The organism is Chryseobacterium culicis, assembly GCF_900108365.1.
GTDB lineage: Bacteria > Bacteroidota > Bacteroidia > Flavobacteriales > Weeksellaceae > Chryseobacterium > Chryseobacterium culicis.
In genome coordinates this window covers 922,743-980,413 of sequence record NZ_FNWQ01000002.1, presented here as the reverse complement: position 1 = coordinate 980,413, position 57,671 = coordinate 922,743, and the positions used below count along the sequence as shown (strand labels likewise).

Annotated in this window: 56 protein-coding genes and 3 tRNA genes; 35 read left to right on the top strand and 24 right to left on the bottom strand. The window is 37.1% G+C overall.

What is annotated here, in order from left to right; translation table 11 throughout:
* The first annotated feature begins 142 nt into the window (after positions 1–142).
* The 6 genes from BLW74_RS10830 (at position 143) to ychF (ending at position 6,454) form a co-directional block, all read left to right on the top strand.
* Positions 143–397 carry a DUF1294 domain-containing protein gene (locus tag BLW74_RS10830; RefSeq protein WP_089692414.1) on the top strand — a complete coding sequence of 85 codons (255 nt, stop codon included), beginning with the start codon at positions 143–145 and terminating at the stop codon, positions 395–397.
* Between the two features lie 108 nt (positions 398–505).
* Positions 506–712: a bacteriocin-like protein gene (locus BLW74_RS10825; RefSeq protein WP_089692413.1), complete on the top strand. Its 207-nt coding sequence runs from the start codon at positions 506–508 to the stop codon at positions 710–712.
* A 136-nt stretch (positions 713–848) separates the two neighbouring features.
* Positions 849–2,654: a translational GTPase TypA gene (gene typA, locus BLW74_RS10820; protein WP_089692412.1), complete on the top strand. Its 1,806-nt coding sequence runs from the start codon at positions 849–851 to the stop codon at positions 2,652–2,654.
* Positions 2,655–2,783: 129 nt separating this feature from the next.
* Positions 2,784–4,400, top strand: a complete 1,617-nt coding sequence (locus BLW74_RS10815) for a glycoside hydrolase family 10-like protein (RefSeq protein ID WP_089692411.1) — start codon at positions 2,784–2,786, stop codon at positions 4,398–4,400.
* 233 nt (positions 4,401–4,633) lie between these two features.
* Positions 4,634–5,185 carry a ferritin gene (locus tag BLW74_RS10810; RefSeq protein WP_089692410.1) on the top strand — a complete coding sequence of 184 codons (552 nt, stop codon included), beginning with the start codon at positions 4,634–4,636 and terminating at the stop codon, positions 5,183–5,185.
* A 177-nt stretch (positions 5,186–5,362) separates the two neighbouring features.
* On the top strand, positions 5,363–6,454 hold the full coding sequence (gene ychF / locus BLW74_RS10805) for a redox-regulated ATPase YchF (protein ID WP_089692409.1): 1,092 nt from the start codon (positions 5,363–5,365) through the stop codon (positions 6,452–6,454).
* Positions 6,455–6,842: 388 nt separating this feature from the next.
* Here the strand turns inward: ychF and BLW74_RS22425 are convergent, their stop codons facing one another.
* From BLW74_RS22425 to BLW74_RS10800, 3 genes are read right to left on the bottom strand one after another with little or no spacing between them, the layout of a single operon-like run.
* Positions 6,843–7,001, bottom strand: coding sequence for a hypothetical protein (locus BLW74_RS22425; RefSeq protein WP_167358410.1), 159 nt, complete (start codon positions 6,999–7,001; stop codon positions 6,843–6,845).
* A 41-nt stretch (positions 7,002–7,042) separates the two neighbouring features.
* Positions 7,043–7,234 (bottom strand): bacteriocin, encoded by a 192-nt coding sequence (locus tag BLW74_RS22230; RefSeq protein WP_139265726.1) that lies wholly within the window; start codon positions 7,232–7,234, stop codon positions 7,043–7,045.
* A gap of 41 nt (positions 7,235–7,275) precedes the next feature.
* Positions 7,276–7,467, bottom strand: a complete 192-nt coding sequence (locus BLW74_RS10800; RefSeq protein WP_089692408.1) for a hypothetical protein — start codon at positions 7,465–7,467, stop codon at positions 7,276–7,278.
* A gap of 192 nt (positions 7,468–7,659) precedes the next feature.
* On the opposite strand from BLW74_RS10800, the gene BLW74_RS10795 reads away from it, so the two are divergent.
* Both BLW74_RS10795 and BLW74_RS10790 read left to right on the top strand, forming a co-directional pair.
* Positions 7,660–8,598 (top strand): helix-turn-helix domain-containing protein, encoded by a 939-nt coding sequence (locus BLW74_RS10795; protein ID WP_089692407.1) that lies wholly within the window; start codon positions 7,660–7,662, stop codon positions 8,596–8,598.
* An 89-nt stretch (positions 8,599–8,687) separates the two neighbouring features.
* Positions 8,688–9,452, top strand: a complete 765-nt coding sequence (locus BLW74_RS10790) for an SDR family NAD(P)-dependent oxidoreductase (protein ID WP_089692406.1) — start codon at positions 8,688–8,690, stop codon at positions 9,450–9,452.
* Positions 9,453–9,523: 71 nt separating this feature from the next.
* Here the strand turns inward: BLW74_RS10790 and BLW74_RS22420 are convergent, their stop codons facing one another.
* Complete coding sequence (locus tag BLW74_RS22420) at positions 9,524–9,700, bottom strand: hypothetical protein (protein ID WP_167358409.1); 177 nt, start codon at positions 9,698–9,700, stop codon at positions 9,524–9,526.
* 25 nt (positions 9,701–9,725) lie between these two features.
* Positions 9,726–10,874, bottom strand: a complete 1,149-nt coding sequence (locus BLW74_RS10780; RefSeq protein WP_089692404.1) for a methionine aminotransferase — start codon at positions 10,872–10,874, stop codon at positions 9,726–9,728.
* Between the two features lie 209 nt (positions 10,875–11,083).
* On the opposite strand from BLW74_RS10780, the gene BLW74_RS10775 reads away from it, so the two are divergent.
* The 5 genes from BLW74_RS10775 (at position 11,084) to BLW74_RS10755 (ending at position 17,651) form a co-directional block, all read left to right on the top strand.
* Complete coding sequence (locus tag BLW74_RS10775; protein ID WP_089692403.1) at positions 11,084–11,620, top strand: DUF2867 domain-containing protein; 537 nt, start codon at positions 11,084–11,086, stop codon at positions 11,618–11,620.
* Between the two features lie 222 nt (positions 11,621–11,842).
* On the top strand, positions 11,843–13,729 hold the full coding sequence (locus tag BLW74_RS10770) for a DNA topoisomerase IV subunit B (protein ID WP_089692402.1): 1,887 nt from the start codon (positions 11,843–11,845) through the stop codon (positions 13,727–13,729).
* A 164-nt stretch (positions 13,730–13,893) separates the two neighbouring features.
* Complete coding sequence (locus BLW74_RS10765; RefSeq protein WP_089692401.1) at positions 13,894–14,370, top strand: hypothetical protein; 477 nt, start codon at positions 13,894–13,896, stop codon at positions 14,368–14,370.
* 6 nt (positions 14,371–14,376) lie between these two features.
* Positions 14,377–16,968, top strand: a complete 2,592-nt coding sequence (locus BLW74_RS10760) for a DNA gyrase/topoisomerase IV subunit A (RefSeq protein ID WP_089692400.1) — start codon at positions 14,377–14,379, stop codon at positions 16,966–16,968.
* Between the two features lie 41 nt (positions 16,969–17,009).
* Entirely contained in the window at positions 17,010–17,651 is a 642-nt protein-coding gene (locus BLW74_RS10755) for a rhomboid family intramembrane serine protease (RefSeq protein ID WP_089692399.1), read from the top strand.
* Positions 17,652–17,820: 169 nt separating this feature from the next.
* Here BLW74_RS10755 and BLW74_RS10750 read toward each other — a convergent pair whose 3' ends face one another.
* From BLW74_RS10750 to BLW74_RS10715, 8 genes are all read right to left on the bottom strand, one after another.
* Complete coding sequence (locus BLW74_RS10750; RefSeq protein ID WP_227413205.1) at positions 17,821–19,362, bottom strand: L-type lectin family protein; 1,542 nt, start codon at positions 19,360–19,362, stop codon at positions 17,821–17,823.
* 7 nt (positions 19,363–19,369) lie between these two features.
* Positions 19,370–19,942 carry a hypothetical protein gene (locus BLW74_RS10745; RefSeq protein ID WP_089692398.1) on the bottom strand — a complete coding sequence of 191 codons (573 nt, stop codon included), beginning with the start codon at positions 19,940–19,942 and terminating at the stop codon, positions 19,370–19,372.
* 537 nt (positions 19,943–20,479) lie between these two features.
* Positions 20,480–20,839 carry a DUF4180 domain-containing protein gene (locus BLW74_RS10740; protein ID WP_089692397.1) on the bottom strand — a complete coding sequence of 120 codons (360 nt, stop codon included), beginning with the start codon at positions 20,837–20,839 and terminating at the stop codon, positions 20,480–20,482.
* A gap of 4 nt (positions 20,840–20,843) precedes the next feature.
* Positions 20,844–21,866 carry a serine hydrolase domain-containing protein gene (locus tag BLW74_RS10735; RefSeq protein WP_089692396.1) on the bottom strand — a complete coding sequence of 341 codons (1,023 nt, stop codon included), beginning with the start codon at positions 21,864–21,866 and terminating at the stop codon, positions 20,844–20,846.
* Positions 21,867–21,893: 27 nt separating this feature from the next.
* Entirely contained in the window at positions 21,894–22,742 is an 849-nt protein-coding gene (gene prmC / locus BLW74_RS10730) for a peptide chain release factor N(5)-glutamine methyltransferase (protein WP_089692395.1), read from the bottom strand.
* Positions 22,743–23,501 carry a peroxide stress protein YaaA gene (gene yaaA / locus BLW74_RS10725; protein ID WP_089692394.1) on the bottom strand — a complete coding sequence of 253 codons (759 nt, stop codon included), beginning with the start codon at positions 23,499–23,501 and terminating at the stop codon, positions 22,743–22,745.
* Between the two features lie 4 nt (positions 23,502–23,505).
* A complete protein-coding gene (locus BLW74_RS10720; protein ID WP_089692393.1) occupies positions 23,506–24,207 on the bottom strand; it encodes a CPBP family intramembrane glutamic endopeptidase in 702 nt (233 codons plus the stop codon).
* A 51-nt stretch (positions 24,208–24,258) separates the two neighbouring features.
* A complete protein-coding gene (locus BLW74_RS10715) occupies positions 24,259–24,870 on the bottom strand; it encodes an L-threonylcarbamoyladenylate synthase (protein WP_089692392.1) in 612 nt (203 codons plus the stop codon).
* 101 nt (positions 24,871–24,971) lie between these two features.
* Between BLW74_RS10715 and BLW74_RS10710 the strand changes: the two genes are divergently transcribed.
* From BLW74_RS10710 to BLW74_RS10700, 3 genes are all read left to right on the top strand, one after another.
* Positions 24,972–25,044, top strand: a tRNA-Met gene (locus BLW74_RS10710).
* Between the two features lie 38 nt (positions 25,045–25,082).
* Positions 25,083–25,155 (top strand) — tRNA-Met (locus BLW74_RS10705).
* Positions 25,156–25,193: 38 nt separating this feature from the next.
* A tRNA-Met gene (locus tag BLW74_RS10700) sits at positions 25,194–25,266 on the top strand.
* Positions 25,267–26,038: 772 nt separating this feature from the next.
* On the opposite strand, the gene BLW74_RS10695 is transcribed toward BLW74_RS10700, so the two are convergent.
* The 3 genes from BLW74_RS10695 to BLW74_RS10680 form a co-directional block, all read right to left on the bottom strand.
* Positions 26,039–26,818 carry a GLPGLI family protein gene (locus BLW74_RS10695; protein WP_089692391.1) on the bottom strand — a complete coding sequence of 260 codons (780 nt, stop codon included), beginning with the start codon at positions 26,816–26,818 and terminating at the stop codon, positions 26,039–26,041.
* 730 nt (positions 26,819–27,548) lie between these two features.
* On the bottom strand, positions 27,549–27,797 hold the full coding sequence (locus tag BLW74_RS10685; RefSeq protein WP_089692389.1) for an Ada metal-binding domain-containing protein: 249 nt from the start codon (positions 27,795–27,797) through the stop codon (positions 27,549–27,551).
* A 42-nt stretch (positions 27,798–27,839) separates the two neighbouring features.
* Entirely contained in the window at positions 27,840–28,553 is a 714-nt protein-coding gene (locus BLW74_RS10680; protein ID WP_089692388.1) for a 2OG-Fe(II) oxygenase, read from the bottom strand.
* 182 nt (positions 28,554–28,735) lie between these two features.
* Here BLW74_RS10680 and BLW74_RS10675 point away from each other — a divergent pair, with 182 nt between their 5' ends.
* Positions 28,736–29,188, top strand: coding sequence for a GNAT family N-acetyltransferase (locus BLW74_RS10675; protein ID WP_089692387.1), 453 nt, complete (start codon positions 28,736–28,738; stop codon positions 29,186–29,188).
* Between the two features lie 303 nt (positions 29,189–29,491).
* Here BLW74_RS10675 and BLW74_RS10670 read toward each other — a convergent pair whose 3' ends face one another.
* On the bottom strand, positions 29,492–30,073 hold the full coding sequence (locus BLW74_RS10670; protein ID WP_089692386.1) for a hypothetical protein: 582 nt from the start codon (positions 30,071–30,073) through the stop codon (positions 29,492–29,494).
* A gap of 276 nt (positions 30,074–30,349) precedes the next feature.
* Positions 30,350–30,916, bottom strand: coding sequence for a glutathione peroxidase (locus tag BLW74_RS10665; protein ID WP_089692385.1), 567 nt, complete (start codon positions 30,914–30,916; stop codon positions 30,350–30,352).
* A 463-nt stretch (positions 30,917–31,379) separates the two neighbouring features.
* On the opposite strand from BLW74_RS10665, the gene BLW74_RS10660 reads away from it, so the two are divergent.
* From BLW74_RS10660 to BLW74_RS10640, 5 genes are all read left to right on the top strand, one after another.
* On the top strand, positions 31,380–31,745 hold the full coding sequence (locus tag BLW74_RS10660) for a BlaI/MecI/CopY family transcriptional regulator (protein ID WP_089692384.1): 366 nt from the start codon (positions 31,380–31,382) through the stop codon (positions 31,743–31,745).
* 5 nt (positions 31,746–31,750) lie between these two features.
* The gene (locus BLW74_RS10655; protein WP_089692383.1) at positions 31,751–33,658 is read left to right on the top strand and encodes a M56 family metallopeptidase; all 1,908 of its coding nucleotides are present in this window, start codon (positions 31,751–31,753) and stop codon (positions 33,656–33,658) included.
* 56 nt (positions 33,659–33,714) lie between these two features.
* A complete protein-coding gene (locus BLW74_RS10650) occupies positions 33,715–34,617 on the top strand; it encodes a GLPGLI family protein (RefSeq protein ID WP_089692382.1) in 903 nt (300 codons plus the stop codon).
* Positions 34,618–34,791: 174 nt separating this feature from the next.
* Positions 34,792–35,358: a sugar O-acetyltransferase gene (locus BLW74_RS10645; RefSeq protein ID WP_089692381.1), complete on the top strand. Its 567-nt coding sequence runs from the start codon at positions 34,792–34,794 to the stop codon at positions 35,356–35,358.
* Between the two features lie 21 nt (positions 35,359–35,379).
* Positions 35,380–36,240 carry a GLPGLI family protein gene (locus BLW74_RS10640; RefSeq protein ID WP_089692380.1) on the top strand — a complete coding sequence of 287 codons (861 nt, stop codon included), beginning with the start codon at positions 35,380–35,382 and terminating at the stop codon, positions 36,238–36,240.
* Between the two features lie 67 nt (positions 36,241–36,307).
* Here the strand turns inward: BLW74_RS10640 and fsa are convergent, their stop codons facing one another.
* On the bottom strand, positions 36,308–36,961 hold the full coding sequence (fsa, locus tag BLW74_RS10635) for a fructose-6-phosphate aldolase (RefSeq protein WP_089692379.1): 654 nt from the start codon (positions 36,959–36,961) through the stop codon (positions 36,308–36,310).
* Between the two features lie 298 nt (positions 36,962–37,259).
* Between fsa and BLW74_RS10630 the strand changes: the two genes are divergently transcribed.
* Entirely contained in the window at positions 37,260–37,748 is a 489-nt protein-coding gene (locus BLW74_RS10630) for a YdeI/OmpD-associated family protein (RefSeq protein ID WP_089692378.1), read from the top strand.
* 223 nt (positions 37,749–37,971) lie between these two features.
* On the opposite strand, the gene BLW74_RS10625 is transcribed toward BLW74_RS10630, so the two are convergent.
* Positions 37,972–38,514, bottom strand: coding sequence for a tetratricopeptide repeat protein (locus tag BLW74_RS10625; protein ID WP_089692377.1), 543 nt, complete (start codon positions 38,512–38,514; stop codon positions 37,972–37,974).
* Between the two features lie 191 nt (positions 38,515–38,705).
* On the opposite strand from BLW74_RS10625, the gene pepE reads away from it, so the two are divergent.
* The 4 genes from pepE (at position 38,706) to BLW74_RS10605 (ending at position 42,909) form a co-directional block, all read left to right on the top strand.
* Complete coding sequence (gene pepE, locus BLW74_RS10620; protein WP_089692376.1) at positions 38,706–39,398, top strand: dipeptidase PepE; 693 nt, start codon at positions 38,706–38,708, stop codon at positions 39,396–39,398.
* Positions 39,398–40,258 (top strand): hypothetical protein, encoded by an 861-nt coding sequence (locus BLW74_RS10615; RefSeq protein ID WP_089692375.1) that lies wholly within the window; start codon positions 39,398–39,400, stop codon positions 40,256–40,258. Before pepE ends, BLW74_RS10615 begins: the two co-directional genes overlap by 1 nt.
* 95 nt (positions 40,259–40,353) lie before the next feature.
* Positions 40,354–41,727: a D-alanyl-D-alanine carboxypeptidase/D-alanyl-D-alanine endopeptidase gene (gene dacB, locus BLW74_RS10610; RefSeq protein WP_089692618.1), complete on the top strand. Its 1,374-nt coding sequence runs from the start codon at positions 40,354–40,356 to the stop codon at positions 41,725–41,727.
* Positions 41,728–41,733: 6 nt separating this feature from the next.
* Complete coding sequence (locus BLW74_RS10605) at positions 41,734–42,909, top strand: sensor histidine kinase (RefSeq protein ID WP_089692374.1); 1,176 nt, start codon at positions 41,734–41,736, stop codon at positions 42,907–42,909.
* A gap of 129 nt (positions 42,910–43,038) precedes the next feature.
* Here BLW74_RS10605 and BLW74_RS10600 read toward each other — a convergent pair whose 3' ends face one another.
* The 4 genes from BLW74_RS10600 to BLW74_RS10585 all read right to left on the bottom strand — a co-directional run bounded on the left by BLW74_RS10600 (position 43,039) and on the right by BLW74_RS10585 (position 48,723).
* Positions 43,039–44,895: a M61 family metallopeptidase gene (locus BLW74_RS10600; RefSeq protein WP_089692373.1), complete on the bottom strand. Its 1,857-nt coding sequence runs from the start codon at positions 44,893–44,895 to the stop codon at positions 43,039–43,041.
* Positions 44,896–45,026: 131 nt separating this feature from the next.
* Positions 45,027–46,658, bottom strand: coding sequence for a M1 family metallopeptidase (locus tag BLW74_RS10595; RefSeq protein ID WP_089692372.1), 1,632 nt, complete (start codon positions 46,656–46,658; stop codon positions 45,027–45,029).
* Positions 46,659–46,801: 143 nt separating this feature from the next.
* Positions 46,802–47,629 carry a twin-arginine translocase subunit TatC gene (gene tatC / locus BLW74_RS10590; RefSeq protein WP_185116350.1) on the bottom strand — a complete coding sequence of 276 codons (828 nt, stop codon included), beginning with the start codon at positions 47,627–47,629 and terminating at the stop codon, positions 46,802–46,804.
* A 134-nt stretch (positions 47,630–47,763) separates the two neighbouring features.
* Positions 47,764–48,723, bottom strand: coding sequence for a KpsF/GutQ family sugar-phosphate isomerase (locus BLW74_RS10585; RefSeq protein WP_089692370.1), 960 nt, complete (start codon positions 48,721–48,723; stop codon positions 47,764–47,766).
* A 158-nt stretch (positions 48,724–48,881) separates the two neighbouring features.
* On the opposite strand from BLW74_RS10585, the gene recQ reads away from it, so the two are divergent.
* The 8 genes from recQ (at position 48,882) to BLW74_RS10545 (ending at position 57,583) form a co-directional block, all read left to right on the top strand.
* A complete protein-coding gene (gene recQ / locus BLW74_RS10580; protein WP_089692369.1) occupies positions 48,882–51,086 on the top strand; it encodes a DNA helicase RecQ in 2,205 nt (734 codons plus the stop codon).
* A 211-nt stretch (positions 51,087–51,297) separates the two neighbouring features.
* Complete coding sequence (locus tag BLW74_RS10575) at positions 51,298–52,377, top strand: glycosyltransferase (RefSeq protein WP_089692368.1); 1,080 nt, start codon at positions 51,298–51,300, stop codon at positions 52,375–52,377.
* Positions 52,378–52,444: 67 nt separating this feature from the next.
* On the top strand, positions 52,445–52,789 hold the full coding sequence (locus tag BLW74_RS10570; protein ID WP_089692367.1) for a hypothetical protein: 345 nt from the start codon (positions 52,445–52,447) through the stop codon (positions 52,787–52,789).
* 41 nt (positions 52,790–52,830) lie between these two features.
* Positions 52,831–53,217, top strand: a complete 387-nt coding sequence (locus BLW74_RS10565; RefSeq protein ID WP_227413207.1) for a cupin domain-containing protein — start codon at positions 52,831–52,833, stop codon at positions 53,215–53,217.
* A 130-nt stretch (positions 53,218–53,347) separates the two neighbouring features.
* Positions 53,348–54,751 carry a dihydrolipoyl dehydrogenase gene (gene lpdA, locus BLW74_RS10560; protein WP_089692365.1) on the top strand — a complete coding sequence of 468 codons (1,404 nt, stop codon included), beginning with the start codon at positions 53,348–53,350 and terminating at the stop codon, positions 54,749–54,751.
* 103 nt (positions 54,752–54,854) lie between these two features.
* Complete coding sequence (locus tag BLW74_RS10555; RefSeq protein ID WP_167358408.1) at positions 54,855–55,727, top strand: proline and serine-rich protein 1 family protein; 873 nt, start codon at positions 54,855–54,857, stop codon at positions 55,725–55,727.
* Positions 55,728–55,924: 197 nt separating this feature from the next.
* Complete coding sequence (locus BLW74_RS10550; protein WP_089692363.1) at positions 55,925–56,749, top strand: CvfB family protein; 825 nt, start codon at positions 55,925–55,927, stop codon at positions 56,747–56,749.
* A gap of 240 nt (positions 56,750–56,989) precedes the next feature.
* On the top strand, positions 56,990–57,583 hold the full coding sequence (locus BLW74_RS10545; RefSeq protein WP_089692362.1) for a TetR/AcrR family transcriptional regulator: 594 nt from the start codon (positions 56,990–56,992) through the stop codon (positions 57,581–57,583).
* The last annotated feature ends 88 nt before the right edge of the window (positions 57,584–57,671 follow it).

Genomic DNA, 57,671 nt, shown 5'->3' with positions numbered 1-57,671 from the left:
AAGTTTTTACGCTTAAAACTCAGAATGGCTTACTTTGACACTGGCTTGACTTCTCAGCTCCATTGATAAAGGTTGAAATATATGCAGCATTTAGCCATATTCTTATTAATTAAGTTTTATTTTTGTGCAAATTAAATGAAGAATGATTTCTTTTCTGTTGATAATGAATGTGTTTACAATAGCTGTCTTTGGCTTTGATAAATGGCAGGCGAAAAAACACCGGTGGCGGATTTCAGAAAATATCCTTTTAGGAATTTCTCTGCTGGGTGGAATTATAGGAGCCGCTGCCGGAATGATTTTTTTCAATCATAAAGTTTCCAAAAAATCCTTCGTCATGAAGTTTATACTGGTTGTGCTGATAGATCTTTTTCTGTTTTACAGAGTGTTAAGGCGTTGATTTTGAATGGTTAAAATTATTTATAAAACGTTAAATCTTTTCACAATTTACTTTTTGTGTATGTTTTTTTTATATTTTTATCATGCTAATAACAAATAAATAAATTACATGAAAAATCTTAGAAAAATTTCCAGAATTGAGATGAAATCAGTACAGGGAGGAATTGTAAAAGGAATGGTAAGGTGTAAAGATGCCGACACGTGCGCTGTAAGATGGGGATGGGCAACAGGATTCTCCAGCAATTGTGCAGAATTTGATATTATCTGTGGAGAACCGCCTGCAGTAGATCCATGCGAAATACAAGCCTGTGTATAGATAACATAAAGAGTGTTTTTTGAACACTCTTTTTTATTGTCTTGTCGACAAGTATCTTAAACAAAATATTAAATATTTGTATAACTAAATATTTTTTCATTAAAAATCACTACTTTTGCACCCGTAAAAATCTTTTATGCAAAACATTAGAAATATTGCGATTATCGCACACGTTGACCACGGAAAGACGACTTTGGTTGACAAGATCATTCACGCTACCAACATTTTCAGAGAAAATCAGGAGAGTGGGGAGTTAATTATGGATAATAACGATCTTGAAAGAGAAAGAGGGATCACTATCTTATCCAAGAATATTTCTGTTACTTATAAAGACACAAAAATTAACGTAATTGATACTCCTGGTCACGCCGATTTTGGTGGAGAAGTAGAAAGAGTATTAAAAATGGCTGATGGGGTTATTTTGTTGGTGGATGCGTTCGAAGGACCAATGCCGCAAACAAGATTCGTACTACAGAAAGCGTTGGAATTAGGATTGAGACCCCTAGTGGTGATCAACAAAGTAGATAAACCAAACTGCCGTCCGGACGAAGTTCATGATAAAGTATTCGACCTGTTCTTCAACCTTGAAGCTACTGAAGAGCAATTGGATTTCCCTACATTCTACGGATCTTCTAAACAGGGATGGTTCAACACTTCATTAGAGCAGACTGAAGATATTTTACCGCTATTGGACGGTATCTTACAGTATGTTCCTGAGCCGAAAGTAACGGAAGGAAACCTTCAGATGCAGATTACATCCCTTGACTTCTCTTCTTTCTTAGGAAGAATTGCAATCGGGAAAGTAACAAGAGGGGAAATCAAAGAATCTCAATGGATCGGTCTTGCCCAGGCAGAAGGTAAAATTGTAAAAGGAAAAGTAAAAGAACTTTACGTTTTCGAAGGATTAGGAAAGAAAAAAGTAACTGAAGTACAGGCAGGAGATATCTGTGCTGTAGTAGGTTTTGATGCGTTCCAGATTGGTGATTCTTTCGTTGATCTTGAAAATCCTGAACCGTTGGAAAGAACAGCAATTGACGAGCCTACACTGAACATGACGTTCTCTATCAACAATTCACCTTTCTTTGGTAAAGATGGTAAGTATGTTACTTCCAACCACCTGAAAGAAAGATTAACTAAAGAATTAGAGAAAAACCTGGCATTAAGAGTTCAGCAGACTGACGATGCCAATACCTTCCTTGTATTTGGTAGAGGTATTCTTCACTTATCGGTTTTGATCGAAACAATGAGAAGAGAAGGATATGAAATGACCATCGGTCAGCCGCAGGTTATCTTCAGAGAAATAGACGGTGAAAAATGTGAGCCTTATGAATCTTTGGTAGTAGACGTTCCTGAAGAATTTGCGTCAAGAGTTATCGACTTGGCTACACAGAGAAAAGGTGACCTTCACATCATGGAAACTAAAGGTGAAATGCAGCATATGGAGTTCGAAATTCCTTCAAGAGGTTTGATCGGGCTTCGTTCTCAAATGCTTACAGCTACTGCAGGTGAAGCTATCATGGCACATCGTTTCACAGAATATAAGCCTTTCAAAGGAAATATTCCTGGAAGAAACAATGGAGTGTTGATCAGCAAAACTACAGGTCCTGCTACAGAATATTCTATTGCTAAATTACAGGATAGAGGTAAGTTTTTCGTTGATCCGGGTGAGGAAATCTATACAGGAATGATCATTGGTGAACAAAACAAACCTGGAGATCTGGTAGTCAATATCGTGGAAGCAAAACAGCTGAATAACATGAGAGCTTCAGGAAAAGATAAAGATACAGGGGTTGCTCCGAAAATCTTATTCTCGCTTGAAGAATGTATGGAATACATCCAGGGTGATGAAGCCATTGAGGTAACTCCGAACTTCATCAGAATGAGAAAGAAAATCCTTTCTGAAGAAGAAAGAAAAAGAGTAGAAAGATCTGCAAAAGCATAATAAAAATCTTATACATAAAATCAAAGCCTCGATTTTCGAGGCTTTTTTTCTATACCCACCATTAAAATGCTTATTTTGGCATAATAATCTCTAAAAATTAAAAATAAATTTTAATGTAGTTTTGTGACTATGAGAATGAATAAATTAAAACTTATCGTTTTACTGGGCTTTTTTGCATCTTACACAACCTCATGTTCCGTACAGAACAATGTTGTAAAAACACCTTCCGCAAAAAATCCTGCAAAACCTGCCAACAATACAAATCCTCCTAAAGTAAACCCGGTAGCTGTAAAGCCCTCAACAGGTTCCCCAGCTTCCCCAGAAGAAAATTTCCGAACAAATCTCCCCGAAATCAAAAGAGAATTCCGTGGCGCATGGATTGCAAGTGTAGCGAATATCAACTGGCCTTCCAGAAATGATCTTACAGTGGAACAACAGAAGGCAGAAGCAATCAGTATGCTTGATATGCTTAAAGACAATAATTTTAATGCTGCTATCTTCCAGATCAGACCTTCTGCAGATGCTCTCTATACAAGTAATATTGAACCGTGGTCGTACTTCCTTACCGGAGAAACGGGAACAGCGCCTTACCCCAACTATGATCCGCTTCAGTTTTGGATTGAAGAAGCTCATAAAAGAGGATTGGAACTCCACGTTTGGTTAAATCCTTACCGTGCCCATCATACCAATGGTGGTGCTGTGAATAAGTTGTCAATGGCTAACAAGCTTTCTGATATTGTTGTACGATTAAAAAATGGAATGTACTGGTTTGATCCGGCTAATCCAAAAACACAGGGACATGTATCCAATGTTGTGAAAGATATTGTGAAAAGATATGATATTGATGCTGTACATTTTGATGATTACTTCTATCCTTATGCTACCTACAATAAAGGAGCAGATTTTCCGGATAATGCATCCTGGAATGCTTACGTAAGCAGCGGAGGTACCTTGTCCAGAGCAGACTGGAGAAGAGATAATGTGAATAAATTTGTAGAACGTATTTACAAAGAAATTCACGCCGAAAAAAATAATGTAAGATTCGGGATCAGCCCTTTCGGAATATGGAAGCCAGGATATCCCGCAGGCATTGTAGGTTCTTCTCAGTATGATGAATTGTACGCAGATGCCAAATTATGGCTAAACAAAGGCTGGGTAGATTATTTTTCACCACAACTTTACTGGCCCATAGATTCTAAAGGACAGAGCTTTGAAGCCCTGTTAAGCTGGTGGCAGTTTGAAAATACAATGAACCGTCACTTATGGCCCGGATTAAATACCGTTGAGATTAAAGTATCAGACCGTCCAACAGAAATTAAAAACCAGATTGCTATTTCCAGAAATATTCTGAAGAATGATGCCGGAGAAATTCACTGGAGCATTGCCGGGCTTACCAAAAATGCCAACATGCTCCCAGCTCTGAAAAACGGACCATATAATGAAAAAGCGCTGGTGCCGAGATCGCCATGGATAAAAGCTGCGCCATTGCAGACGCCCACACTGTTCATCGCCGATAACGGAAGCTTTGCACAGACCAGCTGGAGTACGAAAAATTCTGCTGATGTTTTTCTTTGGGCTCTTTTCACCCAATACAACGGAGTATGGCAGACAGAAATTTTAACATTGGATACCCTTTCAAAGGACATTCCTAAATTTAAAGACGGTAAAAAACTGAATGCTGTCGCCATCAAAGCCATCGACAGATTGGGAAATGAAAGCGATTATACGGCAAGAAAAATTAAATAGGCAAGAGGAAATGTTATTCATTGCCAACTTTTAGGTGAAACCATCTCAATGATAGTTCAAAGCCAGCTCTCCGATAGAGCTGGCTTTATTTTAGAATAACTATAAATTATCAATCTAAATAACTGTAATTCAGTAGTGTTTTAAAGTGCTTTTTGAAATTTTATGTAAAACAATAACCTTATCGGAACTGTTTTTGCATGATTCATTTTATATAATCACCAAAATATAACATTATGAATACTAAAAGACTTTCCGACAACATGGAAAAGGCACTCAGTGACCAGATGAACAAAGAAATTCACGCATCACACGTTTTCTTATCGTATGGAATTTGGGCTGATGATAAAGGATATCAGGGAATTGCGAATTTCCTTTACCGCCATGCACAGGAAGAAAGAAATCATTCAATCAAATTCATGGAATATATTCTGAACAGAGGAGGGAAGCCAAAAGTAGACGCTATTCCCGCTCCTCCGGCGGACCCGGAAAATCTTACCGCCTGTTTTGACGGCGTTTTCAAACATGAGGTTGATAATACCACTGCTATCTACAGAATTGTAGATCTTTCTATGGAAGAAAAAGACTGGGCAACATGGAACTTCATGCAATGGTTTGTACAGGAGCAGATTGAAGAAGAAACATTAGCTCAGAATTTAATAGATAAACTGAAAATAGCAGGAGGAGACAGAGCAACTGACGAATCTCTATTTACTTTAGATAAAACTTTACAGGAAGCTCCGAATGATGTTCCGCTGGCTCAGAATGCCACAGGGGATAATCCATAAACATAAAGAGGAACCAAGCCTTTTGAAAATCTGTCGGAATACTGACAGATTTTTTTATTATGAAACTCTATTAAAAATCACTATCTTTGCACACTCGTAATTCAAGGTTTGGAGTTCAATGTTTAAAGTTGTAGAAACCTTGAGTTACCCTAAACCTTAAACTTTGAATTTTACAATATGAAATGTGGAATCGTAGGCCTGCCGAATGTAGGTAAATCAACACTTTTTAACTGTCTGAGCAACGCAAAAGCTCAATCAGCCAACTATCCTTTCTGTACTATTGAACCGAACCTGGGAACGGTTTCTGTGCCGGATCAGAGATTGTTTGAACTGGAGAAAATCGTGAAGCCTGAGAGAGTTTTACCAGCGGTAGTTGAGATTGTTGATATTGCAGGTCTTGTAAAGGGAGCCAGCAAAGGAGAAGGATTGGGGAACCAGTTCCTGGCCAATATCCGTGAGTGTGAGGCTATCATTCATGTTTTAAGATGTTTTGACAATGGAAACATCGTTCACGTAGAAGGTTCTGTAGATCCGTTAAGAGACAAAGAAATTATTGATATCGAGCTTCAGCTGAAAGACCTTGAAACCGTAGGAAAAGCAGTGGAAAAAGCTAAAAAATTCATCAAATCAGGGAAGAAAGAAGATATCCTTACTTATGAAACCCTTCAGAATTTGCAGAAATTCCTTGAGGATGGTAAAAATGCAAGAGAATTTGCTGTAGATGATTTTACAAAATCAATCATTGGAGAAGTTCAGTTATTGACGAATAAACCGGTACTTTATGTTTGTAACGTAGACGAAAATTCAATCAAAAACGGAAACGAGTGGATTGGGAAGATTGAAGAGATGGCTAAGAACGAAGGAGCCGAAGTAGTGGTATTGGCGGCACAAATAGAAGCAGACATCAATGAACTTGAAACTTTTGAAGAAAGAGAAATTTTCCTTGATGAGTTGGGTCTTACTGAACCCGGAGTTAACCGTTTGATCAGAAAAGCGTATGACCTTTTAAAACTTCAGACGTATTTTACTGCTGGAGTAAAAGAAGTAAGAGCATGGACTATCGGACAGGGATGGACAGCACCGCAAGCCGCTGGAGTTATTCACACAGACTTTGAAAAAGGATTTATCCGTGCAGAAGTAATCAAATATAATGATTATATCAGTTATGGTTCAGAAGTGAAAGTAAAAGAAGCAGGAAAACTTTCCGTAGAAGGTAAAGAATATATTGTACAGGATGGCGACATCATGCACTTCAGATTCAACGTATAAGAAAAGTATTAAAGTTAGTTATAAAAAAAGGCGCTTCCATGTATTTGGAAGCGCTTTTTGCAGAATATAAAAATAAAACTGCTTCCTTGAGAGAAGCAGTTTATATTATTGAATTGGTGGTTCTAAATTAGGCCAGCAAGGTGGTTCTGCACAATTGAAAGAAATGGTAGAACATGTTGATCCGTTTGGCATACAGATTTGGGTAAATCCAGGACGGCATTGAGGTTCGTAACAAGATGGATGAATTTGTGCACATACCTTACCACCAAGTCCGTGCGTGGTGCATATCATTACTCCTCCTTTAATGGTTTTCAACTCCTTTTTATTGAGTTTTTTCCCATTGCTTAAATGATGGTTTATCATTCGTTACAGTTTTGGTGGTTTAATGCTACAATTCAATACCTGGCTGGCACTGCTTTTCTGCACAGGCCAGAGAATATTTCTTACAGGTCAGATCCGGAAGCAGGCACATTTCCTTTCCTCCGGTAATAACTCTCAGCTGTTTTTTGTTTAGTTTTTTTCCGTGGTTTAAATCTTGATTTTTCATAATATTTGGTATTTAGTGATTTTTTTTATAAAATTCTCAGGTTACGGACGGCAGACTTTTTGCGCACAACCGATCGATATCGTAGTACAGTTTCTCACGTCTCCCGGCGGATAAGTTTCGCAAGGAAACTCCGTACAGGGAATGGGTTCCATACAGTCAAGCATTCCACCTTGAATAGACTTTAATTCCTTTTTATTAAGTCTTTTACCTTTGTTAAGATCCGGTTTTTTCATAATATATTTTTATATTTTTTTGTTGAAGAAATGACCAGTTGCTACAATTGAGGTCTGCATTCTTTTTGAGCACATTTGGGAGAGATGATAGTACATCCATAAGGATCAGAGGAAGGTTCACACGGTGGAGCAGGGCATAGAACTGGTTCCATACAGTTAATAAGACCTCCTTTAATCGTTCTTAATTCTTTTTTGTTTAGTTTTTTTCCGATTTGATTGATTTGATTTTTCATTGACTTGATTTTTAAATGGTTAGTTGTGACTAAAATAGTAAAAATAAATGAAATATTTCACGGTGTTTAGAGAAAATAAAGAATTATTTTAATGTAATCCTTTGATTTGTGCATTCCTCATTCTTTTCTGCAATCAATTCAAAGCAGTCTTTTCTATAACTTCGTATATTTGAATTTTACAAATTATCTGCGATGGAAAAAGTAGCACATACTTCACTGGAGGATTTCTATAAAGAAATGGCTGCCAAATTAGGCAAAGATCTTGAAAGTATTTTTCCCAAAGGTCTTCATAAAGATATCGGACATTTTAATGTTTTTGATATCAGACAGACTATTGAACGAATAAGAACTACTTCCGAAATGCCTTATAACAGGAGAAAATACTACAAAATAAGCCTTATAAGAGGGAAAAACAGAGCCGAATATGCGGACAAAATTATATCCGTCAAAAAAAATGCTTTATTATTTGCCACCCCGAAAGTTCCTTATCACTGGGTACCGGAAGATCCTGATCAGTCAGGAAGTTTCTGCGTCTTTACAGAAGACTTTTTTATCAAGGCTCAATCCCGGTTTTCATTGGAAGATCTGCCTATTTTTCAGCCGGGCAATATTCCTGTGTTTGAAATTGAGGATGAACTGGCAGACGAAATAGAAATGCTCTTCACCAAAATAAAAAAGGAAATCGTTTCCGATTATATTTTCAAATATGACCTGATCAGGAATTATGTGCTGGAACTTATTCATTACGGCCAGAAACTGCAGCCTGCTGCCACACTCTCAGCTTCAAATGATGCTTCCTTAAGAGTCGTATCTTTATTTATAGAACTCCTTGAAAGACAGTTTCCCATAGAATCTTCAGATCAAAGATTACAGCTGAAAACCGCTAAAGATTATGCCGACAGATTGGCGGTTCACGTTAATTACCTGAATAAAAAGTTAAAGGAAAGTACAGGAAAAACAACCACTGAATTTATTTCTGACCGGATTATTCAGGAAGCTAAGATTCTCTTAAGACAGACCAAATGGAATGTTTCTGAGATTTCTTATGCACTGGGTTTTGAAGAAATTGCTCATTTCTCTAATTTCTTCAAAAGAAAAACCTCCTTTACGCCTTTAGAATTTCGCTCCTGATTTGAATTTTGCAAATTTCAGATTGATTCGAGCAAATAGCTCATTCTGAAAATATCCCAACTTTGTACCATCAAAATAATCAAAATACAATGAACACAAAAACAAAAATTGCATTAGTAACAGGCGGAAGCCGTGGATTAGGGAAAAACGCAGCACTTAAAATCGCTCAAAAAGGATTAGATGTGGTGATTACCTATAAGAGCAATAAAGAAGAAGCTGATAAAGTAGTAGAAGAAATCCAGTCAATGGGCAGAAAAGCCGCAGCTTATCAATTAGACACCAAAGAAACAAAAAGTTTTGAAACTTTTGTTAAAACGCTGGGGGATTATCTCGAAGGAAAAACCGGAAGCAGAAATATTGATTATCTGGTGAATAATGCAGGTACAGCTTTATATGCCCCGATTCCTGATGTTACAGAAGAGCAATTGGATGACATGGTTGATATTCATTTCAAAGGAGTATTTTTCCTGACTCAAAAATTGGTGCCGTTCATCAATGATGGTGGCGGAATTATTAACGTATCTTCAGGACTGGCGAGATTTGCCGTACCGGGATCTTCAGTATATGGTTCTATGAAAGCCGCTGTTGATATGCTGACAAAATATCAGGCAAAAGAACTGGGAGCAAGAAAAATCAAATCTAACGTTGTAGCTCCGGGTGCTATTGAAACCGATTTCGGAGGTGGAAGGACAAGAGATGATGCACAGGTAAACTCAATGATTTCGGCCAATACAGCTTTAGGCAGAGCCGGACTTCCTGATGATATTGGCGGAGTAGTAGCTTTCCTTTGTACTGAAGATGCAAGATGGATCAACGGCCAGAGAATTGAAGTTTCCGGAGGAATGTTTTTATAAGATCATTTACATAAGATAGTGTCATTCAATACATCGGCCGGTTCAAAATGAACCGGCCGATGTATTGCCTTTTAGTCTACAGCTTCAAGAGGTTCCGGTAACTGGCACTTCTCTTCGCTGCATCCCGGTCCGATATATACACAGTAGCCTGAAGAGTTGGTACATCTTATAGTGCCCAAACCTCCGTTGACTCTGTGTAATTCTGTTCTCGTTAGTTTTTTTCCTTGTGATAAAATTGATTTTTTCATGGTTTTATATTGAATTGATGTTAAATTAAATCTTTGATAAATTTTCAATAGCTCTTTCAAGAGTTTCCTGCTTTTTGGCAAAACACAGTCTGATTACATTTTCGTTCAGCTTATTTTTATAGAATGAAGAAAAAGGAACGCTCGCAACCTTATGATTGATCGTGAGTTCTGATGCAAAATCGAAATCATTTTTATCCGAAATCTTATCATATTTTACCGCCTGAAAGTAGGTTCCTTCACAATCCAGCAGTTCAAAAGAAGTTCCGCCCAGACCTTTTCTCAGAAAATCTCTTTTTTCCTGGAAAAACTGATTCAATTGCGTATAGTGATTCTCATCTTTCATGTATTCCGCCAATGCCAGCTGAATAGGAGTATTTACGCAGAAAACATTGAATTGGTGTACTTTTCGGAATTCATCAGTTAAATTTTTGGGTGCGGCACAATAGCCCACTTTCCATCCGGTAACATGAAAAAGTTTCCCGAAAGAGGCTACCAGAAGACTTCTTTCTTTCAGTTCCGGATATTTGCAGATGCTTACATGCTGTTTCCCGTCAAAAACAATATTTTCATAGACTTCGTCACTTAAAATAAGAATGGAAGTATCTTTTACCAGCTGGATAAGTTCTTGTATATCCTGTTCTTTCAGAATTTTTCCTGATGGGTTATTGGGATTGTTAAGGATGATCATTCTGGTTTTATCACTCACCAGATCTTTTACAGCTGCCCAGTCTATTACGTAATCAGGAGCTTTCATTTCGAAACGCTTTATAATTCCTCCGAAAAGTTCTACGGTAGGTTCATAACAGTCGTAAGCCGGCTCAAAAATGATCACTTCATCATCTTTCTTGATAAAAGAAGCAATAGCAGTGAAAATAGCCTGCGTTCCGCCAGCTGTAACGGTTATTTCAGAATCCGGATGGTACACTGCCTGATGGCTGTTTTCTATTTTCCGGGCAATTTCTTCCTTCAGACCAATCATTCCTCCCAGTGGTGCATACTGATTAAATCCTTTTTTTATAAAATGATCTACATGATTGAGTAATTCCGGGTCAGGCATAAAATCAGGAAATCCCTGCGAAAGGTTAATCGCTTCATTTTCATTGGCAAGCTGAGTCATCTGACTGAAAATAGTAGTTCCTACATTGGAAAGTTTAGACAAAGGAAGTTGTATCATAAAAAAGTTTTGTTGACCGAATTTAATGAAATATTTAAAGCGGTTTGAATTTGAAAGAATAAAAATTCTGTAAAGAGTAATTCTAAATCGGGTTCCGAGACATTTTCAGACAAAACATGACTTTAAACATATGTTTGGTTTTTTTCTTTAAAATGTACACAAAGATGCCTAAATTTGGTAGGAGTAGACTCCATTAAAAACCAATAACAATGAAAATTAAAAAGACAGAGTTTCCGGAAACATCCGCATTGTACAAAGGAAAAAAAGATTTTGATTATATGGATAGCTTTGAAGGAAAACTTACGGAGAGAAGAAGTAATCTTGATATTACAGAAGTTGGAAAAGCCTTCTTTACAAGCGGACCCGTTTGGGGAAAGAAAATGTTTGCTTTCAGGAATAAAATAGCCGGAATATTCGGGCTGAAAACCGGAGCTGAAACAGGAAAGAAATTGGCAGGGAATGATGCTCAATATGAAGTGGGAGAACGCATAGGACTTTTTAAAGTTTTTGATAAAACGTATAACGAAATTATTCTGGGAGAAGATTACAGACACCTGGATTTCAGAGTTTCTCTTTTGTTTGACAAAAATAAAGATGAGGAAGAAAATTCCCTTACGATATCCACCACCGTAAAATTTCATAATTGGCTGGGCGTGCTGTATTTTTTGCCTGTTCGTCCTTTTCATAAGCTTATTGTGCCTGCTATGCTCAAAAACATGATACATAAGCTGGAAAAGGCAAATTAGAATTTAGGAGCTACAAAACAATATTTTAACTGCACGTAATATTAACAAAAATTTTAGGGCTTAGAATGAACTTTTACTGCTTTTGTACTATAACATATTTAATTGGCTTGAAATTCTATTTCTGCTCTCCCAGCTAAACCTTACATGTTAGGAAAAAATGATTTTTAAAATTCGGATAATTTTGGACAATTTTGTACTTTTGTATGTTTGCTGAAATCATATATGTCACAAGAAATAAATCCAACCTACTCCGAAGATAATATCAGAACCCTCGATTGGCAGGAACACATCCGTCTGCGCCCCGGTATGTACATCGGGAAGCTTGGTGACGGGTCTTCTGCTGATGACGGTATTTATATCCTGCTTAAAGAAATTCTGGACAACTCTATTGATGAGTTCAGAATGCGGTCGGGAAAAAGAATTGAAATAAAGCTGGATGACGGTAAAGTAACCATCCGTGACTTTGGACGTGGAATTCCTTTGGGGAAAGTGGTAGACGCTGTGTCCAAGATGAATACCGGTGGTAAGTACGACAGCAAAGCGTTTAAAAAATCTGTTGGTTTGAACGGTGTTGGTACCAAAGCGGTAAATGCTCTTTCAGACTACTTCCGTGTACGTTCTTTCAGGGACGGAAAAATGAAGGTTGCTGAGTTTTCCCGTGGTATGATCAAAGAAAACTTTGACGAAAAAGAAACTTCGGACAGAAATGGGACCGAAATTTCCTTCATTCCAGATGGAGAAATATTCCAGCACTTCAAATACAGAAAGGAGTACATCGAAAGAATGCTCCGCAATTATGCCTACCTGAATCCGGGATTGAAAATTCTCTTTAACGGAGAAACCTATTACTCCGAAAACGGTCTTAAAGACTTGCTGGAAGAAGAACTGGAAAGCGAGATTCTTTATCCGATCGTTCACTTAAAAGATGAGGATATTGAACTTGCCATTACCCATTCTGATAAATCACAGACAGAAACCTATTTTTCATTCGTTAACGGACAAAACACCACGCAGGGAGGAACACACCTCAATGCATTCCGTGAAGCCTATGTGAAGACCGTGCGTGAATTTTTCAATAAAAGTTTTGATGCTTCAGATATCAGAAAGTCTATTATTGCAGCCATCTCGATCAATGTAGAAGAGCCGGTTTTCGAATCTCAGACCAAAACAAAACTGGGGTCTAATGATATGGGCCCGAACGGACCTACGGTAAGGACATTTATCATAGATTTCCTCAAAAGCAAGCTGGATAATTTCTTACACAAGAATCCGGAAATTGCAGAAGCCATCCAGAGAAAAATATTAATATCCGAAAGAGAGAGAAAAGAACTTTCAGGTATTCAGAAACTGGCAAGAGAAAGAGCTAAAAAAGTTTCTCTTCACAATAAAAAACTGCGCGACTGCAGACAGCATTATAACGACCAGAAAGCCGAAAGAAAAGGAGATACACAGATCTTTATCACCGAAGGAGATTCTGCATCAGGATCTATTACAAAATCAAGAGATGTGGAAACTCAGGCAGTATTTTCCCTGAAAGGTAAACCGCTGAACTGCTATGGTCTTACCAAGAAAGTAGTCTACGAAAATGAAGAGTTTAACCTTCTTCAGGCCGCTTTAAATATTGAAGAAAGTTTGGAAGATCTTAGATATAATCAGGTGATCATTGCTACTGATGCCGATGTGGACGGGATGCACATCCGTCTTCTGATGATTACTTTCTTCCTTCAATTCTTCCCGGATCTGATTAAAAACGGACACCTGTATATCCTGCAGACCCCTTTATTCAGGGTGAGAAACAAGAAGGAAACAAGATATTGTTATTCGGAGGCCGAAAGAGTAAAAGCATTAAATGATCTGGGGAAAAACCCAGAAATCACACGATTTAAAGGATTGGGAGAGATTTCTCCGGATGAATTTAAGCACTTTATCGGCAAGGATATCCGCTTAGAACCTGTAGTTGTAGGAAAAGACCAGACAATAGATCAGCTTCTCGAATTCTATATGGGGAAAAATACTCCGGACAGACAGACCTTCATTCTGGAAAATCTTGTAGTGGAAGATGATACTGATATTGATAAAAAAGAAATTCTGAATGAAATAGAAAATTAAAAGAATTTAAACTTAAAAAAACTCCCTGTAAACTGAGAAATAAAAAAATGATTCAATGAAAAATTAAAATACAGTGTTCGTGAAAACGGGCAGACTCCGACAAAAAAAACACACACATTTTGGATGAAGTAAAAATTAGGAAAACTTACACCCAAAAAATCAAAATGAGATTAAGTAACCGTAATAAAGTATCAATTTATAACTCTTTGAGTACTTTACTTTTAATGATGACAGTGTTCGGAATAATTATATTTGTAGCAAATGAATACAGATTTAATGCACTGGGTAAAGAAAGTTATTTATTGATTATTGTTCCCCTTATACTGCTGATTATATTTTACATCAGCGGCAGGCAGATTTTTGAATATGACAGCGATGGAGAAGCACTGAACTTTAAAAACAGGAATATTATTCCTTTTTTAGACAAGCCTCTTCACGACGAATTTCCAAAATACAAACTGATAAAATATGATGTGGTCAGTATTCTCTTTTTCAAAAGATTATACATTACCGTTTCCAGTAAGAATAATGGCTCTACAATGCTGAAATACCATATTTCTTATCTGACCCAAAAAGAAGTAAACGATTTAAAACTCTCTCTGAATAAAGTAGTGAAAGCTAATAAAGAGAAAAACGATTAAAAACAGATGACGACAGAAGAACATTCGCATGAAGGTGAAAGCTTGAAGAAGGTTTCCGGTCTATACAAAGACTGGTTTCTGGATTATGCTTCCTATGTAATTTTGGATAGAGCTATCCCTTCAGTATATGATGGTTTAAAACCCGTTCAGCGAAGAATCATGCACTCTATGAGAGAGCTGGAAGACGGGCGTTACAATAAAGTGGCCAATATCGTGGGAAATACCATGAAATATCACCCGCACGGCGATGCTTCCATTACAGATGCCATGGTGCAGATCGGGCAGAAAGAGCTGCTGATAGATACGCAGGGAAACTGGGGAAATATCTTTACCGGAGATTCTGCCGCTGCGGCAAGATATATTGAAGCCAGGCTGACTCCTTTTGCGCTGGAAGTCGTCTTTAATCCTAAAACTACAGAATGGACCAAGTCTTATGACGGAAGAAACAATGAACCTGTCGATTTACCTGTAAAATTTCCCCTGCTTTTGGCACAGGGTGTAGAAGGTATTGGAGTAGGGCTTTCTACCAAAATACTTCCCCATAACTTCAATGAGCTTATCAATGCTTCTGTAGCCTATTTAAAAGGAAAGAAATTTGAACTGTATCCTGACTTTTTAACAGCCGGATTTCTGGATGTTTCGGAATATAATGACGGTCACAGAGGGGGAAAAGTAAGAGCTAGAGCAAGAATCACCCAGACGGATAAGCACACATTGGTGATATCTGAGCTTCCGTACTCCAAAACAACAACCGATCTTATTGACTCTATCTTAAAGGCCAATGAGAAAGGAAAAATCAAAATCAAGAAAATTGAGGACAATACTTCAGATAAAGTAGAAATCCTGATCCATATTCATAATGATGTTTCTCCGGATAAGACGATAGATGCCCTGTATGCATTCACAGACTGTCAGGTGACTATTTCTCCGAATGCCTGCGTCATTGTAGGAGATAAACCTATGTTTATGAATGTCTCTGATATTCTGAAAATGAATACGGATCATACTGTATCATTGCTGAAAAAAGAACTCGAAATTGAACTTCATGAGCTTCAGGAAAGCTGGCATTTCTCATCACTGGAAAGAATTTTCATAGAAAACAGAATCTATCATGATATCGAAGAGGTGAAAACATGGGAAGAGGTCATAAAAACCATTGATGCCGGATTAAAACCCCACACTAAGCATCTTCTGAGAGCTGTCACTGAAGAGGATATTCTAAAACTGACCGAAATACGAATCAAAAGAATTTCAAGATTTGATTTAGATAAATTTAAAGAAAATATCGCATCATTGGAAGGCAAAATAGAACAGGTAAAATACCACCTTGCCAACCTGATTGCCTATGCGATTGACTATTACTTGAATATTCAGAAAAAATACGGTAAAGACAAGCAGAGAAAAACAGAACTAAGAATCTTTGATACCATTGATGCTACAAAAGTAGCAGTTGCCAACGAAAAATTCTATGCCAACTTTGAAGAAGGATTCATAGGAACCTCCCTTAAGAAAGACCAGTATTTATTCGATTGTTCCGACATTGATGATATCATCATTTTCAGAAAAGACGGAAGTATGAAGGTGGTAAAAGTAGAAGCCAAAACATTTGTGGGTAAAGATATCCTGCATGTTGCCATCTGGAAGAAAAATGATAAGAGAACAGTCTATAATATGATCTACCGCGAAGGCAGGGAAGGACCTTATTACATGAAGAGATTCTCTGTAACCGGAGTGACCAGAAATACAGATTATCCGCTGGCCTCAGATAAAAAAGGCTCAGAAACGCTTTATTTTTCGGCCAATCCAAATGGTGAAGCAGAAACCGTAACGGTATTGCTGAAACCCAATCCAAGAATCAGAAAGAATAAAATGGAGATCAATTTCTCCGATCTTGCCATCAAAGGACGTGATTCCAAAGGGAATCTGGTAACAAAATATGCAGTAAAGAAGGTAGATATGAAGGAAGAAGGAGTTTCTACTCTGGCTCCAAGAAAAATCTGGTTTGATGATACTGTGAGAAGACTGAATGCAGACGCGAGAGGAACTTTACTGGGAAGCTTTAAAGGAGATGATAAAATCCTTACCATCAATACCAATGGTGAAGTAAAACTGGTTTCTTTTGATCTTGGCAATCGTTTTGATGATGAATATCTGGTTCTGGAAAAGTGGAGACCTGCGCAGCCCATCACCTGTATTTATTACGATGGAGAAAAAGACATCTACTTCATTAAGAGATTCCTGCTGGAAAATACACTGAATGTGCAGACTTTTATGCCTTCCGAACACCCGAAATCATTCATTGAAAACGTAATTGTGGCCAATGATGTAACCGCAGAAATTATTTTTGCGAAAGATAAAGGAAAAGAACGTGAACCGGAAACGATAAATATTGATGAATTTATTGCCGTAAAAGGAATAAAGGCAATCGGGAACCAGTTTACAAAATTCAAAGTAAAAGCAATCAATATTACCATTCCTGAGCCGGTAGAAGAGGAACCGGAGGTTTATGAAGATCCTGAACCGGCAGGTGAAATGGATGAAGACGGAGGAATCATTGGCGACCTTTTTCAGGAGGACAGGAATAATGAAAATGAATAGATCATACAGTATCTGTTCAGATATAACATAAAAAACATACGATGGATATAGTTGTTTTAATCATCATTGCAGTCACATGTATTTTTAGTTACATGGGATTCAACAATATAGCACTGTTTGAAAAATATAAATTCAATGTGGGGGCTATTTCGAATCGTAAAGAATATATAAGGCTGATTAGCTCTGCATTTTTGCATGCAGACTTTATGCACTTATTTTTTAACATGCTTTCCCTGTATTTTTTCCAGGGAGTTGTCGTTAGTTTCTTTGGCGAAACAGGATTTGTAATTCTTTATTTCGGATCCATGATTTTAGGGAATTTATTCAGTTTGATGATTTATAAAAATCAGCCATGGTATTCAGCGATTGGAGCGTCAGGAGCTGTTTCGGGGATCATTTTTGCATCCATAGCGATGGCACCTAAAGAGATTAGTGTCAACTTCTTACCGGGATGGTTGTTTGGAACATTATATTTTGGATATTCTGTTTATATGATGCTGAATCCAAAGCAATGGGACAATCTTGGGCATGCAGCGCACCTTGGAGGGGCTTTTTTCGGGCTGGTTTACTCCATCGTAATGCATCCTCAGCTGGCCATGAGCAACATTCTATTCTTAGGAGTCATGTCACTTCCGCTAATTTATTTAGGATATGAAATTTTTATAAAGAAACGAATAGGATAAGACTGTTTTAATCAAAATAGTAAAACCAAGGAACATATAAGAGTAAAAGGCGTCATCGTGATACTGATCTGTGGTTCATTGGTTTTTGGTGCTTTTATTATCAATTATTACATATTCCGTCAATAATAAATAAAAAAACCAGCTCTTAAGAGCTGGTTTTTTTATCAGATTATCTTATTATTCTCTGGGTTACATTCTTGTTGGAAATAACGCACGCTTTGCTGCAGTTATTAGCACTGGAAATATTAACCTGTACCAGGGCAGGCAGCGATCTGTATTCCTCCTTATTGTAAGGAGCTTCGGTACCATTGCTTCCGCCGCCTTTAATATCATATTGTATCTGGGCAACTCCTGTAAATCCGGCGGCAGGTCTGAAATTCAGCGCTCCGGTACTGGGGAAATACGTCCAGGTTCCCTGACTGCTGGTGTAGACCCCGTTCGTAATATTCGGAATTACAGCTCCATTGTTATCCAAAAACCTGAATGAATTAAAATCAAGGTTGTTATAGGAAAGCGTTGGTGGATTCTGACCGTTTGCTGAAGAATAAGCCGCATCATTAAGCAACGGATAAAACGTTGACTTGATCCCCGGGCAACCTGCAAACAGATCATCTGTTACTTCTGCAGCATAAGGCCTTGTAACTCCAAGGTTTTTCAATAAGTGGATGTTTCTGGCAGCTCCCGTAGAAGCCGCAAATCCAATTCTGAAAGTAGCTGGAGCAGAAGTATCCAATGTTCTTACGGTAGAATTGGATATTGTAGTTTCAGTGTATTTCAGTGAGGTAGGATAATAGTAATTGTCAATCACTTTTTCTTTTACCGTTCCATGCTGAATTTCAAGAGTTACATTGTAACCCCCTGCCGGGTTAGGCACCAAAGTGACAAATGCTTTACGGAATCTTGCATCACTTTCAGTAGCAGGTATAGTGGTTCCGCCACTCTCAATACTGAACTGCTGAAGAGTCGTATTTTTAATACCGATATACTTCCCGGTCGCAGTATCCAGATATGCAGATCTGTTGTTGCTGGCAGGGGAGGCATTGGTAGCTGTAGCGTACAGCAGTGGATATCCGTTATACCCTGCAGGCTCAGCTGAAGACAGAGATTGGTTTCCGCGTTTTCCTCGTAAAGAAACGTTGCTTCTTCCATCCGCTAATCCTACTCCGAAAATTCCATTTCTTACTCTTTCACCCTGGTTAAAGCTTGTTTTGAAATTCCCGAATTCATCCAGACCTATCCCCAGATAAGCGCCTCTAAGCCCTTCCGTAGATTCGCCTCCACGTACGAAACTATACCCTAATCCACCACCAAAGTAGCCAAGGTTAAGCTGGTTTTTAGGAATAGAACCGTCTACCAGAAAGATAGAAATTCCGTCTCCTCCGTTTGTATTACCACCATAAATGGCAAATTCAAATTCAAACTTGATTCCCTGGTCACTTTTGAATATTTTATCAGCAAGGATTACCCCACCGGAAATATTGTTGACGCTTCGCGTCAGTCGGAGCCCGTCTGTGGTAAAGGTTGCATCATTCTGAACACCGCTGGTGGCTACTTTATAAGCTTCCTGAGGCTGCAGCCCCTGCGTAAAGTTCACAAAATACGGATATCCCGTTCCCTGCTCATTCTGTGCCTTCACATGCTGGGACAGCATGAACAACGAAAAAATGGCCAAAAATCTTTTGTATGGTACAATTGAGGTACTTTTTATCATAGCTCAATTATTTGACAACAAAAACAATATTGATGAAAGAACAGTCTGTAGCCGCCGCTTTTACATCATACTTCATTAAACCATCATCAGTAATTGTAATATTACTGAATACATTAGGATCAGCATCTGTTACATAATAATAAATGTCTTTGCTGGAAGGGAAGAAAGGAATAGAGGCAGGAGCGCTGGTGCTCTTTGCTCTTGGAGATCCGAACTGAGTTTTATATAATGTATATAAGTCTTTGGTTCTGCCCGTAGCAGTAGTGGAAGTATCGAAAGAAACGCTTGGCATGTAAAACATTTTTACGGCGTTATTGCTGATACATAACCAATCCGGACTGGCAGGTGTACCCACATTCTGGCTTAGGCACTTTTTATCAGTATCATAGATAAGAAGAGAGCTTGCCGGATTGACGATAGCATTTCTCTGTGCTGTAGTTAATCTTGGCATCAGCATCCCTTTACTCTGACTATAAATATCAAGAGCTGCACTTGCATCCGGAGTGGGTGTGTTAATCCCAATTTGTGCATATGACAATGAACTTACTAAAACGATTGATAGAAATAATTTTTTAATCATGATGTTCTTAATAATTTTTAATCTGTGTATGTTTTTTTATGTTTTAGAAGGCATTTTTTCAGCCTGATCGTTTCCGTTAAGGGATAAGTATCACTAACAGTTCATGCAAATAATGAATTGTTTCTACAGGATGCCATCAGGAGATCTATGGATTCCTGAAAGCCAATAACAGATCTACCAGAAGACGCTCCCTGAGGATTGTTCGTTCGATATCTGAAATAGTCGAAAAAAGTAAATTGAATTATGTAGCCGTATAAGCTCTTAAATAAGTAAGATTCATATTCCCTCGTGTTTTTTTGCAAATATACAAAGAATTATCCAGAGGTTGATATTTATAGAATTAATTCTAAGGTTCTCTTAATAATTACCCTATTTTGGTTTAAATTTTTACATAATTTACAAATCGGTATGATTATTTTTATTATGCAAGTCCTCCTAACGGAATAAGAAATCTTAAAAACTGATGTCTATAAGGTACAGGTATTGAAAGATGAATAAGTAAAACATCTTTTTTATTTATAAAGAATTGAAGAATAGCTATTTTGAAAAATTTTTCAACGCATCTTCCAGCGTATTGACAAAGTTGATGTGCTTTGTTTTATTGCTTTCAAAAATAAAATCTTTCATGCTCTTACTCTCATATTTGCTAAAATCCCCTACGATAGCCAGTCCGATACGATAATTCGAAAATTTTTGGAGAATTTCGCCTGCAATTTTCGTTTTTAAATCGAAAAATTCGGGAGTAATGTTTTTTTCGTAAAGAACTACCTTGTCAAAGCCCTGATAGTAAATATTTCCCATAAGATCAAGACCATCCTGAACCAATTGGATGATCATATCATCAGAAGTAACTTCCGCAATTTTTATAGTACCGATTTCGTGAGATTGAATAGTCATCTTGTTATTGAATAGTTTTTCTTATATCATGTAAAAAATGGTGTAACGGAAATGCGTCACCCTGATTGGTAAGGACGATAATACAGCTGTTATGTTGCAGATCTCTCCAGAATAAGGCCCGGAAGCCATTCAGACCGCCAGTGTGCATCGCGGTTCTATCCCCGCCTTTATCTTCCAGAAACCATGCCAGTCCGTAACTGGAATTTCTGCCATTCGACAACTTTGCCGGAGTAAACATAAGGGCCGTATTTTGTTTGCTGATCAGAGTGTTATTTCTTAAAGCCTGGTCATATTTAAAAAGATCTTCAGGAGTTGAGTAGATCCCGCCATCACCGGTTGTTAAGATTGAATAATCATCAGGTTTTTTATGTTGATTGTAACCCAATGCTCTATTTGGAATAACGGTATCAGTTTCATACACATAGGTATTAGTCATCTTTAAAGATGTAATGATCTGCTCACTGATGAAAGCCGAAAACGTTTTTCCGGAAATCTTTTCGATAATCTGAGAAAGAATAATATAGCCGCTGTTGCTGTATTTAAAACCGCTGTCTGGAGTAAAATCCAGATTTTTAAGCTGGAATAACCACTGCATTACTTCCTGGTTAGTCAATCCTTTTTTCGAAAACAAATCTTCATAATCTTTAATTCCCGAAGTATGGTTCAAAAGCTGTCTGATGGTAATGTTTTTTGCATATTCAGGAAGAGCAGTAAAAGCGGATGCTTTGTCATCAAGCTTTAATAAACTCTTTTGCTCCAATATTAAAATTGCTGTGGCTGTAAATGATTTACTGAGTGAAGCAATATAAAATGCGGTATTTTTATCTGCTTTCAGCCCCTTTTCAATATTTCGCAATCCGAGTGCTGTATCGCAAACAACCTTACCGTTCTCTACAACCAGAACAGAGCCGTTGAGCGCTCCTTTAGTGTAGTATTCATTGACAATATCTTTAGGATGCTGTGTACATGATACCAGTTGTATAATCACTGAAACAGCAGCGAGCAAATTCCCTCTTAAAGTTTTCATAGGTTAGTGGTATGAAGGCAAAATTACTTATTTCCTTCCATAAATAAACCTGTCATTTTCAGATAAATCCTTTAATAATTGAGCGTTAGAAAAGTATGAGTACAGTTCCAGCGTTTCAGGGCCTAATTTCTGATTGATTTCCAAAAACAGGAGACCACTTTCCTTCAAATGCTTTTTTGCATCTTCAGCAATTTTCCTATAAAAGATCAAAGCATCAGCAACAGGAGAAAAAAGAGCCATTTTAGGTTCAAACTCCTTCACGGAATCAGCAATGTCAATCTCTTCTTCTATTCCGATATAGGGAGGATTTGAAATAATGATATCATAATTTTCAGCCGGCTCATGATGAAGATAATCAGCGTGAATGAACTGTATTTCCAACTGATGGTAATCAGCATTTCTTCTAGCTGTTTCCAGTGCTTTTTCAGAAAAATCTATGGATGAAACTTTCGCTTCCGGAAAATGCTTTTTCAGCACTAAAGGAATCACCCCGCTTCCGGTTCCGATGTCCAGAATCTTTAAACCCTGAATCTTAAATCCTGAACTTTGAATTTCCCTGATGGCAATTTCCAACAGTTCTTCCGTTTCAGGACGGGGAATCAGTACATTTTCATCTACAAAGATTCTCATTCCGTAAAATTCAGTTTCCCCAAGAATCTGCTGATAAGGTTTTCCCGTTTTAAGCTCAGAAATCACCTGAAAGAGTTTTTCTTCATCTCCGTCCAGAAGTTCCTGCTCAGAAAATCTTCTTTGCTGGAAATGATCAAAGCCTACAATCTGATGAATGAAAAGAGAGGATAAAAAGATGCTTTCCGATTCATTATAAAGTCCGGAAAGCTCTGCTTTAAAATATTTTTTTAGGGCTGAAATTGTCATTTATCTTGTGAAAACCAGTTTTGTATCTGTAGATTTCTCTTCATCTATTCTGTAGCCTTCATAGTTGAACGCTTTTACGTCTTCCAGTGTTTTGGCATTGGTTTCAGCGCAGAACCTCACCACAAGTCCTCTGGCATGTTTTGTATACACTACAATGGTTTTCAGCTTTCCGTCTTTCAGTTCGTAGAATTCAAAATCAATAACTTTATGATTGAGTTTCTTTCTGTCGATTACCTTTCCGTATTCGATGCTGGCAAGCTGAAGAAGAATTTCTCCTTTTTTCATCTCAGAATTCAGTTGGTCTGTAATTTTTTCTCTCCAGAATTCATACAGGTTTTTGTATTCATCAAAGTGAAAAGGACGTCCCATTTCCAATCGGTAAAGCATTACTTTATCTGATGGTTTCAGCAATCCATACAATCCGGAGAGTATTCTGTAATTTTTCTGCAGATAATCCACAGCATTTTTATCCAGTGTCTTGGCATCCAGCCCTCTGTATACTTCTCCTGTAAAGGCAAACATCGCAGGAGCCGATTCCTTACCGGTAGGCTTGGATTTCCATTTCTGATTTCTTTCCCAGTTCTCATCAGCCAGCTTTGGTGATATTTCCATCAGCTCAGAAAGATATTTTGGTGATTTTTCTTTTAAATAAGACTGTATAAAAGCGGCCTCTTCAATGAATTTCGGAGTAGATGATTTCAACAGTTCTGTTGCGTTTTCTACGTTCATTAATTTGGCAGGTGATGTTATAATTTTCATAATGCTAAAATAAAGATAAGTGTTTAATATCCATAAAATTCATGGCCACGAGAGAGATAAAATCAATCATGAAATGGCAGATAATGAGGATTTTAATATTCGAATAGATTTTATAAAATACAGCAAAAACAACTCCTATAAAGAAGGGTATAACCACCTGACCGATGGTGCCATAAGTACTGTGCAAAATTCCGAATAAAACAGCAGAAAAAATAATTCCTACCGCTGAATTATTGTATATTTTTTCAATTCTGGACTGTATATAGCCCCGCATCAGAAGCTCCTCCACAGCTCCAGCTGTAAAGCATGTAAAAATAAGCAAAAAATAATTGCTTTTAAAAATCGGAGTAAGTTCAAAAAGCTTTCCGCTTATCTTTTCATGAACCAGAAGATGGATAATTATATTCAGTAATGCGCCGCCAATGCTGCATATAAAATAAAGACAGACAACGGCTTTCAGGTAAAATACCAATGAATACCTGATCTCCTTTTTTAATAGAAATGATTCTTTTTCAATAAAAAAGCTGTAGAGCAATACAATAAAAAAAATTCCCCAGATTATAAATCGGGTAATAAGAAAATTGGTTCCTGTGATGCCGCGTATTCCCGTTATTAATGTAACAGCAGGGAAAGCATAAAGCATCGCAGCAGCCAAAAGAACAAAAGTGAGCAAAATTCCTATAGAATACTTCCCATTAATCCCCATAATCTAGTCTGTCAATCGTAAACCCTGAACTTTAAACTGTAATTTTTTTAACTAGATAATTCCTTTTCCCTGACGGATAATCTCCGGTTCTCCTGAAGTAAGGTCTACAATTGTGGAGGCCACATTATCTCCATATCCGGAATCAATCACAATATCTACCAGATGATCATATTTTTCTGCAATAAGCTCAGGATCAGTAGAATATTCAATGATTTCATCATCATCTCTGATGGAGGTGGAAGCGATAGGATGGCCTAATTTTTCAACAATAAGCTGAGGAATCGGGTGGTCTGGGACACGGATACCAATTGTTTTATGACCTTTATAGGCCAGGGGTAAACTTTTATTGGCATCAAGAATAAAAGTAAAAGGTCCGGGAAGATGGCTTTTCAGGAATCTGAAAACCGAGGTTTCAATAGGTCTGGTAAAGTCAGAAAGATGGCTCAGGTCATTACAGATAATGGAAAATTTAGACTTCTCAAGCTTTGTTTTTTTAAGCTGTGCCAATTTTTCCATGGCTTTGATATCAAAAATATTACAGCCTAATGCATAAATCGTATCTGAAGGATAGATAATCAGCCCGCCATTATTTAGGGTTTTAATAACCTCATTCACAAGATTTTCCTGTGGGTTGTCTGGATAAATTTTTAATATTTTTGCCATAAAACAAAGATACAAATAATAAAATAGTTTTCATAAAAGTCCTTTATTTAAAAGAAAAATTAGGATTTGTAAAAAATATTCGTACCTTTGCAATCCAATATCGCGGGATGGAGCAGTAGGTAGCTCGTCGGGCTCATAACCCGAAGGTCATCGGTTCGAGTCCGGTTCCCGCTACTAAGCAAGTGCTTTCGGTAGGCACTCTAAAAATACACCGCGGGATGGAGCAGTAGGTAGCTCGTCGGGCTCATAACCCGAAGGTCATCGGTTCGAGTCCGGTTCCCGCTACTAAGCAAGTGTTTTCGGTAAGCACTCTAAAAATACACCGCGGGATGGAGCAGTAGGTAGCTCGTCGGGCTCATAACCCGAAGGTCATCGGTTCGAGTCCGGTTCCCGCTACTCAACGAAAGAGAAGCAATACTATTGCTTCTCTTTTTAATATTCTTAAAGGGATATAGGCTAATAAATGATAATTTTGTAAAGGAAATCGAAAATCAAAATCATACACCAACAAAAGATAAATCATATTCCAGCAAACAGTTTGATGATCTTTTTGAAGAAATATTGAGAGACAAACAGCTTTTGTTATTTATACAATTAGTCTTGTATAATTTCCTTCGGCCTATTCAGGTTATAAGGCTTAAATTCGAAGAGCTTAAAATAAATGAACCTGTAGTCAAAACAACCCCACCCCATAAAAACTAAGATAATTCCCGATGTAATGCTTTCATTATTAAAAGAGATCCGTTTTGGAGCGGGTATGGTTGGGGTTTTAAACAAACGAAAGAGGAATTGAAACCATAGAAGTAAATCGAAGGAATTATTTCTCTGCTGAGTTTAAAGAAGTAAAAGCTGCTTTGGAGAATAGTACACAATTTATTATTTCAGACATATCCTCATCACAAAGTTATTCCGGGAATTGAGAAAGGAAAGAACGGAGCTGGAGACTTACGACTTACTTATGAAAGTTACCGGGCACTCTACCTTAAAAGCGTTGAAATCATACTTGAGAGATATTGATGCGGAATTGGCAGAAGATTATTCAAAATTTTTAGAAGAAAAAAAACACGACAAGATTTGACGTGTTTAATTTTTTAATTTGCCTGATTAATTTGTAAATTTAATTATAGAACTGACAAAAGATCATCTTAAATAGTACTTGTATACTTTTCTAATAAATGCTTAACTCTATATAGTTATAATCTTTTGCTGCGGATTCAGCGTTTCTTCTTATCATTTCAAGGTCATTTTTATCTTCAATAAACTGTTCATGCACCTGCATTCTTCCCGCAACCTTATTTTTTAAAATTTGCCAAATTTTCTCTTTAGTGGTTTGTTTGGCGTTGGCTGCAATGTTAGCGGATTTACACGTATATTTTCTTTTTCTAAACGTATACAATATGTAATGAAAATCATCTTTAGTGTCATATAGTTCAGTAATTAAACCGGGTAATCCGTTGAATTTATAAGGGCCATATTGGAAAGGAATATCCGCAGCAAACCAAGCTGTCCAGGTTCTTCCGTATTTGGTAGTTTCTGCTTTTTGACATTTGAAGCCAAGAATAGTTTTAAATTCATTCTTAATCTTCCAATTCAAGTTATTAGGCTCTTCATATGAATAGTCAGCATAATTTATCTCAGTTGTTACGTAAAGTTTAGAAGAGGTTGTTCCAATGGTTTCTCTAAAGTCAGTCACATATTTCATTGATTCATTTAGAGGAAGATGTACCTTTTCAAATTCTAGTGAATCCGCTATATATTTATTCATATTTTTAAAAAAGGAAGCATCTTGATTTATAAGCAAGGCAAAAGTAGTTGTTTTCTTGTAGTTGCCTGATTTTGAAAGTTTATAATTTAACTTGTAATCAGCTTCGTAAACTACGTCAAATTTTTTCTGACAGAAAAAAAATGTTACCATTAATAAATTAATCAGCAGGATTATCTTTTTCATATAGTCTCTTATTAAAAAAGACCGCCAAACTTATGACGGTCTTCAGTTGAAATTTTAATTTTTTAGTGGCTGTAGATTACAGTTACAACAGCAGATCCGGCATGTTGTGGACATGTTTCTCCGTTAAGATCTGTAAGATAGTTCGATAATTGATTATCTGACATGTTGTTCGCGATAGTCTGGCTTACTTGTAAGACTTTCCCGCAAGATGTTCTAAAAGGAAATGCGCTAACTACTCCTGCCACAAATAGAGCGCCTACTAATAATGCTTTTTTCATAATTTAGTTTTTTGATAAAATATTAATTTTTATTGCAAGCTATTTGCAACTTCTTTCACAATAGTACAAATACTTTTTTCATGCCTATTACGGGAATCCATACTTTTTGGATATATTTTATTATGTTAAAATGTAATGCTTTTTGTCTTTTTTCATATTAGAAAGGATTTCCAAGTACCACTTCCATCCAGTCTGATTGCCTGTCTCCATTCCAATCTTTTACAGTGTCCCAACTTGCCGTTTTTCCGTCAATGATTAAATAGATGTCTACAGCAAAACAATAATTATGAATACTTGGCTTCCTTTGGCATTGGACAAATTTTTCAGCGGTTTATTTCTTCCTTGGTTTAAAAAGTTCATTTTTCAGTAAAAGTGTTAAACCTTGTGTAAAAAGGACTTTAGTGCGGCCTGTCAAAGCTTCGTCATACTTCGTAATTATTTTACTTCATCTTTTACTGATGGATGAAGTTTTTCCATTTTTTATACGCTTCCCTCATACAATGTCCACAAGGCCGGAACTTATTTTCCAGTGCTTCTATTTCGTCTATGAAGAACACCCTATTTTCCCTTTTCATTCTTTTTCCTGATCTACAGTTCAATAATCCGTAGATTTTTAATTTTTTATTTCCTCCAAAGACAATTTCTTTGCTGTGAATTTTACTTCTCAGATTTTCGCCTGATATTTGAGAATGCAGGATCATTGTTTTTAATCGTTTATAGTTGTTGGTAAAGATCGTGGACTGTTAACTCATCGCATCATGGAAGATAATTCCTAAAGCATAACGATTGCCTTCCTTTACTTCACTTATTCCATGTTTCATATTCACCCTGTAATATCCTTTTGTCCCTTTTTCAGGTTTAAACTGTGTGGTGAAAATAAGTGCATCTCCTTTTTTAGGCTGTAAAACAATGGCTTTTGACTGAGCTCTTGGGATCTGCTGGGTAAGAACAAATTCCCCTCCTGTAAAATCCTGACCGGGTTCACTCAGCATCAATACAATTTGAATGGGAAAGTACATCTCCCCATACAAATCCTGGTGCAGCGTATTAAAACCGCCTTCTGCATATTTCAAAATTAACACTGTAGCTTTTGGCTGTCCATTGGCATGGCATTGCTGTAAAAACGTCTGATGATCCAATGGGAACTGTATGTCAATATTCAAAGCTTTAAACCAGGAATTGGCTATGGGAGCCAGATGCGGATATATTGTTTTTCGTAGAGACTGAATGATTTCGGGCAGCGGATAATTAAAATATTTATATTCTCCCAATCCAAAACGGTGCCTGGCCATCACTACTGTCTTCCGGTAAAGAGCGGAATTGCTGTAGCCGGATTTCAATAGTTCGCATTCATTATCGGATAACAAATCAGGAATAAGGGCAAATCCGTTTGTATGCATCGTTTCTGTAAGGTGCTCCCAGTCAGTATTTTCTATTTTTCTGATGATGTCTTTCATTGAATTGATTTTATGACTGTAAAATTCTGAAGTTGTTCAGAATGAAAAAATCCGGAATATGCGGTATTCATCTTTATGAATTGAAATTGCGTGTATTGGACTACCTGTATAATATGAATCTGGATCTCAAAACCAACCCTGTTTAAAGGTATTTTTGCCCTGTTAACTAAATATACATAACGATGAAGTACAGTATTAAAAAAGCAAGTCTTGAGGATCTTGATGAAACAGCGGAACTATTTAATCTTTACCGTGTTTTTTACAGACAGGAATCAGATGTTGAAAAAGGAAAAGCTTTTCTTAAGGAACGGTTTTTAAACAGCGAATCTGACATTTTTCTGGCAATGGCAGATGGAAAAGCAGTAGGTTTTGTACAGCTTTATAAACTGTTTCACTATACCAGACTACAGAAACAGTGGCTCCTGAGTGACTTGTTTGTTCATCCCGGCTATAGAGGAAAAGGCCTTTCTGTAGCATTGATTGACCGCAGCAAACAATGGTGTGAAGAAACAGGAGCGTGCGGCCTGATGCTGGAAACAGAAAAGACAAATGATATAGGAAATACATTATATCCGCGATGTGGATTTGAATATGACGGACTTCACAATTACTACCATTGGTGGAAGCAGAAATAATGTTTTCTGCTGTTCTTTAAAAAGTAGTATTACTTCTACAATTCCGGATATTTAATTCTACAGGGATTTTCTACCGGCAGAAGGGTATAGTCCTATTTTTGTAAAGCTTTTACAGATCATGGGTAGGACAGTTGATCTGTAGAGCACATGCAAAAAAATCTCTGTCTAATTTTCTACTTTTTCCCCAACGGTTTTATGATTAGTACCACAAAACTGCTTTTTCCGGCAGAGATTTTTTGCTTTTTAAATGAAAAAAGAACCGCAATTTGCGGTTCTTTTTTTATCTTTTAATGCGATAAGCTATTATTGAGCCAGCTGGGCATAAGGAGTAAGTTTGTTGTCGTCAGACATCGTTTGTCCTAAAAAGTCTCTTTTCTGGTCCGCCTTCATTCTTCCTGCGGCTTCGTTTGCATTCAGGTAGGCTTCATTGAGTTTTGTAGCGATATCAGCAGGTTTAAATTCGAATTTTGTATCACCTTCAACCCCCAGATAACCGTTCTTTCTTGTAAGATTCGTAATATAATTGTTGTAGTTGATCATTGTACCTCTGAACATATTGTTATGATATTCCATACATTTCTTGGCTTTTTTGGAAGAATTGTTCAGGATACAGTTTTTCATATTATTCCTGTATAAATACCATTCAGATTCTACAATACCGTATTCTTTACCTAACGCTATTTTCCCGTTGTTGACAATATTATTGTCTCCTTCTTTTGTGGAAATAGTCTGAAGATGCTGAATCACCAATGGAACCGTACCTTCTATTTTTGCTTTCGTATCTTTAAGGATGCTAAGATCGGCAGCAGGAGAACCTTTCTTTTGTGCTGCAGTAACATTGAAAATGAGCAGTAATAGTACAATCAATAAATTATATCTTTTCATGAGAAATTTTTAAAGCACTAAAATAAATATAATTTCCCGGTTAAAACAAATACATTTTAATATTTATTTAATAAATTTTAACAAATTTATAAGGTATAGTGTTCATTGTTACAAAAATGATGTATTCAGAAGCTTTATTGAAGTGATTTTTGCAATTAAAATTGTTAAAAGAACACATTAAGCGTTTTTTGAAAAGCTTTCCAAGATCAAACGGTATATCATGCATCTGCATAAAAAAACACTGCTATTAAGGATAGCAGTGTTTTTAAGAAGTTCTTATTTAAAATAATGGGTTATTTTATCACTTTCAGGAACTACTTTAGAATCAAAATATTCCAGTAATTTTCCTTCCGGACTGATCAGAAACTTGTTGAAGTTCCAGCTTATTTTCGCATCCATTACTCCGTTTTGAGATTTGTGGGTAAGATAGTCAAATACCGGAGTGATTTTTGGACCTTTTACATCCACTGAGGTGGTAAGCGGAAAGGTTACTCCATAGTTCTTTTCACAGAAAGATTTGATTTCCACATTGTCATGAAACTCCTGATCAGCAAAATTATCAGAAGGGAAACCCACTACAACAAGCTTGTTGCCATAATCTTTATACAGCTGTTCCAGTCCTTTGTACTGAGGGGTGTAACCGCACTTGGACGCAGTGTTTACAATAAGAATGTATTTTCCTTTGTAATTAGAAAAATCAATTTTTCCGCCGTCAATGGATTCAATTTTAAAATCATAAATTGATTTTACAGGTTTTGCAACCGTAGAATCGTTTGATGTAATAAATGATGAAAGGCCTATAATTCCTGTAAGCACCATTCCGATAAAAAGTATTTTTTTCATTTAAAAAAGATTTTACTATTGTTTTATATTCAGGTAATAACTGGTTTTCCTGGCAATTTGGTTTTACTTTTTTATGACTGCCAAAATCATTATTCCGGAAATATCAGGATATCAAATTTACGGCAATAAATCCTTCTGCAGTATTATTTTTTGGTATTTTTATTTGATCCGCACTGATCCGATTGATTATATACAAAGAATAAACAGGTATTTTTAGTGTAAAATAGCAACAGAATTGAATAGTTTTCTGTAAAATAAACACCCAGTAATTCCATTCATTCAAAATTTAATAAATTTTAACTATTTTTATATTGTTGATTTTCAATCTGTTGTGTTTTTTAATTCTTTATCACTAAAAAAATAGTTGTTTGATTCAATTTTATTTCTACATTTGTATAACTAATTTATTAGTGATATACAATAAGATGATTGGATATCACTCTAATTGATAAATGAACAGGATATGAAAATTCAGACTCTAACAAAAGCAGAAGAACAGGTAATGCAGTATTTATGGAAATTGGAAAAGGGATTCCTGAAAGATGTTCTTGATCTTTTCCCGGAACCCAAACCGCACACCAATACCGTATCTACTATTTTAAAAGTATTGAAGGATAAAGAATTTGTAGATTATCATGTGCATGGAAGACAGCATGAGTATTTTCCGCTGGTTTCAAAAGAACAGTATTCCGGGAAAACCATGAAGAGCCTTGTGAAAAATTATTTTAAAGGTTCTTACAAGAGCGCTGTTTCATTTCTGGTCGAAAAGAATGAAATGACGGTAGAAGACCTTGAGATGCTGTTGGATGAACTTAAAAAGAAAGACTAAGACCTATGGAAGCAATACTATTATACTTTGGAAAAATTATTTTATGTTCGGGTGTAACGTTTTTGTATTACCAGTTGTCTTTAAAAGACAAGACATTCCATCATTATAACAGATTTTATCTGTTGGCAGCAATGGTGATATCACTGCTGTTACCACTTATCAGAATAGACGATTTTACGATAGAGGTAAATAATGATATGTATATGCTTCTTAACAGGATTCAGCATTTTAACACAGAAAAAAACATAGACAATGGTAACCTTTATTTTAACATTATTTTTTCAGCTCTGGGACTGGTTTCTCTCTATTTTTTAGGGAAGCTGTTATACGGGATTTTCAAAATCCAGCAGTTTAAAAACCAATTTCAGAAAGAAAGTTTTGACGGGATCAACTTTTACCGTACAGACCTTACTGAAGCTCCGTTTTCTTATTTTAAAAATCTGTTCTGGAAGAATACAATCACACTGCATTCTGATATAGGAAAACAGATTTTAAAGCATGAAATGGTTCATATTGAGCAGAAACACTCTTTTGATAAAATCTTTATCGAAATTATTACTTCTGTTTTCTGGTTCAATCCGTTCTTTCATATCATCAAAAAAGAAATTAATCTAATCCACGAATATCTGGCTGATAAAAAAGCCGTAAAACAATCGGACACCAAAGCATTTGCGCAGATGCTTTTAGCAAGCCACTTTTCCGGAACACAGTTGCCTGTTACCAGTCCGTTTCTAAGTTCAAACCTTAAAAAAAGACTTAAGATGTTACAAAAACCAAAAACCAAATTCGGATATGCGCGAAGAATTTTTGCATTGCCCGTTGTATTCTCCATAGCTTTTGCCTATCTGGTAAATGCTAAGAACAGAGAAATTGAAGAGACGAATCTTTCTATCCAGAAAGCAGTATCAGAAATCAAGAAAGATACGATAAGACCTGAAAAATCGGGTCAGGAAAAAAGTACAGAACTGAAGGCGGTATCAACGGAAGATCATACAAAGCTAGCCGGGCTTGAAAAGAAAATAAAAGAAAAGGAGAAAGAACTGGAAGGTTTGGATCCTGAAAGTGATCTCTTCAGCGATAAAATTGAAGAAATTAGTAATCTGGCATCAGAAATTGGAGAAATTGCTTCAAAGGCTGAAGTGGATCAGTATTTCAACTCTGCGGAATGGAAGAATCAGATGAAAGAGCTCGAAAATATGGATCCTCTCAGTAAAAAAGAGCTTCGGAAAATTGAAAGAGCCGCAAGAAAAGCGGGAAGAGCGGCTGCAAAAATTGCGAAAATGCCACTTCCTCCTGCAGCGCCTGAAGCACCAAAAGAACCGAAAATAACGTATTTTAAAACCAATAAAATCGTTAATTATAAAGATTTAAGCGATAAAGAAAAAGAAGAAGTACGGAAAGCAATGGCAGAAGCTAAAAAAGCATTGAAAGAAGCAGCCAAAGCGAGAGTAGAAGGAGAGAAGGCCAGAATAGAGGGAGAGAAAGCCCGTATAGAAGGTGACAGAGTACGGGCTGAAGGAGAAAGAGTAAGGGTAGAAGGTGAAAAAATCCGGTTAGACGGAGACAGAATCCGAAAGGAAGTTGAGAAAGCCCGCGCAGAAGCAGAAAAGAGGTCAGCCAGCTTCAGAAACGGTACGTTTATTAATGTGAGCAGCGGTTCTCCTGGTGTTATTGTAATGAATGCTGATTTTATTAAAAAAGATGCCAACGGAAACATTGCAATGAACGGGGTAAAGAAGTTTAAAATAACCAGTACCGATGACGTAAAGTACAAGTATTATATTGACGGAAGGGAAGTTTCTCAGGATGATGTAAACTCGCTGGACTCAAGCAATATATCAAAAGTAAACGTTAATACTCAGAAGAAAGGAGAGCTTAAGCAGGGGGAAGTAAGAATTGAGACAAAGAAATAAAGTTCCATAAGGCTTTGTCAATCTAAAATTGACAAAGCCTTTTTTAATGATAGACTATGAAAAGTAAAATCCTATTTTTTATGCTGTTGGGAGTACTGGCCAGTGCTCAGGTCAACAGATTTTTCTACGATTACAAATTCATTCCGGATTCCAAGAATAAGCAGGATATAAAAACGGAAATGATGCTGCTGGATATTGATAAAAATGGATCAAGCTATTACAGCCGCGAAAAATTTGTAGCAGATTCCACCGGAAGAGCAGAACTTCAAAAGCAGCTGAAATCCGGCGGTGGAAATTTTAGCTTCAACAGAAGAGACAAACCCGGACTCGTTTATTATAAAGTAACCAAGCAGTATCCGGATTTTAAAACCTATCTTTTCAGAAGTGTTTCTACAGATCAGTATAAAATCAGAGAAGATAAAAAACCCGAATGGAAAATTCTGCCGGAAAAGCAAAAAATCGGGACTTATGAAACCCAGAAGGCGGTTACCAGCTTTGGCGGAAGAGAATGGACAGCCTGGTTTACCACAGATCTGCCCTTCCAGGACGGCCCCTATGTTTTCTCCGGACTTCCCGGGCTTATCGTAAAGCTTAAAGACGCTACGGGTTCTCATATTATGACTTTGATTGGAAACAAAACCATAGGCAGCCCGTCTTCTGAAACCGAAATGCAGCTCCCTGACAATGTAAGAATACTGGGAATAGGCGGAAAAGAAATTGAGGTTTCAAAAGACCAGTTCAGAAAAGTATGGAAAGCTTACGTAAATGATCCTACCAAGAATATGAGAGAAATGATGATGAAAAACGGAGATGGCAATACCAAAGTTAGTTTTAAATTTAAAACAGGTGATGGAAAAGAAATTTCAGATCCTAATCTGGTATTCCGCGAAATGGAAAAAAGTACCAAAGAAGCCCTTAAAAAGGACAACAATCCGATCGAACCGGATCTGGTGAATTAAATCATATTATATTTTCTAATATCTACACTACAGGATGACATCTTATTGTCATCCTGTTTTAATTAAAGACAATGGCACACTTCACTGAGATAGATGATAAATATCAATTAACCTGATCAAAACTTATTTCTTATCTTTCAATAACAATAGTAATCATCACTAACCCAATAGCTCATGACAGAAAAAGAAAAATGTGCAGCCGGACTTTTATACAATGCCAATTTTGACCAAGAATTAATTCAGGAACGGATAGCATGCAAAGATCTGTGCCAGGAATATAACGCGCTGAAAAACTCTGATACCGGAAACAGATACAGACTCCTCAAGAAACTGATAGGAAGTATAAAGGAAAATATCTGTATAGAGCCTAATTTTTGGTGTGATTACGGTTATAATATAAAAGCAGGAGAAAACTTCTATGCCAATCATAACCTTGTTATTTTAGATTGTGCCAGAGTGGAATTTGGTGATAATGTATTTATTGGCCCGAATTGCAGCTTTTATACAGCAGGCCATCCGCTTGATGTAAAACAGAGAAATGAAGGATTAGAGTATGCCCATCCCATTACAGTGGGTGACAACGTTTGGCTGGGAGGTAATGTAGTAGTGCTGCCGGGAGTTTCTATTGGGAATAACTCCGTGATTGGAGCAGGAAGCGTAGTTACGAAAGATATTCCGGATAATGTAGTGGCTGTAGGAAATCCTTGTAAGGTGATCAAAAATAATACAGAAGAAAATTAAAAACCATACCAAAAACTAACCATGAAAAAAGTAATCATCCTATTCAGCCTCATGATGGCTGCATTGTCTAATGGGCAGAATCAAAGATTTATCTACGACTACAAATTCATCACAGACTCTACTGCCAGAGATAAACAGGAAAGTGAGACCATGTATCTTGAAGTCACTTCCAAAGGATCCAAATTTTACAGCAAAGACTATTTTGAGTCAGATTCTACAATGCAGGCTATAGTCGCAAAAGATACCCAAAGTCTGAACATTAATCTCGGGAATTTTAAATTTAAAGGTAGAATACGCTACAATATTGAAAAAATGTACCCCGATTATTCTACCAATTTTTTTACTACGCTTGGTTCTGATGAATACCAGGTTCAGGAAAACAGAAAACAGAGCTGGAAAATTCTTCCGGAAAAAGAAAAAATCGGAGAATTTAATGCACAGAAAGCAGTTTGTGATTTTGCAGGCAGACAATGGACGGCATGGTTTACTACAGATCTGCCTATTCAGGATGGGCCGTATAAATTTTATGGGCTTCCGGGCCTTATTGTAAAAGTAGAAGACCACACCCGTTCTCATGTATTTGAGTTAAAAGCAAGCAAAAAACTTCCGGCAGCATATGAGTGGAAAAGTACAAAAGATAAAGAACGTTATCATCCGCTGATCACCATTAGCGAAGCTAAGTTTAAAAAAGCCTTTAACGATTACCGTCTGGACCCAATGAAGGGCCAGAAACAAATGCTGGCACAGGGAACCATTATCGAAATGAGAGATAGTTCGGGAAAAGTGCTGGATCCGGTGAAGGCCAGCAGAGATCAGGAAACTAAAGCAAAGGCCAATATCAAAAGGCAAAATAATATTCTTGAAATAGATTTGCTGAAATAAAATTCAACCCAATAAAAATCCCGAAAATCTAATTTCGGGATTTTATATTTTGAGTAACAGCGAGGTATTATGCTAATTTCTGAGAATCTGCAATAAACTGTGCCAGTCCGCTGTCTGTTAATGGATGCTTCAATAAGCTCAGGATCGGAGGAAGTGGAGAAGTAATAACATCCGCTCCGATTTTTGCACAGTCGATAATGTGCATTGAGTGACGGATAGAAGCGGCTAAAATTTCAGTTTCGAACATATAATTATCGAAAATTAATCTGATTTCCTGAATAAGGTTCAGTCCGTCTGTAGAAATATCATCCAGTCTTCCCAGGAATGGAGAAACATAAGTAGCTCCTGCTTTAGCTGCTAAAAGAGCCTGCCCTGGAGAGAAGATCAAAGTACAGTTTGTTTTGATTCCTTTATCAGAAAAATATTTTAACGCTTTAATACCGTCTTTAATCATTGGGATCTTTACAACGATATTGGGATGAATAGCAGCCAATTCGTCTCCTTCCTTAATCATTTCTTCATACGTTGTTGAAAGAACTTCTGCGGAAATATCTCCGTCTACCAGTTCGCAGATCGTTTTGTAGTGGTTTCTGATGGCTTCAGCTCCCTGAATACCTTCTTTAGCCATTAATGAAGGATTGGTCGTTACACCATCCAAAATTCCAAGATCTCTGGCTTCCTTGATTTGCTCTAAATTAGCTGTGTCAATAAAAAATTTCATTTTGATAAATAGATTTATTATTACAAAGATAGGGAATTAATTGGGTTTTGAGATATGAATTTTGAGTTACAGAGTTAAGGGTTAAGAGGGTTTGAGTGTAGGAGAGTTTGAGAGTGAGAGGTTTTCGGGTTACGGAGTGAGCGGGCTGGAGAGTGAGAGAGTTTGAGAGTAATGATTTTATAAAATAATAAAAAAGAAATTTTATACCTATTCATCAAACTGTTATTTTTGCTTCTTGCTTCTAGCTTCTAGCTTCTAGCTTCTAGCTTCTAGCTTCCAGCTTTTAAATCTGTCATCCATGAAAAAAAATAGTTTCACAGCTGCTTTGGAAATAATAGGGATTAATCCTTTTGTTTTTATTCCGGAAGAGATTCTGGAAGAGATTTTTGAACAATCCGGGAAAAGTAAAAGTCCCATTGCTGTAAAAGGAACGGTGAATGGTAAAGAATTTAAGCAAAACCTGATGAAATATCTCGGTGAGTGGAGACTGTATATCAATCTTACCATGCTGAAAAATTCCCCAAAGAGAATCGGAGAGATCATTGAAATTGTATTGGAATATGATGATGCAGACAGAAGCCTTACTATTCATCCTCAATTGGAAAGAGCCATCAAAGAAAGTGCTGTCGCAACAAAAAATTTTGAGAAGCTTATCCCTTCGAGAAGAAACGAGCTGATCCGATATATCAATCATTTAAAAACCGAAGCCGGCATTCAGCGGAATATTGAGAAAATAATCCGGCATCTGCATGGTGAAACAGACTTTTTTGGGAAGAAAATAGAATAATATAGGTTGTGCTACTAAAGCGGCAAAGTCGCTGATAGAGCTCTATATTATAGGTACGCTTAGAAAGAATCAATGAAAGTTGATTCCAATCTTTGAACCCTGACATACAGCGGTTGCTACTGAATCTTTGCGTTACATGTAAATTTGGCCAAAAAACCCTTATCTTTCATAGTCTATTATTAAAAAAAAAGACCGGAAAAACTTTCCGGCCTCTTTCATTTTACTAAGAATTTAATGCTTTGCTAAGCTTTACAGCATCCTGGTTGGTAGGGTCATACTGTATCGACTTGGCGATATGTTCTTTTGCTTTATTAAGATCAGTCTTCTGTTCTGTAAAGGCAAGGTAGAAATAGGCATATGCCAGATTCTTCTTGTTTTGCTCTACTTCTTCAGGTTTTACTGTTGCTATATACTTTTCATAAGCAATTTTTGCGTTGGCATCATCTTTTGCAGATTGATAGGCATAAGCCTGGCTGTAGTAAGACGGAGCCCAGTCCGGTAATAAAACAGATATTTTTTTCCAGGTATCAATTGCATTTGGCCAATCTGATGCTTCCTGATAAGCCGTAGCTAATTTTGCCAGTGATTCTGCATCCTTAGGATTAGCCTCAATCTGTTTTTTAAGACCTTCAATGGTTGGGTTAGTTGTTTGAGTTGTTGTGGCCGCTGTTTCCGGCTGAGTTGTCTGTGCATTTACAAAACTTACGCTTCCCGCTAGTATTAAACCTAAAAATAGACTTCTACTATTAATTTTACTCATTTTCATAATCTTATATTTTAAATTCAATAACTAAAATTCAAGAATAATTCCATAAAACGGTAAATTTTAGAGGCTTTAAGTTTTTTTAGAAAATATTAACGGGAATTACATTTTTTTTTAGATTAATTTTTGATTCGTTTCGTCTTTGAGGCTATCTTTGTGTTTCATTTTTTTAATAATACCTATAATTTCATGATATGAATATCATATTAGCTTCAACATCCACCCTTTTCGGTGGAGAATATCTGGAATACTTAAGAGAAGAATTAATTAAACTATATAAAGGAATTGACGAAATTGTGTTTATCCCTTTCGCAAGACCGGGCGGAATTTCTCATGATGACTATACTGCAAAAGCGCGTTCTTTCTTTGAAACCATTAATATTAAAGTAAAAGGACTTCATGAATTTGAAGATAAAAAAGAAGCCATTCAACAGGCAAAAGGTTTCTTTACCGGGGGCGGAAACACCTTTTTATTAGTTAAAACATTACACGAAGAAGGTTTGATGTCTGTCTTAAAAGAAAATGTATCTGGAGGGAAAGCCTATCTTGGATGCAGTGCCGGAAGCAATATCGGAGGCCAGAATATGAAAACCACCAATGATATGCCGATTGTATATCCGCCAAGTTTCGACTGTATGGGACTGGTTCCTTTTAATATCAACCCTCACTATCTGGATCCTAATCCGGATCTGAAACATAACGGAGAAACCAGAGAAACCCGCATCAAAGAATTCCTTACCCAAAACGATATTAAGGTAGTGGGCCTAAGGGAAGGAAACTGGATCAGAAGAACTGGGGATTCAATAACCGTTGAGGGAAGTGAGCTGACAAGAATTTTTGAAAAAGGTAAGGAACCTTACGAAATAGAAGCAGGAAGCACTCTTTAATGAATAAGGAAGAAATAGCGCTTTTTGTAGAACGTAATCTGCCTAATTTTTCTGTGAATAGTATCGGATGGCATGATCTGATCCGGAAATTGCTGTTTGAATTTGCCATTGCAGGCTGGAATCTGGAACATCCCGTTTTTGGAAAAGAAAAGTTTGGTGAATTGAGATGCTACACGTATTCGGAAGATGAAACACTCAATATCAGGCTTAAAAATATCAAAGACAAATATTCACAATTGTCTGTCAAAACATGTGAAATCTGTGGCAGCGAAGGGAAGATGAGAACCATAGACGCCTGGCAGACCACCTTATGCCTGAACCATTTTCTGGAGCAGCAGCCCGTTATTGAAATTGATGACATGCAGAATGTCAGACTTAATAATAAAATGGTTCTGAACATTGAAAACATAGTGAAGGCCGATGTAGAATATGATCTTCAGCAGCTATGCCTTTACAACGGAAAGGATGGCTGGGAAGAGGGAACATACTTTACCTGGCAGGAACCTAATTATTATCTCCTGTTAAAAACAATACCTCTATCACTCTTTCCTGAAGACAGACAGCATGAAATTTCTCAATTATTTCAAAGCCTGAGTCATTGTGAAATCTGTGGCCATAAAGCTGTATACAAAAAAAACTGCCTGCGCTGCCATCAGGAACCCTGGAATAACTCACGCTCTCTAGTTGAAGATTACGGAGAGAAATCCCATTATATCAAAGAATGCCAGATGGATATTTTTTTAGATGAAGATGACTATGAGAAATATTTTAAACATGACCGTTCGTTTGAAAAATCTCCTGATCATCAGATTCTTTTCAGTTCTGATGATCTCAGGGAATATGAAAAGCTTTTATTTTAACTATATTTGATTTAGAATCTGACTCAATACAAACTTTTCGGGCTGATAATGACATCTGCTTGAAAGCTAAGTATTTAGCCTCAAACAACAATGCAATGAAAAAAACACTTGCTGTTCTTGCGTTTTCTGTACAATTGGTAACAGCGCAGAATATTGCCCAAAAATTAGACAAAGCAACGAAGGATCTTATGGATTCCTCAGGAGCGATATCTTCCGGTCTATCCTTTTACGTTTCAGATGAAAACGGCAACTTGATATATGAATACCAGGGCAGCAAGGGCCTTTCTACTGCTTCTACACAGAAAATTTTTACGGCTGGCGCTGCACTGGAAACGTTAGGCAAAAATTATACTTTTACAACCACTTCCAGTTATTCCGGGAATATAGCCGGGGGAACGCTGAACGGAAATCTTTTCATCAGTTCCAACGGAGATCCTACTTTGGGAAGCTGGAGATATGATGCCTATAAACCTGAAAATTTTAAAAAGAAGCTGATTGATGCTGTCAAAAATTCAGGGATAACAAAAATATCAGGTGATCTGGTCATTGATGATTCTTATTTTGACCATCAGACAATCCCCGGAGGATGGCCCTGGGATGATCTCGGAAATTACTACGGAGCAGGAGTATGGGGAATCAACTGGAAAGAAAACCAGTTTGATATCAATATCAACGGAACTGATTTTAAGAGCTTTTCTTATCCTTTGGAAGGAGTAAAATGGCTGAATGACCTGAAAACAGGCGGAAGTTCAGACCAAAGTCTTATTTTCACGGCTCCTCATTCTGATGTAGCTTTAATTAACGGCATGCTTCCGGCAGGAAAAACGGTAACCGTTTCAGGATCTACTCCTAATCCGCCCTTACAGCTGGCAGCAGAAGTAAAGCAGTGGCTGAAAGATGCAGGCATTGAGCTTTCAGGAAAAGCCATAACGAATTCACAGCTAGAAATAGAAGGAAAACAGGCATTGGAAGCTCCTAAAAATAAAATCCTTCTCACGTATCAGTCGCCTACTCTGGATAAAATCGTTTATTGGTTCCTGAGAAAAAGTATCAATCTATATGGAGAAACTTTAATTAAAACTTTAGGAAAAGAGAAAAAGGGGAATCCCAGCTTCAAAAGCGGAATTTCTTACCTTAAAGAATTCTGGAAATCAAAAGGAATTAATCCTAATATGATCAATTTTGCTGACGGAAGCGGGCTTTCGCCACAGAATTATGTGGCTGCAAAAGCAGAAGTACAGGCGCTTTTATATGCTAAAAAACAAACCTGGTTTGATGCGTATTATGACGGTTTCCCCGTTCAGGATAACGGAATGAAAATGAAAAGCGGAACCATGAGGGATACCAAATCTTTTGCAGGATATCATACCGCTAAAGATGGAAAAAAATATGTATTTTCGATTATTATCAACAATTATCAGGGAAGCGGAAATACAGAGCTGCAGAAAATTCTGAACGTTTTAAAATAAATACCTTTGAGAAAATCCATACTTACAAGGCTTAATAACTGGATCATTTTTGTAGTAATGACTACGCTGGTCATTGCCATTGTAGTAGCGTCTACATCCCTTATTAATTTTCTCAGAAAAGAGGAGATCAAAAGGATCAGTCTTCTTTCTAAAGCAATAAGAATACAGCAGGAAGTGAAAACTCCTGATACGGATGTTCTGGATCTTCTGCCAGATATTCTCAATATCAACAATACCATCCCCTTTATTGTAACAGATAAATATAAAAACCCGATCCTTGATCTGGGATATTACAGAAATATTCCTGAAAGTACCATTAAAGACCCGGAAAAACTTCAGGATCTGATCCGGAATATGGAGAAAAATTATGATCCCATCGAGATCAAAGTACCGGATGGAAACAATCAGTTTGTCTACTATGACAATTCGCGTATGCTGAATAATCTCCGGTATTCTCCCTATATTTTAGGATTATTTATTTTGCTGTATTTTGGTTTCTCTTTCTGGTTTTTCAGAACCATTAAAAAGACAGATGAAGGATATCTCTGGGCTGGGCTGGCCAAAGAAACAGCGCATCAGATCGGAACTCCTTTATCTTCAATGATTGGCTGGATGGAAATCATGAAGCTGGATAATCCGGATTCGGATGGCGTACATGAGATCGAAAAAGACATAGAAAGGCTTAGGACTATTTCTGAAAGATTTTCCAAAATAGGCTCTGTACCGGAGCTGAATGATAAAAATTTTAATGAAACCATTCAGCAAAATTACGACTATTTAAAAACCAGGATTTCCAGAAAAGTCAATTTTACACTGAACCTCCCGAATTATACGGTTCTGGTACCCCATAACAAGATTCTGATGAGCTGGGTAATTGAAAACCTGGTAAAAAATGCTGTGGATGCCATGAAAGGTGAAGGCGCTATTACCATGTCTGTATTTGAAAGAAACAAAAATATTCTCATTGAAGTTAAAGACAATGGTAGCGGAATGAGCAAGCAGCAGGCAAGAAATGCCTTTAAGCCGGGATACTCTACCAAGAAAAGAGGCTGGGGACTCGGGCTGTCGTTAGCAAGAAGAGTGATTCATGAATACCATAACGGAGATATCAAGATTTCCCAGACTGAAGTAGGAAAGGGAAGTACCTTCAGGATCACCATCAGGAAAGGGGAGAATAGTTAACCGGAAATCAGTTTTTACTCATTACAAACAAGAAACTTTCAGGATTTTGGAACCTCTAAGGTTTGAATTTATACGTTAAGAATCAGATTGAAGAAAATACAAGCGGGGAAAAGTTCCCCGCTTGTATCATTATTTTTTACCAGTAAGCCACTGGGTCTGCAGTTTCAGTTCTTCCGGAGTTGGATTTGCCTTAAATACAGGCGTTTCCATAGTCATTTTGTCCAGAATAGCTTTTCCTTTCAAAGTCATTTTTTCTTTCTTGCCGGCGTTATCTCTTAAAATAGTTACCGTAACGTCCTGCCCGTCTTTGATGGTTCTGGTATACCCGATAAAATCCTGTACCTTTTTGATGTCTACTGTTTTTCCATCCAACGCAAGTACCTGGTCTGTAATTTTAAATCCGATACTTTTTGCAAACGGAGACAGGGCGGAATGATCGTCAAAAGCGAAAGCATTCGTTTTTTCATCAAAACCTGTCTGGTTAGGGTCTTTGATAAACCAGAAAATAGGCTGGCTTTCCTGCTTTTTAATATCTATACCTACCATGCTCAGGTATTGTGCATACGGCGTTGGCTGGTTTCCGGAGATATATTTATTATAGAAATCTTTCACCTGAGGATATCCGGTTACTGTTACCAGTTCGTCAATCAGTTTATCATCTTTGAAAGGTTTGTTTTCACCAAATCTCTGAGACAGCTTTCTGATCATATCGCGGTATCCCATTTCCCCGTTAGAAAGTTTTCTAAGCTCAATATCCAGGCACATTGCCAGAAGAGCTCCTTTCTCATAAACGTTTCTGTACTGATCTTTATAAGGCTCCACCAATACATTTTTACTCATGACAGTGAATGGCATGGTATCATCATAGCTCTTGGAGTTGGCAATTTTCTCACCAATTCTCTCCAGGAACTGATCTTTATTGATCAAACCTTCCTGAATCTGGAAAAGATTGGCAAAATATTCCGTTCCGCCTTCATACATCCATAAGTGCTGAGACATTTTCGGATCTGCATAATCGAAATAGTGAATTTCTTCCGAATGTGTTTTTAAAGGATTTACCGTGTGGAAGAATTCGTGGGAAACCACATCCGTAATGGTTTTGTCAATATCTTCTTTTGGCATTGCTTCCGGAAGCACCACGCTGGTAGATTCATGATGTTCCAGTGCTCCGAAACCTTTTACACGAGGCCCGTTACCACCGGAAAGATAAAGCATGATGGCATACTTCTTATTGGTATTCATATCGCCCAAAAACTTCTTCTGAGCAATGACCATTTTCTCAAGATTTTCTTTAAAATCGGCAGCTTTATATTTTCCTGTCGGAGAATATACACCCAGTACAAGATCCATTCCGCCGGCATTGAAGGTAATATAATCCGGTTTTGTATACATTAACGGAGAATCTGTTACCTTGGCATAGTTGGCCAGGGTATAAGTATCTGTATTTTCAGATTTGTCCTGATCTACCAAAGCCGTTGTTCCGTAGAAATCTGCCGGCTTCTGAATAACAAGCTGATAAGGAACATCCTGCATATTATCAATATATCCGATGAATCCGTGCGTATTGATCATGTATACTTTTCCTTCTTCAATATCTGTTCCCGAAGGAGAAAATACAGCTTTATGCTTTGATGTATCCAACTCATCATCAAAACTGTCATTCACAAGATAAGAGATCTTGGAAAGTCCCTGTGCATTTTTCAGGGAATAGGTATTGTCATTTACTTTGGTATATGTAAGTTCCTGACCTTTATTATCGTAAAATTTGATCCCTTCAATGAATCTTCCATAGTCGTCTACAGAATAAGTACCCGGCACCGTTTTGGGGAAATGAAATTTAATATCCTTGGATTTCATTTTTGGAAACTCCATGGTAACGGCTACTTTATCATCTTTTACATTAACAAGATCAATGGTTGTTTTAATAGACTGGGCATTCGCTAGAAACGAAGCAAAAATACCGAGACTAAGTACTGTTTTTCTCATTAGGTTTACATTAATAGTTAAATAGTTGCTTTTTTTTCCATTTTGTTACGAAAGAAGTATTAAACTTTTCTTAAAATTCTGAAGAAAAAAGGAAAAAGGCAAATCTGCGGTCTGCAAATTTGCCTTTTGTTTTATTTCGTATTGTAGTAAGTAATATAATAATTGGGATTAAACTCTACCGGAGTACTCTTTTTAAGCTTTACGGTCTGCCATTCTTCCGTAGGGTTGATGGTTTGATCGCCATTAATAATGACTGGAAGTTTCAGGTTTTTTACCACATCCGTATATCGGAATTTCAGCGTATCACCATTCTGGCTGTACTCAAGAGTAGGAATCTTGATCGTTCTCAGATACTGATCAAAAACAGTTGAGAAATCAATGCCGGATTTTGAAGAAATGTATTTTTCAATCTGCTGGGTGGTAACAGTCTGATGGTAGAAATCTTTATTCAAACCCCTTAAAATCTGTCTGAATTTTTCATCATTATTGATCACCTGTCTTATCGTATGAATCATGTTGGCCCCCTTCGGGTACATATCTCCGCTGCCTTCATTTCTTACGCCATACTGGCCAATAATAGGAATGTCATTGTCTATCAATTTCCGGATTCCCTGAACATAGATTTCAGAAGATTTTTTGTCCATATATTTTTCTGTGAAAAGAGTTTCGGAATAGTTGGTGAAACTCTCATGGATCCACATATCAGCCTGGTCTTTTGCCGTAATATTGTTAGCAAACCATTCATGGCCGCTTTCATGAATAATAATGAAATCCCATTTTAATCCAACTCCCGTCCCTGAAAGATCTCTTCCAAGATAGCCGTTCTGATATTTGTTTCCATATGCCACATTACTTTGATGTTCCATACCCAGGTGAGGAGATTCTACAAGTTTGTATGAATCTTCATAAAACGGATACGGACCAAACCAGTATTCAAACGCTGAGAGCATAGGTTTTACCTGCTCAAACTGTTTCTTTGCTTTGTCTAAATTATAGGCAAGCACCCAGTAATCCAGATCAAGTTTGCCCTTTTCTCCATTAAAAATATCTTTAAAATTTACATATTTTCCTATACTTGGGATAATAGAGTAGGCGTTGATTGGGTTTTTCACTTCCCAGGTATAAGTCGTCTTATTGCCCTCTGTCTTTTTGCTGGTCAGTCTTCCGTTCCCAACTCCCACAAGGTCATTAGGGGTAATGATTTTCATTACGATGCCGTTATCCGGCTCGTCACTCCATATATCTTTTGTCGGAAGCCATATGGAAGCCCCGATTCCTTCATCAGCAGCAGTCATCCATGGATTTCCTTTTTCATCTTTGGTGAAAACCCAGCCTCCGTCCCAAGGGGCATTTTTGGCAATCGTAGGTTTCCCGGAATACAGAACATTGATGGTGTATTTTTCTCCTTTTTTGAATTTTTTATTCGCTGTTATCCAGATAAAGTCGCCATCCTGCTTATAATTGGCAATAGGAAAGCTTCCTTCTACTTTATCAGCTTTCATAGGCTGCTGAAGGTCGATCTGGAAAACAGGATTAGTAACATCTTTGATGATCTCAAAGCTGATTTTGTTATTTCCTTTGATACTTTTCTGCTCGAAATCCGGTTCTACGGAAAGATCGTATTTTTTGACATCCCAAAAATTCCTGAACTCAGTATTGGAACCTTTTAAAGTATCCTGTTTGGTGAAAGCTTTACCTTTTTCAAAAAACTGCCCGAAAACCAGTCCTGAGGCCAATAAGAGTGTATATGACAACTTTTTCATCTAAAACTTTTATAAATAATCTCTTCAAAAGTATAAAATTAAAATTAATAGCCATGTGATGGAACTCAAATTACCTGTAGATTTTGTAAAACCATAAAAAAGCCCGGTCAGTGCCGGGCTTTGATATAAGTTATATTAGATTTTTATTTTTGTACTGTCGGAAGATTTCCGTTGCTTTTCTGTACTTTTTTATAAGTATAGGTACACATAACAATACTGAATTCATACAGAATCAATAGCGGTAAGGCAGCCATTATCATACTCAGAACATCTGCCGGCGTAATGATTGCAGCCACCACCATAATCAAAACGATAGCATGACGGCGGTATGTTTTCATAAATGCAGGCGTAAGAATTCCGATGCTGGTAAGGAAGTAAATAAGAATCGGGAACAGAAAAATAACACCCATACCCAAAACTACCTGTAAAAATAAAGTGGTATAATCACTTAGGTCATACAGCGGAACTATAATGTCCGAAATTTTAAAGATAACTCCAAAGTTAACCGCAAAAGGAAGGATTAAAAAATAACCGCACAGTACTCCGGTCATGAAAAGCATCCATACTGCATTAATGATGTAGATAGAATTCTTTCTCTCGTTCGGGTGTAAAGCAGGACCTATAAAACGCCATAATTCCCATACAATATACGGAAATGCAGCCACCATACCTCCGAAGATGGAAACAGCCATCATTACATTGAACTGCTGATACAGTCTCTGTACACGAACAGGGAAGTCTTTCGGGAGGTGAATACTGTCTTCCCCCAAAATCATTCTTGAAAAATGATTAACCACCCGGAATGTAGGGAAATCATTTCTGGTGGGCCCAAAAAAGATATGGTCCATAATCCAGTTGATATTAAAGCCCACTACAAAAGCCGCAATTATGATAGCAATAATCGAACGGATCAGATGCCCTCTTAATTCTCCAATATGCCCAAGAAAGGACATGTCTTTACCATCACTCACAGAATACAATTTTTAAAGCACAAATTTATTAAAAAAAACGACAGAACTAAGGATATGCAGATTATTAGTTAAATTTTAGTTTAATCTGCAAATTACCTTGATAGATTTTCCTCTTACCTTGAGGTGTTTGTTTTTTAGCTGATCCCTTCGTCCAGCAGTTTGTGCAGATCTATAATCCCGAAATATTTCCCGTTTTCCGTTACCACAAGCTGGCCGATATTATTTTCCTTCAGAATTTTCATTGCCTCTTTGGCCAAAGCCTCTTTCTCAATTGTTCTGGGACGGGCAGACATGATATCCTTAGCCAGAACCCTGCTGATATCTTCTTCTTTCATCAGCATTCTCCTCAAATCTCCGTCTGTGATAACACCAACGATCTGATCTGTATTTGTTACCACGGTAATTCCATGGCTGGATCCGCTGATGGAGATAATTACATCTCTTATAGATGCATCTTCTGTAACCTGTGGTTTTTGTGAAGAAAGAAACTGCTCTACTTTGGAAGTCAGATTTTTTCCCAAACTTCCTCCCGGATGAAATTTAGCAAAATCATTAGCTTTAAAATCATTCAATTCCATCAAAGCAATTGCCAGCGCATCTCCCAGCGCCATTTGAATAGTTGTAGAACTGGTAGGAGCCAGTTTATTGGGACATGCTTCCACATCCACGTGAGTATCTAAAATAATTTCAGAAAACTCAGCCAGTTTACTGGTCTTATTTCCCGTCATTCCGATCAGAGCAGAAGAATAGTCTTTTAGATAAGGAACCAGATTCACAATTTCAGGAGAATTTCCGGAATTGGAAATGCATAAAACCACGTCCTGTTTCTGAATGACCCCCAGATCACCATGAATGGCTTCAGAGGCATGCAGGAATTGTGAAGGCGTGCCCGTTGAGTTTAAAGTTGCTACAATTTTATTACCTACATGCGCAGACTTTCCGATTCCTACTACAATCAGCTTTCCTTTCGCCGAGTGAATAATCTCTACCGCCCGGGCAAATTGATCATCAAGTCTGTTTTTTAATTTTTCGAGCTCAGAAATCTCTATTTCTAAAGTGGTTTTTGCAATTGATATAATGTTGGTTCTATCCATTTTATGATAATAAGGTATACAAAAAAGTTCTTAAAAAACGTTATATTTTAAAAAGAATATTTAATATAAATTTTATTTTTTATAAATTCGTTCGCTTTTATTTTAAGCAGAATTTTTATAACTTTGGGTGTGATGCAAATTTAGCAATAGAAAATTAGATGAGCGCAAAAAAAGCCAATTTATCAGGCGAATTGAAAAAGTATTTTGGGTTTTCTACATTTAAGGGCCAGCAGGAACAGATTATAGACAACCTATTGAGTGGGAAGGATATATTTGTTTTAATGCCTACAGGTGGCGGGAAATCATTATGTTATCAGCTTCCGGCACTTATTTCGGAAGGTACGGCTATTGTCGTTTCGCCCCTGATAGCGTTGATGAAAAACCAGGTAGATGCGGTGAACGGTCTTTCATCTGAAGATGGGGTAGCACACGTATTGAATTCATCATTAAACAAAACACAGACCAAACAGGTTTTTGATGATATTAAAAGTGGAAAAACAAAACTTCTGTACGTAGCTCCCGAATCATTAATTAAAGACGATTACCTGGATTTTTTGAAGGAAGTGAAAATTTCTTTCTTTGCTATTGATGAGGCCCACTGTATTTCAGAGTGGGGACATGATTTCAGACCGGAATACAGAAATCTTAAACAGATTATAGACAAAATTGCCGATGTACCGGTGATTGCCTTAACGGCTACAGCTACTCCAAAAGTTCAGGATGATATCCAGAAAACTTTGGGAATGACCAATGCATTGGTATTTAAGGAAAGTTTTAACCGCCCTAATCTCTACTATGAAGTATGTCCTAAAATCAATGTAGATAAGGAAATCGTTAAATTTATCAATCAGCATAAAGGAAAATCAGGGATTGTATACTGCCTGAGCAGAAGAAAAGTTGAAGAATTTGCCCAGCTTCTGCAGGTCAACGGAATCAATGCGCTTCCGTACCATGCGGGCCTTGACCAAAAAGTAAGAGTAGCCAATCAGGATAAATTCCTGATGGAAGAAGTGGATGTGATCGTGGCAACCATTGCCTTCGGGATGGGAATTGATAAACCGGATGTACGTTTTGTTATCCATTACGATTTCCCGAAATCTCTGGAAAGCTATTATCAGGAAACCGGCAGGGCAGGAAGAGACGGAGGGGAAGGCCACTGTCTGGCATTCTACGACCCGAAAGATATTGAAAAACTGGAGAAATTCCTTGCACAGAAACCTGTTTCAGAAAGAGAAATCGGATTACAGCTTCTTAATGAAGTGGTAGGCTATGCGGAAACTTCCATGAGCAGAAGACAGTATATTCTGTATTATTTTGGAGAAAGCTTCGATCCGGTAAACGGAGATGGTGCCAAAATGTGCGACAATTCATCCAATCCTCCAAAATTAAAAGATGCTACGGCAGATCTTAAAAAATCCCTGGAACTGATTAGTGACACAGGAGAAAAATTCAAATCTAAAGACCTGATTTCCGTTATTGCAGGTAAAGAAAATGCGGTGACAAAATCCTATAAACTTGAGCAAAGTTCTTATTTTGGATTTGGAAAAGAAGAAAAGGATAATTACTGGAAGACAATTCTGAGACAGGCAACCGTTCAGAATTTTTTACAAAAAGATATTGAAACCTACGGAGTTCTGAAGATTACGGAAAAAGGAAGAAATGTCCTGAACGGAAAATCCCAAGACGTATTTTTAATTGCCGAAGACAGAGAATTTGATCTTACCCAGGCAAAAGCAGAGAGCGATCAGGTACAGCAGCAGGCTGGCGGAGGGCTGGATCAGAACCTTTTCAACCTGTTGAAAGAACTGAGAAAAAAAGTAGCCAAAAAACACGGAATTCCGCCCTACACGGTGTTTATGGATCCGAGTTTGGAAGACATGACGGTTCAGTACCCCATTACGGTAGACGAAATCACAAAGATCTACGGAGTAGGCGAGGGTAAAGCCAAAAAATATGGTAAAGAGTTCGCAGACTATATCAGAACCTATGTAGAAGATAACAACATAGAACGTACTCAGGATATGGTATTGAAGCAGGTGGCCAATAAATCAAGCCACAAGGTTTTCATCATCCAGAGCACGGATAAAAAGATTGATCTTGAAGACATTGCAAGAGCTAAAAATCTTTCTATGGATGAACTTCTGAAAGAAATGGAAAGGATTGTTTATCAGGGAACAAAATTGAATATCGACTACTATATTGAGGATAATTTTGACGAAGATATTGTAGACGGATTCATGGAATTCATGAACGAATCTGAAAGCGACAGTATGAAAGTACTGCTGGATGAATTCGGGGACGAATTGTCTGATGAAGAAGTGAGAATGCTGAGAATTAAATTCATCAGTGACGTAGCGAATTGAAAAATCAATATATTTTTTAGATGATAAAGTAACAAAGTAGGCTCTTCAACAGAAGAGCTTACTTTATTTTTTTACACTATCCAATCAACAGGAAACGGCAAAATAAATCAGCATTAAATCTTAGTTAATTTCTGTTAATTAGCACCCAAACAGCAATTTTCGCTCGCCCGATAGTAAAAAGATAACCAAACTTTTTACTAACTTTGGTATGATGAAAAAAATATCTGTCATATTTATTCTGCCGGACCTGGAGACCGGAGGAGCAGAAAGGATTGTTACCACTATAGCGAACCATCTTTCCAGAGATCGGTTTGAGCCCAAGATTTTGCTGTTGCGTAAAAAAGGCGGATACCTGAATTTCCTGAAAAAAGATGTCGAAATCATTGACATTAATACTGAAAGAATAAGACACTCATTAAGACCTATTTTAGGCGAAATCTACAGAAGAAAACCGGATATTGTATTTTCAGGTTTTGGTGAAGTGAATGCCTATTTATCTCTATTTATTAAACTGTTTCCAAGGACGAAATTCATCGCAAGGGAAACCAATGTGGTCACTCAGCATGTAACCCGTAAAGAGATTAAATTTTTCTACAATTTTTACAACAACTATCAGAAAATTATTGCGCAAAGCGATGATATGATGAAAGATCTTGTGGATAATTTCAATATCAAAAAGAAAAAAATTGTCAAGATCAATAATCCTGTAGACTTTGATTTTATTGAAGATAAAATGTCGGTATCTGCAAAACCCGAATGCTTCAAATACAATTATAAAAATGTAGTGGCCATTGGTAATCTATCATCCAGAAAAGGTTTCGATAACCTGTTGAAGGTTTTTTCAAGGCTGAAGAATGAAAACATCATCCTCCATATCTTAGGGGACGGAAAAGATAAAGACCTCCTGCTTCAGACAAAAGAACTTTTAGGATTAAAAAAGGTAATTTTTCATGGCAGACAGGAAAATCCCTACCAATATCTGAAATATGCGGACTTATTTGTGCTTTCTTCAAGATACGAAGGTTTTCCCAATGTGCTGCTTGAAGCAGGCGCTTGCGGAACTTATTCCTTAGCCAATAACTGTCCCGGTGGAATTAATGAGATTATCCAGCACAATGTAAACGGGGAAATTGCAGACATTGAGAACCATGACAGATTTGCCCAGGAGATTGTAAGAATACTTCAGAGCAGTTATAATCGGGATGCTATAAAAAACTCTATTAAATCAAGATTCTCAAAGAATATTATTCTTGATAAATATGAAAAGGTCTTATTGGATCTGATGAAGTAGAATACCTCTGCCATTTTTCTTTTGCAGGTTTATTTTCTTAGATTTGACATCTGTAAAATAAATGTGAATGAATAAAATCCAAAAATTAGGATGTGCTTGTGAGAAGCCTGACTTCAATTACACAGAATTCAGAAGTTCAGAATTAGGTATTGATCATACCAACGGAAGATATGGAGAAGTGTCCATTCAACAGTGTAAATTGTGCCAGAGAATATGGATTCATTACTTTGTGGAATATGAGCATTACCCCAAATCAGGAAGATGGTATAAAGGAATTGTTTCGAAAAAAGACCGTCCTCACATCACTCCGGAAAATGCGGTGGAATATCTGGAAAGCCTTGAATGGTATGTATATGGAGGTTCTTTTTTTGAAAGTACAGGCGAAATTGGGCATGGAAAGCTCAATCTGTAATAGTTTACTGTGATGTAAAATAACAATCCAACTTACAACTTATGAAATCCCTTATAATTGCTCTTTTGATGTTGAATTCTGCGGTGTCAATGGCTCAGCAAAAGGCCATCTCCAGAAAGGAGTTATTAAAAACCGCTCTCGATCAGAACGTAAAATCTACAGAAATACAGGAAATAACAATGGCCGCAGGACAGGGAGCTCCGGAACATCTGCATCCCTGTCCTGTTGTGGGAATCATCAATTCAGGTGAGGCGGTTTTTCAGATCGAGGGGCACGAGAAGGTTCTCCTTCGTGAAGGAGATGCTTTTTATGAACCTAAAAATGTGAAAATTCTCCATTTTGATAATTCGTCAGCGGAAAAACCACTGGTATTCACCGCCATTTACCTTAAGGAAGGGAATGAAGAGAATATTAAATTCATAAAATAATACTTTTCCCTAAACTAAAGCGTATAATTATCATTTTTAAAATTGATAAAACTCACTTTGGTGCTTGGTAATTTATACGTAAATTTGTGAGAATTAAGATAGATAATAATAAACAAATTCATACAATAACATGAGTCAATTCGATGTTACCGTAATAGGTTCTGGTCCCGGTGGTTATGTGGCTGCGATCCGTGCAGCACAATTAGGTTTCAAAACAGCAATTATTGAAAAATATTCAACTTTAGGCGGAACTTGTCTTAACGTTGGATGTATTCCGTCAAAAGCGCTTCTTGACAGCTCTGAGCATTTCGAAAATGCAAAACACAATTTTGCAGGTCACGGAATTATCATCAACGAGCCTCAGGCAGATATCGCCAGAATGATCGCCCGTAAAAATGAGGTGATCAAGCAAAATACAGACGGAATCAGCTATCTGATGAACAAAAATCAGATTACTGTTTTTGAAGGAGTAGGAAGCTTCGAATCTGCTACTCAGATTAAAGTGACAAAAAATGACGGTTCTTCTGAAACCATCGAGTCTAAATATACCATCATTGCAACGGGATCTAAACCCTCTACACTGCCTTTCATCTCTTTAGACAAAGAAAGAGTGATTACTTCTACAGAAGCTTTAAATCTTAAAGAAATTCCTAAGCATTTAGTAGTAATCGGAGGTGGGGTTATCGGTCTTGAATTAGGATCTGTATACCTAAGATTAGGAGCTCAGGTAACTGTTGTTGAATTTATGGATAAAATCATCCCTGGAATGGATGGAGCTTTAAGTAAAGAATTAACTAAAGTTCTTAAAAAACAAGGAATGAAGTTTATGCTTTCTACTGCGGTTTCTGCGGTGGAAAGAAACGGAGATATGGTAAAGATCACCGCTAAAGATAAAAAAGGAGAAGAAGTAGTGGTTGAAGGAGATTACTGTTTGGTTTCTGTAGGAAGAAAGCCTTATACAGATGGTCTTGGTCTTGAAAAAGCAGGTGTAGAGCTTGACGAAAGAGGAAGAGTAAAAGTAAATGATCATTTACAGACAAATGTTGCTAATATCTATGCAATTGGTGACGTGATCAAAGGAGCAATGTTAGCTCATAAAGCTGAAGAAGAAGGAGTATTTGTTGCTGAAACATTAGCAGGACAAAAACCTCACATTAACTACAACCTGATTCCTGGAGTTGTTTATACATGGCCGGAAGTAGCAGGAGTAGGTAAAACTGAAGAGCAGTTAAAAGAAGAAGGAGTAGCTTACAAAGTAGGGTCTTTCCCAATGAGAGCTTTAGGTAGAAGCCGTGCAAGCGGTGATGTTGATGGTCTTGTAAAGATTATTGCAGACGAAAAAACAGATGAAGTTTTAGGAATGCACATCGTAGGAGCAAGAGCTGCTGACCTTATTGCAGAAGGAGTAATTGCTATGGAATTCCGTGCAAGTGCTGAAGATATCGCAAGAAGTTCTCACGCTCACCCAACCTATGCAGAAGCAATCAAAGAAGCTGCACTGGATGCTACAGCAAAAAGACCTATTCATATGTAAGAGTTGATTGATAAAATTAATCAATTTAAATATAAAAGGAGAAATCAATTCGGTTTCTCCTTTTTTTGGCATAAAAATGGACATGCATTTGAAAATTTCACGTATGAAAAAGATTTTTATGAGTTGGATGCTGCTGGCGGGAATCAGCTCATTGGCACAGGAAGCAGGAAAGGCTGGAGAATTATTAAGAAATGAGGCTTCAACCACAGAAATGAGAACCTCCAGAAGCCCGGATGAAAGAAATAAAACGGTTGACCAGTCAAGATCCGGAAATACAGCAATTCCCCAAAGAAATGGAAATGGACCCGGGAACAGAATCAAAAATTCCCATTACGATTGGGACAGAAACTATGGTTATGCAGAAGTGTTTCTGAGAATTCCGGAACAGGGCTTTTTTACCGTTGAAGTAGGAGACCAGATGATCGCAAACGGGTCAGGAAAATACAGGTTTTTCGACCTGTCATCAGGTGGAATGCCTCTCTCAATCTACGAAAACGGTTTTCTGATCTACAGAACTACTTTAATGCTTCGCAATAACAACAGAATGGTATTGGATTTTTTTACCAATGAAGGATTGTATCTTTTAGATTCTTATCCTCTTCAAAACCAATACGGATTTAATGACTGGAATGATATCTGGAACAACCCCTACGGAAATCAGCCGGGAGGCGGATATTATAATGGAAATGCAATGGATAACAATTCTTTCCGCCACTTTTTTGATACGATGATGCAAAATGAAAGATTTGATGACGGGAAACTGACAATGATTAATCAGCAGATGCGTGTTTCAATGTTTACTGCTGCACAAATAAGAGATTTGGTGAAAGAAATTCGTTTTGATGATAAGAAGCTGGCATTAGCTAAATCTATCTACCGCAACTGTGTAGACAGAGAACATTATATTGTGGTCACTGATGCCTTTGATTTTGAAAGCAGCAGACGTGAACTGATGGAATATGTTTCAAAATTATAATATTCAATAAAAAACGGGCTTCAGCCCGTTTATTTTTTAGCATCCGATCTATCAGCTTCAGCCAAAACAGATCTTTTTAAAAGTCAAATGTTTTCATTGTATCACGGGTGTTATGAAGACCTTAAAAGAATTATAGCAGTATTGACTAGGTTAGCATCTTCAAATTTCCGTACCTTTGTGAGCTAATTTTATCATCAATGCAACTCGGAAAAACTCAGACTTTAACAATTTCAGAAAAAATTAATTCAGGATGGATCCTCGTAGACGAATCCGGCGAGAAAGCTTTTCTGCCTAAAATCTTTATTCAGGAAGAAAAAGAAACAGGTGAGGAGGTTGAGGTATTTGTATATCAGGATGACGATAAATTAAAGGCAACTACTGAAATTCCATTGGCTGAAGTAGGTGAATTTGCGGTAATGAGCTGTGTACAGAGTCTTCCAAGCGGAGCTTTTATGGATTGGGGGATCATCAAAGATTTATTTATTCCCTACAAACAGCAGAAAACCAAAATTGTTGAAGGAAAAAGATATCTGGTCTATATTTATGTAGACGAAGATATGGAACTGATTACCGGTACAACAAAATTCAAGAGAAATCCTCAGTATGATCATCTTCCTTTCCAGAAAGGTGACAAAGTAGATCTGATCATGATGAACGAAAGCGAACTGGGCTGGAATGTTGTCATCAACAAACAATACATTGGTTTGATCTATGCTTCCGATGTCTTCAAAAAACTTTATCCCCTGTCCGAAGAAAAAGGATACATCAAAACAATTCGTGAAGACGGAAAAATAGATGTTTCTTTACAGCCGGAAGGATTTGAAAATATTGACGAATTCAAACAGAAAATTCTCAACAAGCTGGAAGAAAACTATGGGCTTCTGTACGTATCCGATAAATCTTCTCCTGAAGAAATTAAGGATGAACTTCAGATGAGTAAGAAAAACTTCAAAAAAGCAATCGGTGGACTTTATAAAGATAAGGTGATTGATATTCTCGAAGATAAAATCAAATTATTATAAAATAAAAAACGGGCAGAAATTTCTGCCCGTTTTTTTATTACTGCCTGTTTAGGGTGAGCTGGTATCAGCTTTCCCTTCAATAATGCGTTTCCATAATCTTTTATGGTAATAATAACGCCTGCATTCATTGTAAAATGCAAAACATGATGGATGTCATGACATTTTAGTTTAATTTTTTTGTTTAACAATTTTGTCAAAAATAAATTTTACTCTACATTTGCACAAATTTGTTTAACAATAATGTCAAATCAAGCAAAAAAAGACCAAACACAGGAATTGATCAAGGAGACAGCGAAGAATTTATTCTTTGTGAAAGGAAAATTTGATGCTACTACGCAGGAGATCGCAGATGAAGCAGGAGTGAACAGGACCCTTATTAATTACTACTTCCGCTCGAGAGATAAGCTGATCCAGATCATCTTTGATGAGGCGCAGAGAGTAGAACAGGAAAAATCGAAGATCATTCAGAATTCTGATCTGCCTTTTAAGGAAAAGATCAGCCAATTCATAGAAAGCAGCCTTTCTACAAGTCTTCAGTATCCCTATCTTGAAACGTATATCGTGTCACAGATCAATAAAGGAACCTGCCATCAGAGAGAAATTGAAGAAGATATCCTGAACGATATGTACAAGGATATTGAAAAAGAAATGGAATTGGGAAATATTGAGAAAATGGCGCCCGTTCAGTTTATTCTGAATATGGTTTCGCTATTGGTCTTCCCAAGTGCCATAAGACCATTATTTATGGAGAATTTATTAATTAATGATGAAGAATATGATAAGATTATTTCTGAACGAAAAGAAATTATTATCAATATGTTGTTTAAAAACTAAAAAAACTAAAGTATTTCTTACAATGATTCGTCATTTAGAAATAAATAATGAATGAAAATTAAATAAAAAATAAACGAAGTATAAAATT

Bases quoted from the DNA above. Each gene is read 5' to 3' on its own strand.
- BLW74_RS10575 (WP_089692368.1), top strand. From the start codon at position 51,298: ATGAAAAAAATATCTGTCATATTTATTCTGCCGGACCTGGAGACCGGA.
- BLW74_RS10815 (WP_089692411.1), top strand. From the start codon at position 2,784: ATGAGAATGAATAAATTAAAACTTATCGTTTTACTGGGCTTTTTTGCA.
- fsa (WP_089692379.1), bottom strand. From the start codon at position 36,961: ATGAAATTTTTTATTGACACAGCTAATTTAGAGCAAATCAAGGAAGCC.
- yaaA (WP_089692394.1), bottom strand. From the start codon at position 23,501: ATGAAAATTATAACATCACCTGCCAAATTAATGAACGTAGAAAACGCA.
- BLW74_RS22420 (WP_167358409.1), bottom strand. From the start codon at position 9,700: ATGAAAAAATCAATTTTATCACAAGGAAAAAAACTAACGAGAACAGAA.
- BLW74_RS10825 (WP_089692413.1), top strand. From the start codon at position 506: ATGAAAAATCTTAGAAAAATTTCCAGAATTGAGATGAAATCAGTACAG.
- BLW74_RS10665 (WP_089692385.1), bottom strand. From the start codon at position 30,916: ATGAAAAAAATACTTTTTATCGGAATGGTGCTTACAGGAATTATAGGC.
- BLW74_RS10660 (WP_089692384.1), top strand. From the start codon at position 31,380: ATGAAAATTCAGACTCTAACAAAAGCAGAAGAACAGGTAATGCAGTAT.
- BLW74_RS22425 (WP_167358410.1), bottom strand. From the start codon at position 7,001: ATGAAAAATCAAGATTTAAACCACGGAAAAAAACTAAACAAAAAACAG.
- BLW74_RS10585 (WP_089692370.1), bottom strand. From the start codon at position 48,723: ATGGATAGAACCAACATTATATCAATTGCAAAAACCACTTTAGAAATA.
- BLW74_RS10750 (WP_227413205.1), bottom strand. From the start codon at position 19,362: ATGATAAAAAGTACCTCAATTGTACCATACAAAAGATTTTTGGCCATT.
- typA (WP_089692412.1), top strand. From the start codon at position 849: ATGCAAAACATTAGAAATATTGCGATTATCGCACACGTTGACCACGGA.
- BLW74_RS10770 (WP_089692402.1), top strand. From the start codon at position 11,843: ATGTCACAAGAAATAAATCCAACCTACTCCGAAGATAATATCAGAACC.
- BLW74_RS10545 (WP_089692362.1), top strand. From the start codon at position 56,990: ATGTCAAATCAAGCAAAAAAAGACCAAACACAGGAATTGATCAAGGAG.
- BLW74_RS10640 (WP_089692380.1), top strand. From the start codon at position 35,380: ATGAAAAAAGTAATCATCCTATTCAGCCTCATGATGGCTGCATTGTCT.
- ychF (WP_089692409.1), top strand. From the start codon at position 5,363: ATGAAATGTGGAATCGTAGGCCTGCCGAATGTAGGTAAATCAACACTT.
- BLW74_RS10720 (WP_089692393.1), bottom strand. From the start codon at position 24,207: ATGGGGATTAATGGGAAGTATTCTATAGGAATTTTGCTCACTTTTGTT.
- BLW74_RS10595 (WP_089692372.1), bottom strand. From the start codon at position 46,658: ATGAAAAAGTTGTCATATACACTCTTATTGGCCTCAGGACTGGTTTTC.
- BLW74_RS10600 (WP_089692373.1), bottom strand. From the start codon at position 44,895: ATGAGAAAAACAGTACTTAGTCTCGGTATTTTTGCTTCGTTTCTAGCG.
- BLW74_RS10670 (WP_089692386.1), bottom strand. From the start codon at position 30,073: ATGAAAAGATATAATTTATTGATTGTACTATTACTGCTCATTTTCAAT.
- BLW74_RS10645 (WP_089692381.1), top strand. From the start codon at position 34,792: ATGACAGAAAAAGAAAAATGTGCAGCCGGACTTTTATACAATGCCAAT.
- BLW74_RS10830 (WP_089692414.1), top strand. From the start codon at position 143: ATGATTTCTTTTCTGTTGATAATGAATGTGTTTACAATAGCTGTCTTT.
- BLW74_RS10685 (WP_089692389.1), bottom strand. From the start codon at position 27,797: ATGATCCTGCATTCTCAAATATCAGGCGAAAATCTGAGAAGTAAAATT.
- BLW74_RS10715 (WP_089692392.1), bottom strand. From the start codon at position 24,870: ATGGCAAAAATATTAAAAATTTATCCAGACAACCCACAGGAAAATCTT.
- pepE (WP_089692376.1), top strand. From the start codon at position 38,706: ATGAATATCATATTAGCTTCAACATCCACCCTTTTCGGTGGAGAATAT.
- BLW74_RS10765 (WP_089692401.1), top strand. From the start codon at position 13,894: ATGAGATTAAGTAACCGTAATAAAGTATCAATTTATAACTCTTTGAGT.
- BLW74_RS10680 (WP_089692388.1), bottom strand. From the start codon at position 28,553: ATGAAAGACATCATCAGAAAAATAGAAAATACTGACTGGGAGCACCTT.
- lpdA (WP_089692365.1), top strand. From the start codon at position 53,348: ATGAGTCAATTCGATGTTACCGTAATAGGTTCTGGTCCCGGTGGTTAT.
- BLW74_RS10625 (WP_089692377.1), bottom strand. From the start codon at position 38,514: ATGAAAATGAGTAAAATTAATAGTAGAAGTCTATTTTTAGGTTTAATA.
- BLW74_RS10555 (WP_167358408.1), top strand. From the start codon at position 54,855: ATGAAAAAGATTTTTATGAGTTGGATGCTGCTGGCGGGAATCAGCTCA.
- BLW74_RS10810 (WP_089692410.1), top strand. From the start codon at position 4,634: ATGAATACTAAAAGACTTTCCGACAACATGGAAAAGGCACTCAGTGAC.
- prmC (WP_089692395.1), bottom strand. From the start codon at position 22,742: ATGACAATTTCAGCCCTAAAAAAATATTTTAAAGCAGAGCTTTCCGGA.
- BLW74_RS10550 (WP_089692363.1), top strand. From the start codon at position 55,925: ATGCAACTCGGAAAAACTCAGACTTTAACAATTTCAGAAAAAATTAAT.
- recQ (WP_089692369.1), top strand. From the start codon at position 48,882: ATGAGCGCAAAAAAAGCCAATTTATCAGGCGAATTGAAAAAGTATTTT.
- BLW74_RS22230 (WP_139265726.1), bottom strand. From the start codon at position 7,234: ATGAAAAAACCGGATCTTAACAAAGGTAAAAGACTTAATAAAAAGGAA.
- BLW74_RS10760 (WP_089692400.1), top strand. From the start codon at position 14,377: ATGACGACAGAAGAACATTCGCATGAAGGTGAAAGCTTGAAGAAGGTT.
- BLW74_RS10795 (WP_089692407.1), top strand. From the start codon at position 7,660: ATGGAAAAAGTAGCACATACTTCACTGGAGGATTTCTATAAAGAAATG.
- BLW74_RS10755 (WP_089692399.1), top strand. From the start codon at position 17,010: ATGGATATAGTTGTTTTAATCATCATTGCAGTCACATGTATTTTTAGT.
- BLW74_RS10615 (WP_089692375.1), top strand. From the start codon at position 39,398: ATGAATAAGGAAGAAATAGCGCTTTTTGTAGAACGTAATCTGCCTAAT.
- BLW74_RS10695 (WP_089692391.1), bottom strand. From the start codon at position 26,818: ATGAAAAAGATAATCCTGCTGATTAATTTATTAATGGTAACATTTTTT.
- BLW74_RS10790 (WP_089692406.1), top strand. From the start codon at position 8,688: ATGAACACAAAAACAAAAATTGCATTAGTAACAGGCGGAAGCCGTGGA.
- BLW74_RS10630 (WP_089692378.1), top strand. From the start codon at position 37,260: ATGAAAAAAAATAGTTTCACAGCTGCTTTGGAAATAATAGGGATTAAT.
- BLW74_RS10565 (WP_227413207.1), top strand. From the start codon at position 52,831: ATGAAATCCCTTATAATTGCTCTTTTGATGTTGAATTCTGCGGTGTCA.
- BLW74_RS10655 (WP_089692383.1), top strand. From the start codon at position 31,751: ATGGAAGCAATACTATTATACTTTGGAAAAATTATTTTATGTTCGGGT.
- BLW74_RS10650 (WP_089692382.1), top strand. From the start codon at position 33,715: ATGAAAAGTAAAATCCTATTTTTTATGCTGTTGGGAGTACTGGCCAGT.
- BLW74_RS10570 (WP_089692367.1), top strand. From the start codon at position 52,445: ATGAATAAAATCCAAAAATTAGGATGTGCTTGTGAGAAGCCTGACTTC.
- BLW74_RS10735 (WP_089692396.1), bottom strand. From the start codon at position 21,866: ATGAAAACTTTAAGAGGGAATTTGCTCGCTGCTGTTTCAGTGATTATA.
- BLW74_RS10780 (WP_089692404.1), bottom strand. From the start codon at position 10,874: ATGATACAACTTCCTTTGTCTAAACTTTCCAATGTAGGAACTACTATT.
- dacB (WP_089692618.1), top strand. From the start codon at position 40,354: ATGAAAAAAACACTTGCTGTTCTTGCGTTTTCTGTACAATTGGTAACA.
- BLW74_RS10775 (WP_089692403.1), top strand. From the start codon at position 11,084: ATGAAAATTAAAAAGACAGAGTTTCCGGAAACATCCGCATTGTACAAA.
- BLW74_RS10740 (WP_089692397.1), bottom strand. From the start codon at position 20,839: ATGACTATTCAATCTCACGAAATCGGTACTATAAAAATTGCGGAAGTT.
- BLW74_RS10800 (WP_089692408.1), bottom strand. From the start codon at position 7,467: ATGAAAAATCAAATCAATCAAATCGGAAAAAAACTAAACAAAAAAGAA.
- BLW74_RS10675 (WP_089692387.1), top strand. From the start codon at position 28,736: ATGAAGTACAGTATTAAAAAAGCAAGTCTTGAGGATCTTGATGAAACA.
- BLW74_RS10745 (WP_089692398.1), bottom strand. From the start codon at position 19,942: ATGATTAAAAAATTATTTCTATCAATCGTTTTAGTAAGTTCATTGTCA.